Source organism: Micromonospora musae (genome assembly GCF_003626545.1).
GTDB lineage: Bacteria > Actinomycetota > Actinomycetes > Mycobacteriales > Micromonosporaceae > Micromonospora > Micromonospora musae.
This window is the reverse complement of sequence record NZ_RAZS01000004.1, coordinates 343431-399876: the sequence shown is the minus strand read 5'-3', so window position 1 is coordinate 399876 and position 56446 is coordinate 343431. Positions and strand designations below refer to the sequence as shown.

57 protein-coding genes and 3 tRNA genes (2 of these 60 only partly in view) are annotated in these 56446 nt (G+C 72.6%); 39 read left to right on the top strand and 21 right to left on the bottom strand.

The genetic code is table 11. The features are described 5' to 3' along the window. From D7147_RS13655 to serA, 4 genes are all read left to right on the top strand, one after another. Positions 1-805 carry the end of an acetolactate synthase large subunit gene (locus D7147_RS13655; RefSeq protein ID WP_120677416.1) on the top strand. It extends 1076 nt beyond the left edge of the window, so 805 of the gene's 1881 nt are visible here — the last part of the coding sequence; its start codon lies beyond the left edge, outside the window; the stop codon is at positions 803-805. Positions 806-832: 27 nt separating this feature from the next. After that, a complete protein-coding gene (gene ilvN / locus D7147_RS13650) occupies positions 833-1348 on the top strand; it encodes an acetolactate synthase small subunit (RefSeq protein ID WP_120677414.1) in 516 nt (171 codons plus the stop codon). Between the two features lie 102 nt (positions 1349-1450). Beyond that, entirely contained in the window at positions 1451-2464 is a 1014-nt protein-coding gene (gene ilvC / locus D7147_RS13645) for a ketol-acid reductoisomerase (protein ID WP_120677412.1), read from the top strand. A 558-nt stretch (positions 2465-3022) separates the two neighbouring features. Beyond that, the gene (serA, locus tag D7147_RS13640) at positions 3023-4621 is read left to right on the top strand and encodes a phosphoglycerate dehydrogenase (RefSeq protein WP_120677410.1); all 1599 of its coding nucleotides are present in this window, start codon (positions 3023-3025) and stop codon (positions 4619-4621) included. A 78-nt stretch (positions 4622-4699) separates the two neighbouring features. Here the strand turns inward: serA and D7147_RS13635 are convergent, their stop codons facing one another. Then, complete coding sequence (locus tag D7147_RS13635; RefSeq protein WP_120677408.1) at positions 4700-5056, bottom strand: hypothetical protein; 357 nt, start codon at positions 5054-5056, stop codon at positions 4700-4702. Between the two features lie 315 nt (positions 5057-5371). Then, on the bottom strand, positions 5372-6217 hold the full coding sequence (locus D7147_RS13630) for an FAD:protein FMN transferase (RefSeq protein ID WP_120677406.1): 846 nt from the start codon (positions 6215-6217) through the stop codon (positions 5372-5374). A 222-nt stretch (positions 6218-6439) separates the two neighbouring features. Between D7147_RS13630 and D7147_RS13625 the strand changes: the two genes are divergently transcribed. Both D7147_RS13625 and D7147_RS13620 read left to right on the top strand, forming a co-directional pair. Beyond that, positions 6440-7471, top strand: coding sequence for a 3-isopropylmalate dehydrogenase (locus D7147_RS13625; protein ID WP_120677404.1), 1032 nt, complete (start codon positions 6440-6442; stop codon positions 7469-7471). Between the two features lie 272 nt (positions 7472-7743). Next, entirely contained in the window at positions 7744-8841 is a 1098-nt protein-coding gene (locus D7147_RS13620; protein ID WP_120677402.1) for a branched-chain amino acid aminotransferase, read from the top strand. 259 nt (positions 8842-9100) lie between these two features. Here the strand turns inward: D7147_RS13620 and D7147_RS13615 are convergent, their stop codons facing one another. The 3 genes from D7147_RS13615 to D7147_RS13605 all read right to left on the bottom strand — a co-directional run bounded on the left by D7147_RS13615 (position 9101) and on the right by D7147_RS13605 (position 11014). Then, on the bottom strand, positions 9101-9850 hold the full coding sequence (locus D7147_RS13615) for a tyrosine-protein phosphatase (protein ID WP_407663339.1): 750 nt from the start codon (positions 9848-9850) through the stop codon (positions 9101-9103). A gap of 54 nt (positions 9851-9904) precedes the next feature. Beyond that, complete coding sequence (locus tag D7147_RS13610; protein ID WP_120677398.1) at positions 9905-10363, bottom strand: PRC-barrel domain-containing protein; 459 nt, start codon at positions 10361-10363, stop codon at positions 9905-9907. A gap of 123 nt (positions 10364-10486) precedes the next feature. Further along, positions 10487-11014, bottom strand: a complete 528-nt coding sequence (locus D7147_RS13605) for a carboxymuconolactone decarboxylase family protein (protein WP_120677396.1) — start codon at positions 11012-11014, stop codon at positions 10487-10489. 409 nt (positions 11015-11423) lie between these two features. On the opposite strand from D7147_RS13605, the gene cimA reads away from it, so the two are divergent. Beyond that, positions 11424-13007 (top strand): citramalate synthase, encoded by a 1584-nt coding sequence (cimA, locus tag D7147_RS13600; protein WP_120677394.1) that lies wholly within the window; start codon positions 11424-11426, stop codon positions 13005-13007. A 19-nt stretch (positions 13008-13026) separates the two neighbouring features. On the opposite strand, the gene D7147_RS13595 is transcribed toward cimA, so the two are convergent. Next, positions 13027-14025: an endonuclease/exonuclease/phosphatase family protein gene (locus tag D7147_RS13595; protein ID WP_120677392.1), complete on the bottom strand. Its 999-nt coding sequence runs from the start codon at positions 14023-14025 to the stop codon at positions 13027-13029. 363 nt (positions 14026-14388) lie between these two features. On the opposite strand from D7147_RS13595, the gene D7147_RS13590 reads away from it, so the two are divergent. From D7147_RS13590 to arfB, 8 genes are all read left to right on the top strand, one after another. Next, a complete protein-coding gene (locus D7147_RS13590) occupies positions 14389-14886 on the top strand; it encodes a hypothetical protein (RefSeq protein ID WP_120677390.1) in 498 nt (165 codons plus the stop codon). Positions 14887-15082: 196 nt separating this feature from the next. Continuing rightward, positions 15083-16129: an AAA family ATPase gene (locus tag D7147_RS13585; RefSeq protein WP_120677388.1), complete on the top strand. Its 1047-nt coding sequence runs from the start codon at positions 15083-15085 to the stop codon at positions 16127-16129. Continuing rightward, on the top strand, positions 16126-17142 hold the full coding sequence (locus D7147_RS13580; RefSeq protein WP_407663338.1) for a DUF58 domain-containing protein: 1017 nt from the start codon (positions 16126-16128) through the stop codon (positions 17140-17142). Before D7147_RS13585 ends, D7147_RS13580 begins: the two co-directional genes overlap by 4 nt. Beyond that, complete coding sequence (locus D7147_RS13575; RefSeq protein WP_120677384.1) at positions 17139-18098, top strand: VWA domain-containing protein; 960 nt, start codon at positions 17139-17141, stop codon at positions 18096-18098. The genes D7147_RS13580 and D7147_RS13575 overlap by 4 nt, the downstream gene beginning before the upstream one ends. A gap of 49 nt (positions 18099-18147) precedes the next feature. Then, entirely contained in the window at positions 18148-19014 is an 867-nt protein-coding gene (locus tag D7147_RS13570) for a S1C family serine protease (RefSeq protein WP_120677382.1), read from the top strand. Positions 19015-19096: 82 nt separating this feature from the next. After that, positions 19097-19894, top strand: a complete 798-nt coding sequence (locus D7147_RS13565; protein ID WP_147437396.1) for a hypothetical protein — start codon at positions 19097-19099, stop codon at positions 19892-19894. 156 nt (positions 19895-20050) lie between these two features. Beyond that, positions 20051-20350, top strand: a complete 300-nt coding sequence (locus D7147_RS13560) for a hypothetical protein (protein WP_120677378.1) — start codon at positions 20051-20053, stop codon at positions 20348-20350. 175 nt (positions 20351-20525) lie between these two features. Further along, positions 20526-20951: an alternative ribosome rescue aminoacyl-tRNA hydrolase ArfB gene (gene arfB / locus D7147_RS13555; protein ID WP_120677375.1), complete on the top strand. Its 426-nt coding sequence runs from the start codon at positions 20526-20528 to the stop codon at positions 20949-20951. A 60-nt stretch (positions 20952-21011) separates the two neighbouring features. Here arfB and D7147_RS13550 read toward each other — a convergent pair whose 3' ends face one another. Both D7147_RS13550 and D7147_RS13545 read right to left on the bottom strand, forming a co-directional pair. Next, complete coding sequence (locus D7147_RS13550) at positions 21012-21902, bottom strand: 3-methyladenine DNA glycosylase (RefSeq protein WP_120677373.1); 891 nt, start codon at positions 21900-21902, stop codon at positions 21012-21014. A gap of 34 nt (positions 21903-21936) precedes the next feature. Beyond that, positions 21937-23292 carry a hypothetical protein gene (locus D7147_RS13545; RefSeq protein ID WP_120677371.1) on the bottom strand — a complete coding sequence of 452 codons (1356 nt, stop codon included), beginning with the start codon at positions 23290-23292 and terminating at the stop codon, positions 21937-21939. Between the two features lie 298 nt (positions 23293-23590). Here D7147_RS13545 and D7147_RS13540 point away from each other — a divergent pair, with 298 nt between their 5' ends. The 4 genes from D7147_RS13540 (at position 23591) to D7147_RS13525 (ending at position 24994) form a co-directional block, all read left to right on the top strand. Beyond that, positions 23591-24394 carry a fumarylacetoacetate hydrolase family protein gene (locus D7147_RS13540; RefSeq protein ID WP_120677369.1) on the top strand — a complete coding sequence of 268 codons (804 nt, stop codon included), beginning with the start codon at positions 23591-23593 and terminating at the stop codon, positions 24392-24394. Between the two features lie 108 nt (positions 24395-24502). Continuing rightward, positions 24503-24574: transfer RNA gene (locus tag D7147_RS13535), tRNA-Gln, on the top strand. 124 nt (positions 24575-24698) lie between these two features. Continuing rightward, positions 24699-24771: transfer RNA gene (locus D7147_RS13530), tRNA-Glu, on the top strand. A gap of 150 nt (positions 24772-24921) precedes the next feature. Continuing rightward, a tRNA-Glu gene (locus tag D7147_RS13525) sits at positions 24922-24994 on the top strand. A gap of 170 nt (positions 24995-25164) precedes the next feature. Here D7147_RS13525 and D7147_RS13520 read toward each other — a convergent pair. Beyond that, positions 25165-25851 carry an IclR family transcriptional regulator gene (locus D7147_RS13520; RefSeq protein WP_120677367.1) on the bottom strand — a complete coding sequence of 229 codons (687 nt, stop codon included), beginning with the start codon at positions 25849-25851 and terminating at the stop codon, positions 25165-25167. A 49-nt stretch (positions 25852-25900) separates the two neighbouring features. On the opposite strand from D7147_RS13520, the gene leuC reads away from it, so the two are divergent. The 3 genes from leuC (at position 25901) to D7147_RS13505 (ending at position 28761) form a co-directional block, all read left to right on the top strand. Then, positions 25901-27346: a 3-isopropylmalate dehydratase large subunit gene (gene leuC, locus D7147_RS13515; RefSeq protein ID WP_120677365.1), complete on the top strand. Its 1446-nt coding sequence runs from the start codon at positions 25901-25903 to the stop codon at positions 27344-27346. A gap of 13 nt (positions 27347-27359) precedes the next feature. Beyond that, on the top strand, positions 27360-27947 hold the full coding sequence (leuD, locus tag D7147_RS13510) for a 3-isopropylmalate dehydratase small subunit (protein ID WP_120677363.1): 588 nt from the start codon (positions 27360-27362) through the stop codon (positions 27945-27947). A 172-nt stretch (positions 27948-28119) separates the two neighbouring features. Continuing rightward, positions 28120-28761 carry an HU family DNA-binding protein gene (locus D7147_RS13505; protein ID WP_199734169.1) on the top strand — a complete coding sequence of 214 codons (642 nt, stop codon included), beginning with the start codon at positions 28120-28122 and terminating at the stop codon, positions 28759-28761. A gap of 88 nt (positions 28762-28849) precedes the next feature. Here D7147_RS13505 and D7147_RS13500 read toward each other — a convergent pair whose 3' ends face one another. From D7147_RS13500 to cofC, 4 genes are all read right to left on the bottom strand, one after another. Further along, positions 28850-29719: an NUDIX hydrolase gene (locus D7147_RS13500; RefSeq protein WP_120677359.1), complete on the bottom strand. Its 870-nt coding sequence runs from the start codon at positions 29717-29719 to the stop codon at positions 28850-28852. Positions 29720-29824: 105 nt separating this feature from the next. Then, positions 29825-32134, bottom strand: a complete 2310-nt coding sequence (locus tag D7147_RS13495) for an RNA degradosome polyphosphate kinase (RefSeq protein WP_120677357.1) — start codon at positions 32132-32134, stop codon at positions 29825-29827. Between the two features lie 54 nt (positions 32135-32188). Next, positions 32189-32386: a cold-shock protein gene (locus D7147_RS13490; RefSeq protein ID WP_120677355.1), complete on the bottom strand. Its 198-nt coding sequence runs from the start codon at positions 32384-32386 to the stop codon at positions 32189-32191. 26 nt (positions 32387-32412) lie between these two features. Next, positions 32413-33051 carry a 2-phospho-L-lactate guanylyltransferase gene (gene cofC / locus D7147_RS13485; protein WP_233563123.1) on the bottom strand — a complete coding sequence of 213 codons (639 nt, stop codon included), beginning with the start codon at positions 33049-33051 and terminating at the stop codon, positions 32413-32415. Positions 33052-33179: 128 nt separating this feature from the next. Here cofC and D7147_RS13480 point away from each other — a divergent pair, with 128 nt between their 5' ends. The 5 genes from D7147_RS13480 to D7147_RS13460 all read left to right on the top strand — a co-directional run bounded on the left by D7147_RS13480 (position 33180) and on the right by D7147_RS13460 (position 38170). Further along, positions 33180-33911, top strand: coding sequence for a lysophospholipid acyltransferase family protein (locus D7147_RS13480; protein ID WP_120677351.1), 732 nt, complete (start codon positions 33180-33182; stop codon positions 33909-33911). Beyond that, positions 33908-34924, top strand: a complete 1017-nt coding sequence (locus tag D7147_RS13475; protein ID WP_120677349.1) for an NAD(P)H-dependent glycerol-3-phosphate dehydrogenase — start codon at positions 33908-33910, stop codon at positions 34922-34924. The genes D7147_RS13480 and D7147_RS13475 overlap by 4 nt, the downstream gene beginning before the upstream one ends. A 7-nt stretch (positions 34925-34931) precedes the next feature. Beyond that, on the top strand, positions 34932-36053 hold the full coding sequence (locus D7147_RS13470; protein WP_120677347.1) for a cystathionine gamma-lyase: 1122 nt from the start codon (positions 34932-34934) through the stop codon (positions 36051-36053). A gap of 162 nt (positions 36054-36215) precedes the next feature. Next, positions 36216-37004: a putative protein N(5)-glutamine methyltransferase gene (locus D7147_RS13465; RefSeq protein ID WP_120677345.1), complete on the top strand. Its 789-nt coding sequence runs from the start codon at positions 36216-36218 to the stop codon at positions 37002-37004. Between the two features lie 116 nt (positions 37005-37120). Beyond that, positions 37121-38170 (top strand): ROK family protein, encoded by a 1050-nt coding sequence (locus tag D7147_RS13460; protein ID WP_120677841.1) that lies wholly within the window; start codon positions 37121-37123, stop codon positions 38168-38170. Between the two features lie 186 nt (positions 38171-38356). Here the strand turns inward: D7147_RS13460 and D7147_RS13455 are convergent, their stop codons facing one another. After that, the gene (locus tag D7147_RS13455; protein ID WP_120677343.1) at positions 38357-38557 is read right to left on the bottom strand and encodes a DUF397 domain-containing protein; all 201 of its coding nucleotides are present in this window, start codon (positions 38555-38557) and stop codon (positions 38357-38359) included. 5 nt (positions 38558-38562) lie between these two features. Then, a complete protein-coding gene (locus D7147_RS13450; protein WP_120677341.1) occupies positions 38563-39408 on the bottom strand; it encodes a helix-turn-helix domain-containing protein in 846 nt (281 codons plus the stop codon). A gap of 279 nt (positions 39409-39687) precedes the next feature. Between D7147_RS13450 and D7147_RS13445 the strand changes: the two genes are divergently transcribed. Next, positions 39688-39906 (top strand): hypothetical protein, encoded by a 219-nt coding sequence (locus D7147_RS13445; protein WP_120677339.1) that lies wholly within the window; start codon positions 39688-39690, stop codon positions 39904-39906. A gap of 58 nt (positions 39907-39964) precedes the next feature. Here the strand turns inward: D7147_RS13445 and D7147_RS13440 are convergent, their stop codons facing one another. Next, positions 39965-41254, bottom strand: coding sequence for an ATP-binding protein (locus D7147_RS13440; RefSeq protein ID WP_120677337.1), 1290 nt, complete (start codon positions 41252-41254; stop codon positions 39965-39967). Between the two features lie 200 nt (positions 41255-41454). On the opposite strand from D7147_RS13440, the gene D7147_RS13435 reads away from it, so the two are divergent. After that, a complete protein-coding gene (locus tag D7147_RS13435) occupies positions 41455-42561 on the top strand; it encodes a D-alanine--D-alanine ligase family protein (RefSeq protein WP_120677335.1) in 1107 nt (368 codons plus the stop codon). A 59-nt stretch (positions 42562-42620) separates the two neighbouring features. Here D7147_RS13435 and D7147_RS13430 read toward each other — a convergent pair whose 3' ends face one another. Together D7147_RS13430 and D7147_RS13425 are read right to left on the bottom strand one after the other, a co-directional pair. Beyond that, on the bottom strand, positions 42621-43256 hold the full coding sequence (locus D7147_RS13430; protein ID WP_233563151.1) for a DUF3515 family protein: 636 nt from the start codon (positions 43254-43256) through the stop codon (positions 42621-42623). 9 nt (positions 43257-43265) lie between these two features. Further along, positions 43266-43499 carry an Lrp/AsnC ligand binding domain-containing protein gene (locus D7147_RS13425; protein ID WP_120328532.1) on the bottom strand — a complete coding sequence of 78 codons (234 nt, stop codon included), beginning with the start codon at positions 43497-43499 and terminating at the stop codon, positions 43266-43268. A 146-nt stretch (positions 43500-43645) separates the two neighbouring features. On the opposite strand from D7147_RS13425, the gene D7147_RS13420 reads away from it, so the two are divergent. Both D7147_RS13420 and D7147_RS13415 read left to right on the top strand, forming a co-directional pair. After that, positions 43646-44584 (top strand): thiamine-phosphate kinase, encoded by a 939-nt coding sequence (locus D7147_RS13420; RefSeq protein ID WP_120677331.1) that lies wholly within the window; start codon positions 43646-43648, stop codon positions 44582-44584. Between the two features lie 18 nt (positions 44585-44602). Continuing rightward, positions 44603-45070, top strand: coding sequence for a GNAT family N-acetyltransferase (locus D7147_RS13415; protein WP_120677329.1), 468 nt, complete (start codon positions 44603-44605; stop codon positions 45068-45070). A gap of 69 nt (positions 45071-45139) precedes the next feature. On the opposite strand, the gene D7147_RS13410 is transcribed toward D7147_RS13415, so the two are convergent. After that, on the bottom strand, positions 45140-46393 hold the full coding sequence (locus D7147_RS13410; RefSeq protein WP_233563122.1) for an ATP-grasp domain-containing protein: 1254 nt from the start codon (positions 46391-46393) through the stop codon (positions 45140-45142). Between the two features lie 184 nt (positions 46394-46577). Then, positions 46578-46769, bottom strand: coding sequence for a 50S ribosomal protein L28 (gene rpmB, locus D7147_RS13405; RefSeq protein ID WP_013284551.1), 192 nt, complete (start codon positions 46767-46769; stop codon positions 46578-46580). A 222-nt stretch (positions 46770-46991) separates the two neighbouring features. On the opposite strand from rpmB, the gene D7147_RS13400 reads away from it, so the two are divergent. Together D7147_RS13400 and recG are read left to right on the top strand one after the other, a co-directional pair. Continuing rightward, positions 46992-48635: a DAK2 domain-containing protein gene (locus D7147_RS13400; protein WP_120677325.1), complete on the top strand. Its 1644-nt coding sequence runs from the start codon at positions 46992-46994 to the stop codon at positions 48633-48635. A 36-nt stretch (positions 48636-48671) separates the two neighbouring features. After that, the gene (gene recG, locus D7147_RS13395) at positions 48672-50870 is read left to right on the top strand and encodes an ATP-dependent DNA helicase RecG (RefSeq protein ID WP_120677323.1); all 2199 of its coding nucleotides are present in this window, start codon (positions 48672-48674) and stop codon (positions 50868-50870) included. Positions 50871-50999: 129 nt separating this feature from the next. Here the strand turns inward: recG and D7147_RS13390 are convergent, their stop codons facing one another. After that, a complete protein-coding gene (locus D7147_RS13390; RefSeq protein WP_120677321.1) occupies positions 51000-52502 on the bottom strand; it encodes an LPXTG cell wall anchor domain-containing protein in 1503 nt (500 codons plus the stop codon). Between the two features lie 313 nt (positions 52503-52815). Here D7147_RS13390 and rsmD point away from each other — a divergent pair, with 313 nt between their 5' ends. The 6 genes from rsmD to D7147_RS13360 all read left to right on the top strand — a co-directional run. Next, positions 52816-53379 (top strand): 16S rRNA (guanine(966)-N(2))-methyltransferase RsmD, encoded by a 564-nt coding sequence (rsmD, locus tag D7147_RS13385; protein ID WP_120677319.1) that lies wholly within the window; start codon positions 52816-52818, stop codon positions 53377-53379. Continuing rightward, entirely contained in the window at positions 53376-53864 is a 489-nt protein-coding gene (gene coaD / locus D7147_RS13380) for a pantetheine-phosphate adenylyltransferase (RefSeq protein WP_120677317.1), read from the top strand. The genes rsmD and coaD overlap by 4 nt, the downstream gene beginning before the upstream one ends. Positions 53865-54072: 208 nt before the next feature. Then, positions 54073-54570 carry an SPFH domain-containing protein gene (locus tag D7147_RS13375; RefSeq protein WP_120677315.1) on the top strand — a complete coding sequence of 166 codons (498 nt, stop codon included), beginning with the start codon at positions 54073-54075 and terminating at the stop codon, positions 54568-54570. Between the two features lie 109 nt (positions 54571-54679). Next, positions 54680-55243 (top strand): YceD family protein, encoded by a 564-nt coding sequence (locus D7147_RS13370; RefSeq protein WP_120677313.1) that lies wholly within the window; start codon positions 54680-54682, stop codon positions 55241-55243. A 5-nt stretch (positions 55244-55248) separates the two neighbouring features. Beyond that, positions 55249-55422 carry a 50S ribosomal protein L32 gene (gene rpmF, locus D7147_RS13365; protein WP_076470490.1) on the top strand — a complete coding sequence of 58 codons (174 nt, stop codon included), beginning with the start codon at positions 55249-55251 and terminating at the stop codon, positions 55420-55422. A 128-nt stretch (positions 55423-55550) separates the two neighbouring features. Continuing rightward, positions 55551-56446, top strand: the 5' portion of a protein-coding gene (locus D7147_RS13360) for a phosphate acyltransferase PlsX (protein WP_233563121.1). Its footprint extends 73 nt past the window's final position; 896 of the gene's 969 nt are visible here — the first part of the coding sequence; it begins with the start codon at positions 55551-55553; its stop codon lies beyond the right edge, outside the window.

Below are 56446 nucleotides of genomic sequence, written 5' to 3'. Positions count from 1 at the left end.
CGTGCCGATCGTCGGCGACGCCCGGCACGTGATCGACGAGCTGATCGCCGCGGTCACCGCCGAACGGGCGGCCGGACACAGCACGGACCTCGACGACTGGTGGCACCAGCTCGACGACCTGCGCGAGCGTTACCCGCTGGGGTACGAGGAGCCGGCCGACGGCACCCTCTCCCCGCAGTACGTGATCAAGCGGCTGGGCGAGATCGCCGGCTCGGACGCCATCTACGTGGCCGGCGTCGGTCAGCACCAGATGTGGGCCTCACAGTTCATCTCGTACGAGAAGCCGTACACCTGGTTGAACTCCGGCGGCCTCGGCACGATGGGTTACGCGGTGCCCGCCGCGATGGGCGCGAAGGTCGGCAAGCCGGACGTGGTGGTCTGGGCGATCGACGGCGACGGCTGCTTCCAGATGACCAACCAGGAGCTGGCGACCTGCGCTCTGGAAGGCATCCCGGTCAAGATCGCCGTGATCAACAACGGCAATCTCGGCATGGTCCGCCAGTGGCAGACGCTCTTCTACGGGGAGCGTTACTCGAACACCGACCTCGGCACCCACAAGCACCGCATCCCCGACTTCGTGAAGCTGGCCGAGGCGCTCGGCTGCGTCGGTCTGCGGTGCGAGACCGCCGAGGACGTCGACAAGACCATCGCGGCGGCCATGGAGATCAACGACGCGCCCGTGGTCATCGACTTCGTGGTCGGCAAGGACGCGATGGTGTGGCCGATGGTGCCCGCCGGCACCAGCAACGACGAGATCATGTTCGCCCGCGGCGTCCGCCCGGCGTTCGACGAGGATGACATCTGAGATGAGTGAGCGAAGCGAGGTCACGGCATGACGATGCACACGCTGAGCGTGCTCGTGGAGAACAAGCCGGGTGTCCTGGCCCGGGTCTCCGGGCTCTTCTCCCGCCGCGGGTTCAACATCGACAGTCTGGCGGTCGGCGAGACCGAGAACCCGGACGTCTCCCGGATCACCATCGTGGTCAACGCGGAGTCGTCCCCGCTGGAGCAGGTCACCAAGCAGCTCAACAAGCTGGTCAACGTGCTCAAGATCGTTGAACTCGACCCGCAGGTCTCGGTCGCCCGGGAGCTGCTGCTGGTCAAGGTTCGCGCGGACCGGTCCAGCCGCAGCCAGGTGCTGGACACGGTAGGCCTCTTCCGGGCCCGGGTGGTCGACGTCGCGCCGGACACGTTGACCATCGAGGCCACCGGCACCCCGGACAAGCTGGACGCGTTGCTGCGCGACCTCGAGCCCTTCGGCATCAAGGAGATGGTCCAGTCGGGACTCGTGGCGATCGGGCGTGGTTCTCGTTCGATCACCGCCGGCCCCGCCCTGCGAGCCGCCTGAGCCACCGGCGGGGGCGGCACCGGGCCGCCCCCGCACACCACCGGACACATCCGCACAACCACGACGGGCCAGCCGGGCCGCCGTACGAAAGGGAAAGTTCCAATGAGCGTTGAGGTGTACTACGACGACGACGCCGACCTGGGCCTGATCCAGGCCAAGAAGGTCGCCGTCATCGGTTACGGCAGCCAGGGCCACGCCCACGCCCTGTCGCTGCGCGACTCGGGTGTCGACGTCGTGATCGGTCTGCCGACGGGCTCGAAGAGCCGGCCGAAGGCCGAGGAGCAGGGCCTGCGGGTGCTCACCCCGGCCGAGGCGGCCGCCGAGGCCGACGTGATCATGATTCTCGCGCCGGACACCGCGCAGCGTAGCCTGTACGCGGAGTCGGTCGCCCCGAACCTGGCCCCGGGCAAGGCGCTGCTCTTCGGCCACGGCTTCAACATCCGCTACGACCTGATCAAGCCGCCGGCCGACATCGACGTGGCGATGATCGCGCCGAAGGGCCCGGGTCACCTGGTGCGCCGCCAGTACGTCGACGGCAAGGGCGTGCCGGTGCTGGTCGCCGTCGAGCAGGACGCCACGGGCAACGCCTTCGCCCTGGCGCTGTCGTACGCCAAGGGCATCGGCGGCACCCGGGCCGGCGCCATCCGCACCACCTTCACCGAGGAGACCGAGACCGACCTCTTCGGTGAGCAGGCGGTGCTGGCCGGCGGCGCGACCGCGCTGGTGCAGACCGGGTTCGAGGTGCTCACCGAGGCGGGCTACGCGCCGGAGATCGCCTACTTCGAGTGCCTGCACGAGCTGAAGCTCATCGTCGACCTGATGTACGAGGGCGGCATCGCCCGGATGCGTTACAGCATCTCGGACACCGCCGAGTACGGCGACCTCTCCCGTGGCCCGCGCGTCATCGACGGCCGGGTCAAGGACGAGATGCGCAAGATCCTGTCCGAGATCCAGTCCGGCGAGTTCGCCCGCGAGTGGATCGGTGAGGACGACGCGGGCCGCCCGAACTTCGCCAAGTGGCGGGCCGAGGGCGCGGCGCACCCGATCGAGGAGACCGGGCGGAAGCTGCGCGGCATGATGAGCTGGGTCGACCGGCCGATCACCGAGACCGCCTGAGAGGGTGTTTGCGGAGGCCCGCCCGTAGCGAGCCGGGTGTGCCAGGCGGCGTTCGGCAAGGCGGAGGTTCGCCCGGATACCGGTGTTGTATCCGGGCGGACCGACAACGCCGCCGGGCGTCGCCTGGGGCCGGCGCAGTAGGGCCTGGCCTTCGCAAGCACCCTCTGAAAGCCTTCTCCTCCGGCCGCCCGTCGGGTATGCCCCGGGCGGCCCACCGACGGCCCCGACGTGGCGCTCTCCCCAGCGCCGCGCCGGGGCCGTCGGCCATCGACGGACGGGACCGGCAGGTCTCGTCGCGAGGTGCCCCCACGATCGTCGGCGGTCGCCCGTCGACCGGCTCACCGGGTCGACGCCAGGTGAACGGGGGATTAGCGTGCTGCGACAACTCCGTGTGAGGGCCCTCACCTCGATGTCCGGGACACGTGGGGCAATGCGCCCCCTACCATCGCTCATAGGTGCGCGAAGCCGGCACCTGACGGCCATGATCCGGTTCGGCGCAGGGCGCAGTGCGGCGTCCGACGGCCCGGCCGACCGCTCTGACTACAGCTACGAGGACCGATGAATCCTGTCGTACTGATCGCCGAAGAACTCGCCCCCGCCGCCATCGAGGTACTCGCGCACGACTTCGACGTCCGTCACGTCGACGGCACCGACCGTGCCGCGCTGCTCTCCGCCCTCGCCGAGGCCGACGCCGTCATCGTGCGCAGCGCCACCCAGATCGACGCCGAGGCGATCGCCGCCGCCCCGCGGCTCAAGGTGGTCGCCCGCGCCGGCGTGGGTCTGGACAACGTGGAGGTGCCGGCCGCCACCGCGCGAGGCGTCATGGTCGTCAACGCGCCCACCTCCAACATCGTCTCCGCCGCCGAGCAGGCCGTCGCACTGCTGCTCGCCGTCGCCCGCAACACCGCCAGCGCCAGCGCGGCGCTCAAGGCGGGGGAGTGGAAGCGGTCGAAGTACACCGGCGTCGAGATCCAGGGCAAGACGGTGGGCGTCGTCGGCCTCGGCCGCATCGGGGTGCTCTTCGCGTCTCGGATCGCGGCCTTCGGCACCCGGCTCATCGCGTACGACCCGTACATCCAGCCGGCCCGTGCCGCGCAGCTCGGCGTACGCCTGGTCGGCCTGGAGGAGCTGCTGCGGGAGAGCGACTTCATCTCCATCCACCTGCCGAAGACCCCCGAGACGGTCGGTCTGATCGGTGAGAAGGAGCTGGCCGTCGTCAAGCCGGGGGTACGCATCGTCAACGCCGCGCGCGGTGGGCTCGTCGACGAGCAGGCCCTCGCCGACGCGATCGCCGAGGGGCGGGTCGCCGGCGCGGGCGTGGACGTCTACGCGAAGGAGCCGTGCACGTCGTCGCCGCTCTTCGCCTTCGACAACGTGGTGGCCACCCCGCACCTGGGCGCGTCGACCCACGAGGCGCAGGACAAGGCCGGCCTGGCCGTGGCGAAGAGCGTGAAGCTGGCGTTGCAGGGCGAGTTCGTGCCGGACGCGGTGAACGTGCAGGCGGGTGGCGTCGTCGCCGAGGACGTACGCCCGTTGCTGCCGCTGGCCGAGAAGCTCGGCCGGGCGTTCACCGCGGTCGCCGGTGGGATCGCCGCCAGCGTGACCGTCGAGGTACGCGGCGAGATCGTCGAGCACGACGTCTCGGTGCTCAAGCTCGCCGCCACCAAGGGCCTGTTCAGCTCGGTGGTCGAGGAGCAGGTGACCTACGTCAACGCGCCGCACCTGGCCGCCGAGCGGGGCGTCGAGGTCACCCTGGCCGCCCAGGCCGAGACGGTCGAGCACCCGAACCTCGTCACCGTTCGCGGCGCCCTGCCCGACGGCCGTACGGTCAGCGTCTCCGGCACGGCGACCAGCGCCGGCACCCGCGACGTGCTCAAGCTGACCGAAGTGGACGGTTTCGACGTGGAGATCGGTGCGGAGGGCATCCTGGTCTTCCTCCGCTACGCCGACCGGCCCGGCGTGGTCGGCACCGTCGGCACCCTGCTCGGTGAGGCGGGCGTCAACATCGCCGCGATGCAGGTGGCGCGCCGCGAGGCCGGCGGTGAGACGCTGATGACGCTCACCGTCGACCAGGCCCTCGGCGCCGATCTGCTCACCTCGGCCGCCGACTCGATCGGCGCGACCGCGGCGAGCGCCGCTGACCTGCGCGACGAGTGAGCTGAACGCAGCACGACGGGGGGCCCGGCGGATCCGCCGGGCCCCCTGGCGTGCTGCAGCGGTAGCCGGTGCCGGGGCTCAGTGAGGTACGCGGGCCGGCGGCGGGTAGACCGAGCCGTCCTGCGCGTCGAAGAGCATGAGCCGGTGCTCACCGGCGAGCCGCTCGATGTCGAGCAGCACCTGGTCCTCGCAGGCGGGGTTCAGGTTCATCTCGATGTGGTCGGCGGCCGCGTGCAGCGGCGCGACCTCCCACGGGGTGCCCTGCGCCGCCGGACGATCCGGGTAGCTGGCGGTGATCGCACGGTAGAAGGCGACCAGTCGGTGATCCGGCTGGCGCTTGGCGTGTTCTCCCTGCCGGCACCGCTGCACCGCTGCTCGTACGTCCTCGGGCGTCGCCCCGTCCATCAGGGCCCACACGCTCAGATCGAAACTCACGGCGCACAGAGTGCCATTCAACGTTCACCATGTCGAAACTGCCCCGCCGCAGGCCAGCCGTCTGGTTCCCGTCATCCCGCCAGGACGGTCCGCTGTGGAGACTCTTGCGTCGAGTTGCGTCGATTCGCTAGCGTACCGGTGCGGTCACCGGCCGGGCACTGCGACGTCGACCCGTCTTCGGGTGGCGCGGTCGACCCCGGCCCGACCGGCCCGCACCCCTCGAATGCGCGAGCCACGCGCACTCGTCGCTGACCGGCCCCCACGGTCGTTGCCGCGGGCGTGGGGGCCGATCGCCGACCCGCGTATCGCAGATCCTCAACGACGGTCGGCGAAGAGCGCCCGGTAGTCCGAGGCCTCCTTGAACCAGGCCAGCCCCGCCGGGCCGGCCGCGTAGAGCGCCGTGGCGTACGCGTCGGCGACCGTCAGGTCCGGGCCCACCACCGTCGCGGCGAGCAGTTGTTCGGCCGGCTGCCCGGTGTGCGGGTCGACGACGTGTCCCTGCCGGCCGCTCACCCCGGAGGTGCCGACCGCGCCCGCGGTCATCTCCAGCACCAGCGGCTGACGATCGTGCTCGACCGGGTGGTGCACGGCGATCCGCCAGGGCCCACCGTGCGGGGCGTGTCCGCGTACGACCAGGTCGGCGCCGCAGACCACGGCGTAGTCGTGGACCCCGTTGGCGCGTAGCCGGGCGGCCGTGCGCTCCACCGCCCAGCCGCCGAGCAGGCCGCCCGGGTCGAAGCCGCCGGGGACCGCCCAGGCGTCGAACCAGCCGTCGGTCGCCGCGCGCATGGCGGCGCAGCGATCCACGAGGTCGGCGAGGGGCGGGTAGGACTCGGCGCCGATCTCGCCCCGACGCAGCCGGGAGACGAGGCTGTCCGGCCGGGTCGGGCCGTAGGTGAGGTCGATCGCACGCAGTTCGGCCACCGCGTCCCGCAGTGCCTCGCCGACGGCCCGGCGGCCCAGCCAGGTCGGCGCGTTGAGCAGCAGCGTGTACTCGGCGGTGGTCGTCCGGACGGTGTGCTGTACCGCGATCAGGTCGGGCCGGACCGAGGGAGAGCGGTCGACGCGGCGGGCGGGGCTCCCGAGCCGCAGGTCGGGTCGGCGGTGCCGGAAGGCGGCCGGGTCGGGCCAGCGGGTCCGTGGCTGCTCGTCGATGCGCATGGCGAATCGCCCCCTTGCGAGTGGTGGCAGCGACGGCGCGGCCACCGGCGCGGGCCCCCGTCGACCCACCCACGACCAGGCTAGGCAGCGAAGATGACTGCTTCATGAAACTCAGCTGGGAGGGTCCTGTGCATCGGCATGTCTCATGATATGGACTCCGCGTACCGGAACGCGGGACGTCCGCGTACCGTGGGCCGAAACGGCGAGCAGAGGAGCGCAGGCGTGGCACGGATCGCGGTGGTGGCCGGGGACGGAATCGGTCCCGAGGTGGTCGCGCAGGCCCGCAAGGTCCTCGACGCGGTGCTCCCCGGCGTGCAGGCCACCGAGTACGACCTCGGCGCGGCTCGCTGGCACCGGACCGCAGAGGTGCTGCCGGACTCGGTCCTGACCGAGCTGGCACAGCACGACGCGATTCTGCTCGGCGCGGTCGGCGACCCGACCGTGCCCCCCGGGGTGCTGGAACGTGGCCTGCTGCTCAAGCTCCGGTTCGCCTTCGACCAGTACGTCAACCTCCGGCCGTCCCGGCTCTGGCCCGGAGTGCCCGGCCCGCTCGCCACCGTGAAGCCCGGCGAGGTCGACCTGGTCGTGGTGCGGGAGGGCACCGAGGGGCTCTACGCCGGGGCCGGCGGGACGCTGCACCGCGACACCCCCGCCGAGGTCGCCACCGAGGAGAGCCTCAACACCCGGCACGGGGTGGAGCGGGTGATCCGCGACGCGTTCGCCCGCGCCGGCCGTCGGGAACGCCGCAAGGTCACCCTGGTGCACAAGACCAACGTGCTCACCCACGCCGGCTCGCTCTGGTCGCGCACCTTCGAGGCGGTCGCCGCCGAGCACCCCGACGTCAGCACCGAGTACCAGCACGTCGACGCCGCCGCGATGTTCCTGGTCACCCAGCCGCAGCGCTACGACGTGGTGGTCACCGACAACCTCTTCGGCGACATCCTCACCGACATCGCCGCCGCCGTGACGGGCGGCATCGGGCTGGCGGCCAGCGGCTGCATCAACCCGGAGGGGACGTACCCCTCGATGTTCGAGCCGGTGCACGGCTCCGCGCCGGACATCGCCGGCCAGGGCGTGGCCGATCCGGTCGCCGCCGTGCTCTCCGCCGCCCTCCTGCTCGACCAGCTCGGGCACGCCGACGCCGCGACCCGGGTCAGCGCCGCCGTCGCCACCGAACTGGCCAACCGAGCGCCGGGCGTACCCGTACGCACCGCCGAGGTGGGCGACCGGCTCGCGGCCCTCGCGGCGGGCTGAACCGGCGGGTGGTGGCGACCGGCCGAGCGCGGACTCGGCCGGCAGGCTAACGGCGGCCGTCAGCGGTGGTCCCGGTGCCGGTCGAACCGGCCGGGGCTGCCGAAGCGGAGCACGCTTGCGACGCCTGCACCGGGCCCCGGTACCGTTCTTTCGGCGCAGCTCGGCGAGCCGGGCGGCGCTTTCCCCTGAACGAACGTTCGGGGTAAGTTTCTGGGCACCACATCGTCGGCGTGCGGTCGCGCATGCCGTTGTCCGGTAGGGAGGTCAGCGCGATGAGCGGTGGTGACAAGCTCGACTTCGAGACCCGTCCGAATCCCGCACCGGTATCCGCCGCGGATCGGGCCGCCATGCTGGCCAATCCCGGCTTCGGCCGGATCTTCACCGATCACATGGTGACCATCCGCTACGCCGACGGCAAGGGCTGGTACGACGCCCGGGTCGAGGCGCGCGCGCCGATCCCGATGGACCCGGCCGCCGCCGTCCTGCACTACGCGCAGGAGATCTTCGAAGGGATGAAGGCGTACCGCACCAGCGACGGTGGGGTGACCTTGTTCCGTCCGGAGGCGAACGCGGCCCGGTTCGCCGTCTCCGCGAAGCGGATGGCGATGCCGGTGCTGCCGCCGGAGACCTTCGTCGACTCGCTGCGGCGGCTCATCGAGATCGACCGGGACTGGATCCCGACCGACCCGGAGGGCAGCCTCTACCTGCGGCCGTTCATGTTCGCCAGCGAGGTCTTCCTCGGCGTCCGCCCGGCCACCGAGTACCTCTACGTGGCGATCGCCTCGCCCGTGGGGGCGTACTTCAGCGGCGGGGTGAAGCCCGTCTCGGTCTGGGCGACCCCGGACTACACCCGCGCCGCCCCGGGCGGCACCGGCGCCGCGAAGTGCGGCGGCAACTACGCCGCCTCGCTGGTCGCCCAGGCGGAGGCGATCGAGCACGGCTGTGACCAAGTGGTCTTCCTCGACGCGGTGGAGCGCCGCTACGTCGACGAGCTGGGCGGCATGAACGTCTTCTTCGTCTACGACGACGGGAGCGTGGTGACGCCGCCGCTGACCGGCGCGATCCTGCCCGGCATCATCCGGGAGTCGGTGCTCACGCTCGCCGCGCAGGCGGGGCACCGGGTGGAGGAGCGCCCGGTCAGCTTCGACGACTGGCAGGCGGACGCGACCAGCGGTCGGCTGCGGGAGGCCTTCGCCTGCGGCACCGCCGCCGTCGTCACCCCGATCGGCCAGGTGAAGTCCCCGGACGGCGAGTTCCTGATCGGCGGCGGTGAGCCGGGCCAGGTCACCATGGCGCTGCGTCAGCAGCTGGTCGACATCCAGCGCGGCGACGCCCCCGACCCGCACGGCTGGGTCACCCGGCTGCTTTGAGAGACTGTCGGGAAACCCTGCGGCGGCTACGGCGGGCCCAGCCGACGACCGGCGGCGTTGGAGATTCGTCCGGATACAACACCGGTATCCGGACGAATCTCCGCCTTGCCGGATCGCCGGCTGGACTCCGCCTCGCTCGCCCCGGGGTTTCCCGACAGTCTCTGAGCGGAGCGGGCCCCTTCCCGACCGAGCCGGTCGAGAAGGGGCCCGCGCCAGACGTCGTACGCCACCGCGCGTAATCCGCCGGCGTCGCCGCAGGTCACTCCAGCAGATGGTCGCGGAGTGCGGCGAGCTGGGCGTCGGTCACCCCGGCGTGCCGCAGGTAGCCCTCGACGGAGCCGTACCCCTCCCGCAGCTCGGCGAGGAAGAGCAGCATCGTGTCGGAGGGCGAGGCCAGGAACGGCGGCGGCAGCTCCTCGGCAGCCGGCGTCGTGGCGGCCAACCAGGCGCTGAACCGCTCCGACGCCGCGCTGCTCAGGGCGTAGTCCGCGGCGATCTCGTCGTCGGCGACACCGAGTACGGCCAGGGTCAGCGCGCAGACGATGCCGGTGCGGTCCTTGCCGGCCACGCAGTGCACCACGACCGGCCCGCTGGTGGCGTCGGAGATCAGCCCGAGCGCCTCGGCCAGCCCGGCCGTGCCGGTCTGCGCCAGGTCGGCGTAGCGGTCGGCGAGGTAACGCGCCAGGCTCGTGCCCGACTCGTACGGCACCTGCCCCCACTCCGCGTGCTCCGGGTGGATGTGCCGGTAGGTGAGGCCCGGCCAGTCCGGCACCCGGCCGTCGCGCTCCACCTCGTGAGAGCGGCGCAGGTCGATGACCGTCCGGATGCCGAGGGCGGTGAACGCGTCCCGGTCGTCCTCGTTCAGCCGGTGCAGGGAGTCGGAGCGGTAGAGCCGGCCCCGGCGTACGGTGCGTCCGTCGTGACCGGCGTAGCCGCCGGCGTCGCGGAAGTTGAAGATCGTGCCGAAGGGGATGTGTCGATCGACCTCGGTGGCGTCCACGCCTGACACGTTACCGGCCGGCGGGGCGGTACCCCACCGGCCGATAGGAACAGGAACAACCGTTTACCGAGCGGTACCCGGCGGGATGGCCGAGTACGTGTCGCTGTAGTAACCACCGAGCTTCTCCCGGTAGGCCGGGTCGGTGTCGGCGGTCTCGTCGAACTCGGGCGCGGCCTTGATCTGGTCCTTGCTCCGGTCGACGTAGACCTTCCGCTCGTCGTGGTCGACGTGGTTGACGGTTCCGGCGGGAACCATGACCTTCTTGCCGAAGATCCACGGACCGGTGTCCACCACCAGGTAGCTGGAGCTCACCTCGTGGCTGGACCGGTCCACCTTGCCGATGCCACCGTCGTTCGCCTCCACCTTGTAGCCCACCAGGTCGACGCCGGAGACCCCGGCGTCGTCCCGGTATCGCCACGGGTCGAAGGTGCCGCCGGGTGTGCCACCCGGGAAGGCGCTGCTGTCACCGGGTACGAGCGGGTCCGGCGTCCCGTGGGTCGTTCGAGGGTCGAGCCGCTCCATGGCGTTTCACTCCTCTTCTCGACTGATCGGGGGGTGGTGCCCTGTCTGTCCCATGTCCTACCCGCCGTCGAGATCGCTACACCCGGGCCGACGCGGAAATGGGTCGGGGCGGGCCGGCGGCTTTCAGGCCAGCGCGGACTCCGTGTCGTACGCGACGGCGGTGGCCTGCACCACGGCGGCGATCCGGAGCCCCTCGTTCACCTGGTCCGGGCCGATGCCCGCGGCGCGCAGCTTCTGCTCGTGCGACTCCAGGCAGACCTCGCAGCCGTTGATCGCGGAGACGGCGAGGCACCAGAGCTCGAAGTCCACCTTCGGCACGCCCGGCCGGGCGACGATCTGCATCCGCAGCCGGCCGTGGATCGACAGGTACTCCTCGTCGAGCATGTGCTTCGCCCGGTAGTAGACGTTGCTCATCGCCATGATGGTGGCGGCGCCCTTGGCCGCCTCGATCGCCTCCGGGGCGAGATGTTCGGCCGCCTCGGCGGCGATCTCCCGCAGCACCACGGGGTTGCGGGCCGCCACCGCGCACGCCAGCGCGGTGCCCCAGACCTGGGTCGGGGTGAGCGGGGAGTCCTGGATGGTCGACCGGAGGTTCTGGCCGACGTCCCTGGCGTACCCGGGCAGACCCGCCTTGACCGCGTCCACTCCCATGTCAGGCTCCGGCGGGGTCGTAGGCGGGGAAGTGGTCACCGGCAGTGAGCACGGCTCCTCCTGGGCAGCGGCGAACGGGCCGGGTACATCCTCCACCCGGGGGTGGCCCGGCAGCGTGTGAAGCAGCTCACGGAAACGCTGTTCTGCCTCGTGGTGGCCGGTCCTCGCGGTGTCGGGAGGCTCCGCCGCTGTCCCGGGATGTGGATTCCGCTTCCCAAAATCAACTGACGGGTGGAAGAGTACCGAACGTGACCAGCTCCGCCCTGATTCTTAGCAACTAGCGCGCCCGGCTCCCCGCCGAGCGCGCAGACCTCCCGCGTCAGCGGGGGGTCTTTTTGTTGCCGGGGCGGCCCGCGCGGCCGCGACCACCGCTCGTTCGTTCCCGCACCTCGGTCCAGAAAGGCACGTCATGACGTTCCAGGTCTACGACACGACGTTGCGCGACGGTGCGCAGCGTGAGGGGCTCAGCTACTCGGTGGTCGACAAGCTGGCCGTGGCGCGGCTGCTCGACGAGTTCGGCGTCGGGTTCATCGAGGGCGGCTGGCCCGGTGCGGTGCCGAAGGACACCGAGTTCTTCCGGCGCGCGACCAAGGAGCTCGACCTGCGGCACGCACTGCTCGTCGCGTTCGGCGCCACCCGCCGGGCCGGCGTCCCGGTCGCCGAGGACCCGCAGGTCCGCGCCCTGCTCGACGCGGAGACGCCGGCGGTGACCCTGGTCGCCAAGGCCGACCTGCGACACGTCGAACGGGCGCTGCGCACCACCCCGGCCGAGAACCTCGCGATGATCCACGACACGGTGGCGTACCTGGTCGCCGAGGGTCGTCGGCTCTTCGTCGACGGCGAGCACTTCTTCGACGGCTACCGGCAGGACGCCGAGTACGGCGCCGCGGTGGTGGAGACCGCGCTGGCCGCCGGAGCCGAGGCGTTCGTCCTCTGCGACACCAACGGTGGGATGCTCCCGTCCCAGGTGACCGCCGTGATCGCCGACCTGACCGCCCGGCTCGGCGTCGGCCCCGAACGGCTCGGCATCCACTGCCAGAACGACACTGCCTGCGCGGTGGCGAACACCGTCGCCGCCGTCGAGGCCGGGGTCCGGCACTTCCAGGGCACCGCGAACGGCTACGGCGAACGGCCGGGCAACGCCGACCTCTTCGCGGTGGTCGCCAACCTCCAACTCAAGCTCGGGCTGCCCGTCCTACCAGCGGGCTGCCTGGAACAGATGGTGCGGGTCTCGCACGCCATCGCCGAGATCGCCAACATCGCCCCGGACACCCATCAGGCGTACGTCGGGGCTGCTGCCTTCGCCCACAAGGCCGGGCTGCACGCGAGCGCGATCAAGGTCGACCCGTTGCTCTACAACCACGTGGACCCGTCCGTAGTGGGCAACGACATGCGGATCCTGGTAACCGAGATGGCCGGCCGGGCCAGCGTCGAGCTCAAGAGTCGCGAGCTCGGGCTGGACCTGGCCGGTCATCCGGAGACCCTGTCCCGGGTGACCCGGCGGGTCAAGGAGCTGGAGGCCGGTGGCTGGTCGTTCGAGGCGGCGGACGCCTCGTTCGAGCTGCTGGTCCGCTCCGAGCTACCCGACGGCGCCCCGCCCCGGCCGTTCGCCCTCGAGTCGTACCGGGTCCTCGTGGAGCACCGCGAGGACGGCGCGGTGGTCTCCGAGGCCACCGTCAAGATCCGCGTACGCGGTGAGCGGGTGATCGCCACCGCCGAGGGGAACGGCCCGGTCAACGCCCTGGACGAGGCGCTCCGGGTCGGTCTGGTGCGGCACTACCCGGAGCTGCGCGAGTTCGAGCTCGCCGACTACAAGGTGCGCATCCTCGACGGCAGCAGCGGCACGGACGCGGTGACCCGCGTACTGCTGGAGACGGCCGACGGCGCGGGCCGGGACTGGACCACTGTCGGTGTCCACCCCAACGTGGTCGAGGCGAGCTGGCACGCCCTCGTCGACGCGCTCACCTACGGGCTGGCCCGCAGCCGGGTCTGAACCCGGGGCGCGTGACCGGTCACGAAGCGGGCAGGCTCAGGGTGGCCAGCACCGCCCGGTGGTCGCTGCCGCTCAGGCCGAACACCTCGACCGAACGGGCGGCGATCCGGCGGTCGACCAGGACGTGGTCGATGGCGACCGGAGGGATCAGGTCCCCGTCGTACGGGCCCCACGTGCCGACCAGCCCCTGGCCGGTGGCGTCGGCGGCGTCGACGTAGCCGGTGTGCAGCAGAGCACGCAACGGGCCGTGATCGAGGGTCGCGTTGAAGTCCCCGGCGAGGATCCGCAGCATCCCGTCGGGGGTGGCCGGTGGCTGGGCCGCCAGGTCGGTGCGCCAGAAGTCGACCTGGTCGATCGCGTACGGGGCGGACGGGTGCGCGGACTCCACCCGCACCGGCGGCGCGCCGGGAACGGCGATCGTGCCGTACGCCTGGGTGAAGCCCCAACCGCCGCGGTTGTGGCGTACGCCCGCGTCGCTGATCGGGAAGCGTGAGTAGAGGCCGGAGCCGGGCGTCCCGTCGACCGCGTTGAGCTGTCGGTACGGCAGCAGCCGGTCGAGTCCGAGCCGGTCGAGGTCGGCCTGGGCAGCGGGGGTGAACTCCTGCACGACCAGCACGTCGACCCGGTTCGCCCGGACCAGTTCGGCCAGGGTGTGCGGATCCGCGGCGCCCGCGAGCAGGTTGGCGGTGAGCAGTCGTACCGCCGGACCGGCCACCGGTAGCGGCGTCGAGGAGAGCGCCCGGGGCGCCACCACCCCGACGAGCGCGACGGTGGTCACGGCGGCGACCAGCGCGGGCCAGTGGCGGCGCAGCGCGAGCGTGAGGACCAGGGGCAGGAGGCTCCCGGCCGCGACGTACGGGGTGAAGGCCAGCGCCTGCACGAGCGGCCCCCGGTCCAGCCCGATGAGCCGTATTGCCGTCCAGGTGGCGCCCGGCAGCACGGCGAGCCAGCAGAGTACGGCGATCCAGCGGCGCTGTGGGTGGCCGACCGCTCGCCGCTCCGGAACCTCGACGATCATGTCGGAAACCTATCCCGGCGTGCCCGCCGATGGTGGCCCGACGGATCCCGCAGCCCATTTTCGTGAATGCTGCTGGATTCGTCTTTCACAATTTTTGCGATCGGCGTAGGGCGATTTTCCAGATGGCTTCCGCTATTGACTCCCTACTTTTTGCGGTGCTACGTTCCACCTGGTCGGAGCGCCGCCACGGTGAGTAGTAATAGCTGCTCAGAGTGGGTGCAGTCATCGGGAAAACGATATTGAAGGTGCGCTGGATCTTATTTCTCGGTGATGTGTGGCGAGGTGCCCGACAGTTAGCAGGGCACTAACCGTCCCGCCCCGCGGGTCGGCCGAATTCGCACGGTCACACAAGGGAGACCTGTCATGACCACACCATTCCGACGTAAGGCGATCGCGGTCGTGTTCGCCGTTCTCGGGCTCACCCTCGCCGGGGGCGGGATCGCCATCGCCCAGCCCGCGGCACAGGCGCCCGGCCAGCCGGCGGCCCGCGCGAGCAGCACCCAGCCGGCGGTGACGGCGGAGTCGACCCGCTCGGCCCGGGCCGCCCTCAAGGCCGGCGTGGGCACGCTCGCGGCGAGCAACGTCGGCACCGTCGTCAACGCCAACGGCACCAAGGCGCGCGGCAGCGGCGTCGTGATCAAGTACGGAACCGGCCAGTACGAGGTCCAGTACGGCTACGTCGTCAGCTCCGCGGTCTACCAGGCCACCATCGGCCGCCCGGACGCCTGCTGCATCCCGCCGGGCGGGGAGGTCGTGGTGGCTCCGCGGCTGAGCACGCCGAACGGGGTCTTCATCCAGACCCGCAACTCCGCCGGCACCCCGGTCGACCTGCCGTTCCACCTGGTCGTCCACAGCTACTGACGGCACCGCCACGCGACCCCCGCGCGATCGCCCGCGCGGGGGTCGCGTCGTTCACTTCGACCGTTTTGGCCCCGGGACTGCCGGCTCGGGGTCTGCCTTGGCCGTCCGGGTGAATCGTCCCGCTCCGGTCGTCGAAGGGTCGGCCAGGGCCGCACAATCCGACGTTTGTCGCCCGGTCGCCCGGGAAGCATGCACCGTGACGGACATCTCGGACACCCTGGCCAGCGTGCCCAGCCCGGTCGAAGACGAACCGACAGCCGCCGAGCTGGAACAGACCCTCTCCGAGGTCAAACGCGTGATCGTCGGGCAGGACCGGCTCGTCGAACGCCTGCTCGTCGCCCTCGTCGCCGACGGGCACTGCCTCCTGGAGGGGGTACCTGGCGTGGCCAAGACGCTGGCCGCGCAGACCCTCGCCACCGTGGTCGGCGGCACCTTCTCCCGGATCCAGTTCACCCCCGACCTCGTACCGTCGGACATCGTGGGCACCCGGATCTACCGGGCCTCCCAGGAGAGCTTCGATATCGAGCTGGGCCCGGTGATGGCGAACCTGGTGCTCGCCGACGAGATCAACCGTGCCCCCGCGAAGGTGCAGTCCGCGCTCCTGGAGGCGATGGCGGAGCGGCAGGTCTCCATCGGCGGGCGCAGCCACCCCGTACCGTCGCCGTTCCTGGTGCTGGCCACCCAGAACCCGATCGAGTCGGAGGGGGTCTATCAGCTGCCGGAGGCGCAGCGGGACCGCTTCCTCATGAAGGTCGTGGTCGACTACCCGAGCGACACCGACGAACTGGCGATCCTGTACCGGATGAGCACCGATCGCCCCAAGGCCCGGCAGGTGCTCGACCCGGACCGGCTGCGCCGCCTGCAGAGCCACGCGGAGCGGATCTTCGTCCACCACGCCGTCGCCGAGTACGTGGTCCGGCTCATCCTGGCCACCCGGGATCCGGGACGGTTCGGGCTCACCGAGATCGAGCCGATGCTCGCGTACGGGGCGAGCCCCCGCGCCACCCTCGGCCTGGTCTCCGCCGCCCGGGCGCAGGCGCTGCTGCGCGGCCGGGGGTACGTGCTGCCCGAGGACGTCCGTGAACTGGCCGTCGACGTGCTCGCCCACCGGCTGGTGCTGACCTTCGACGCGGTCGCCGACGGCGTCACCGCCGAGTCGGTGGTACGCCGACTGGTCGAGGTGGTGCCCCCGCCACGGCTCGCACCCCAGCCCGAGCAGGCGTCGGACCTGGCGGCGGCATGATGCGCACGGGCCGGGGGCCCGCGGCCGTTCCGGCCGGTCCACGCCTCGCCGACCTCGCCCCCGACCAGCGTCTGCGCCGGCTGGAACTGACCGTCACCCGGCGGCTGGACGGGCTGCTGCACGGGCAGTACCGCGGCCTGCTGCCCGGACCCGGCAGCGAGCCGGCGGGCAGCCGCGAGTATCGGCCGGGCGAGGACGAGGTGCGCCGGATGGACTGGGCCGTCACCGCCCGCACCACGGTGCCGCACGTGCGAGTGGTCGACGCCGACCGGGAACTGACCACGTGGCTGCTGGTGGACGCCAGCGCCAGCATGGAGTTCGGCACCGCGGAGTTGGACAAGCGGGAACTCTCCGTGGCGGCGGTGGCCGCCGTCGGTTTCCTCACCGCCGGAGTCGGCAATCGGCTCGGCGCCCTGCTGGCCGCGCCGGCGGGGCTGCGCCGCTTCCCGGCCCAGAGCGGGCGCACCCACCTGCTCGGCCTGCTCCGCGCCCTGCTGGCCGCGCCGCGCACCGCCGACCACGACGGGGCGCCCGGCGGGTTCGAGCCGCCGGACCTCGCCGACGCCCTGCGCTCCGCGGAACGGGTCGCCACCCGGCGCGGGCTCGTGGTGGTGGTCTCGGACTTCCTCGACGGCCTGCCCGACGACCCCGACCGGCCCCCACCCTGGGAGCGCGGCCTGCGCCGACTGGCGGTACGGCACCAGGTGCTCGCCGTGGAGGTGACCGACCCGCGTGAGCTGGAGCTGCCCGACGTCGGGCTGATCACGCTGATCGACCCGGAGACCGGCCGCCGCCGCGAGGTGTGCACCTCGGACCGGCGGCTGCGGGAACGGTACGCCGCCGCCGCGGCCGCCCAACGCGACCAGGTACGCCACGCGTTGCGCCGCAGCGGGGCCACCCATCTGCCGCTGCGCACCGACTCGGACTGGTGCGCCGACATCGCGCGGCACGTGCAGTCGCAGCGTCGGCTGGCGGCGGCGCCGGCCGGCTCGGCGTCGGGAGGTGTGGCGTGATCTGGCTCTCGCCCGCCCGGCTCTGGCTGCTGCTCGGTGTGCTCGCCCTCGCGGTGGGCTACCTGCTCGTGCAGCGACGGCGCAGCCGGTACGCCGTCCGCTTCACCAACCTGCGGCTGCTCGACCGGATCGCGCCGGAGCGTCCCGCATGGCGTCGGCACGTGCCCGCCGGGCTGTTCCTGGCCATGCTGGCGCTGCTGGTGGTCGGCTTCGCGCGGCCCACCGCCGAGGTGCGGGTGCCCCGCGAACGGGCCACCGTCATGGTGGCGGTGGACGTCTCCACCTCGATGCTCGCCACCGATGTGGACCCGGACCGGCTCGCCGCCGCCAAGGGCGCGGCGAAGCGCTTCGTGGACGGGCTGCCCGAAGAGTTCAACGTGGGCCTGGTCGCCTTCGCGGGGAGCGCGGCGGTCCTCGTGCCGCCCGGCACCGACCGCGAGGCGTTGCACGACGGGATCGGTCGGCTCGCCGACGGGATCACCGGCGTGCAGGGGACCGCGATCGGCGAGGCGATCAACACCTCACTCGGCGCGGTCAAGGGTCTGGACAGCGAGGCGGCGAAGGAGCCCCCGCCGGCTCGGATCGTGCTCCTCTCCGACGGGGCGAACACGTCCGGCCTGGACCCGATGGAGGCCGCCGTCGAGGCGGTCGCCGCGAAGGTGCCCGTGCACACCATCTCGTTCGGCACCCCCGGCGGCTTCGTCGACCAGGGCGGCCGGCCGATACAGGTGCCGGTGGACGGGAAGACCCTCGAGGCGGTGGCGCAGGAGACCGGCGGGATGTTCCACGAGGCCAGCACCAGCGACGAACTGCGCGCGGTCTACGAGGACATCGGTACCTCGGTCGGCTACCGCACCGAGCGGCAGGACGTCTCGGCCCGCTTCATCGGACTCGGTCTGGTGTTCGCGATGGGCGCGGCGGCGGGCTCGATGCGCTGGTTCTCCCGCCTGCCCTGAGTGGGCGTCGGCGGGCCGGTCCCCGCAGGACTTTCCGTGAGGAGTACGCATGGCAGTACAGACCGGACTCGGTGAGCCGCGCGGTCCGTGGTTCGTCTCGCCGGAGCTGGACCCGGAGGGGAGGGCCCGACGGGAGGCGGAGGCGGCGGCACGCGACGGCGCCGCCCGGCGCTGGCGCGGCCGGTTGCTGACCGCGTTCGTGGTGATCGCCCTCTCCACCGTCTCCGGTGCCGCGGCGGGTGGCTGGGTGGCCAGCCGCGGTGGCGCCCCGGGGGAGTCGGCGGCCTCCGCCGCCCCGGTTCCGGCGGAGCTGGTCACCGCCGCCGAACGAACCGTTCCGGGGGTGGTCTCCGTGCTGGCCGGCGGCGCGGGGACCGGCGGCGGGGCCACCGGCTCCGGCTTCGCCATCGACGACCAGCAGCACATCATCACCAACGACCACATCCTGGCCAAGGGAGGTGGTGGTTCGGTGACCGTCGAGCTGCCCGACGGTCGGCGCTACACCGCCGAGGTGGTGGGCCGGGAGCCGAGCAGCGACCTGGCCGTGCTCCGGGTGCCGCCGTCCGCCGGCCTGTCGCCGCTGCCGCTCGCCAAGCCGGGCACCACCCGCGTCGGCGAGCCCGTGCTCGCGGTCGGCTCTCCGCTCGGTCTGGCCGGCACCGTCACGGCCGGGATCGTGAGCGCCGTCGACCGGCAGGTACGGCTGGGCCAGAACCGGCACACCGCGGTACAGACCGACGCCTCGATCAATCCGGGTAACTCGGGTGGCCCGCTGGTCAACGCACGAGGCGAGGTGGTCGGGGTGAACACCGCGATCGCCACGATCGACGGCAACGGCTCGATCGGCATCGGCTTCGCCATCCCGATCGAGCAGGTGCAACAGACCGCCGACACCATCATCGGCAAGGGCGGCTGACCGGCTGCCACCGCCGTCCGCCCACACGATCGCGCCCGGCCGGGGGTGGCTCGACCTGCGCCGTGCTGACACCATGCCGTCCATGACGGGGGACGTGGCACGGCAGCGCAGCACCCACGAGGCTGGATTCCGTCGGTGGTCCACGTGGTGGCAGGTGCTGCGGGTCGTGCTGCTCGTGCTCTGGATCTGCTGGGCGGCGTCGAGTTGGTGGTCGGCGCCACGTCAGGCGAGCACGGCACGGGCCCGAGCGGACCTCTCCGCCGGGCGGATGGTGTCCTACCAATGGGCCGCCGGGTGGGACAACACTGCCGACTGGAGCTGGGCAGAGGATCGGGGGTTGTGGCTCAGCGGCCGTGCCGGGCCGCTCTTCGTCTGGCGTACGGGTGACTGGCGGGTGCACTACGCCGAGTTCGATCGCGACTTCACCGGCCCCACCGAGCCCGGCTCCTTCGACGCGACGCAGTACTCCGGCGCGGAGGCCGCCGCCTTCGACCAGCTCCTGCAATCCGCCGAGCTGGATCGGCGGTGGCAGGGGATGGATTCCCCACCTCCGCTGGGGAACCTGGCGGCGCTGCTCATGCTCGGCCTCCTGACGGTGCTGGTGCTCGGGCCCGCTCCCGCCCGAGGCACCCGCTGGTTCTGGTTCTGGGTGCTCACCGGGGTTCCGTTCGGCCTCGGACTGATCTGGTGGCTCGGTCGGGAACGTCCCTGGCACCCCGCCGAGCCAGCACCACCGACCGCGGTCGGCCGCGACCCCCGGGACCGGTGGTACGCCGGTCTGCTCATCGGGATAGCGACCTCCATCGCGGCGAGCCTGCTGCTGTACGGACTGCGACAGGTGTTCGGCGAGTGGTACGTACCCCACGACGCCGGCAGTTGACGTTCCGTCTCTCGCGGGCGATCGGCGGAATCCGCCGTTGCCGGGGCGACCGAGGTCGGCGCGTTGCCGCTGGTGGGAAGGTGCCCACTGTCGGATATCCGGCGCGGGACCATCGGCCGATGGAAATATTACGCTGGGTATGGATTACTGGCGTGGGTGGAAGGTCCTCTCATCGCGGTCCTCCTGCTGGTGGGCCTGCTCATCGGAAGTGGTGTGGGGTCGGCGTACACGCGCGCGCGGCGCGGCTGGACCGACTACCAGACGGTCAAGAAAACTGTGCCGACCGCGCGTAAGACGGCCTGGCTGCTGATCCGTGGCGTCACCACGAAGGTCGGTGTGGTCGCCCTGCTGCTGATCGGCGCCGTGGCCTACGCCGCCGTCGCCCCGGACGACGACGAGTCGGCCGGGCCGGCGCCGAGTCCGTCCGCGACCTCGAGCGAGCGGCCGGGACGCTAGTGCGGTGTCCAGAAACGTTCACCGGGCCGCGCCGGGTCCAGACGACGACCGGCGGCGTTGGAGTCGGGCCTGGATACAACACCGGTATCCAGGCCCGGCTCCGCCTTGCCGGATCGCCGCCTGGACCTCGCCGCGACACCGCCAACGTTCCTGGACAACGCACTAGCCTCAGGGTGTGGATGGCGATGTGCGGGTGACCGACAGGTGGACAGTCCCCGCCGCCGAGCTGCGGGAGCGCTTCTCCCGGTCGTCCGGCCCGGGCGGGCAGGGTGTCAACACCGCCGACACCCGGGTCGAGCTGAGCTTCGACCTGGCCGGCTCGGCCAGCCTGCCCGAGTCGTTGCGGACCCGGGCGCTGGAGCGGCTCGCCGGGCGGCTCGTGGACGGCGTGCTGACCATCACCGCCAGCGAGCACCGGGCGCAGCTGGCCAACCGTGAGGCGGCTCGGGAGCGACTCGCCGGGCTGCTGCGTGAGGCGATCGCGCCACCGCCCCCGCCCCGCCGGCCGACCCGTCCGTCCCGAGGGGCAAAGGAACGCCGCCTGGCCGAGAAGAAGCGCCAGTCCCAGCGCAAACGGGACCGCCGCGTCGACGGCGAGTAGCCGCCGCCGGGGCCGGCCGAGCACACCGTCCGGCGCACAACGGCACCGATCCGGGACGCCTCACCTGCGCGTTGTGAGCGCCGGCCCCTCGCACTCCGCGATGAGGCGCGCCCGCAGCGGCGCCGCGCGCTCCGCGAACGAGCGCTGCGCCTGCACGTACTCGTGCCTGCCCTCGACCGTCTCCACCCGCACCGGCGGGTAGCCCAGGTCGGCGAGGTCGTACGGCGACGCCCGCATGTCCAGCGTGCGGATGTCCCGGGCCAGCGCGAAGGCGTCGGCGACCAGCTCGCTCGGGACCAGCGGGGAGAGCTTGTACGCCCACTTGTAGAGATCCATGTTGGCGTGCAGGCAGCCCGGCTGCTCCAGCGCGGGCTGGGCCTCCCGGGACGGGGCGAGCAGGTTCAACGGCCGGGCCGGCGCCGTGAAGAACCGGTACGCGTCGAAGTGGCTGCACCGGATCCGGTTCGCCTCCACCGTCCGCGCGGTCTCCTCCGGGCTGAGCCGCAGCGGCCAGGCGTTGTGCCGTACCTCCGCCTGGGTCTGCCGGTAGACCATCGCCCACTCGTGCATTCCGAAGCAGCCGAGGTGCGGTTGGCGGCCGGCGGTCGCCGCGAGGAGCGTACGGATCCAGTCGATCGACTCGGCGCGCCGGGCGCGCACCGCGGCCGTGTCGAGCATCACCCCGGCGCCGCTCGCCCGGTAGTCGCGGCCGAACTCGGCCGGATCCGCGCCGCTCAGCAGCACGCCCGGACCGGGGTGCCAGCGACGTAGCTGCGCCGGACGGTGCGAGTAGTAGGTGAAGAGGAAGTCCTCCACCGGGTGCTTCTCGCCCCGACGCCGTCGCGCCAGGTGCGGGGTGAGCCAGCCGTCGACCCGCTCCTCGTGGGCGTGCCGTCGCGCCCGCCAGTCGGCCGCGTCGAGCACGGCTGACGGGGTGAGGGCGGCGGTCACCGCACCAGCGTACGACCGCCGTCCGCTCCGCCGATCAGGGCACGTCGACCCGCACACCGGGGGAGAAGACCCCGCTGCGCAGCTCCAGCTGCTTCGGCGGCTCCCGCCCGTCGACGCTGAAGACCAGCGGCAGGACCACCCGGCTCCCGGCCTCCAGCGGCTGGGCGAAGATGTCCCGGCCGAGGTTGGCCATCCGGGTCGCCGGCTCGTCGGTCGTCACGAACCGGCCACCCGGCAGGTATGCCCGTTGCAGCTCGCCGTGCCACGCCTGATGCTCCGGGGTCAGGTTGCGCACCCCGACGGTGGCCTGACACTGACGTCGGCCGACGTCGGCCGGTCCGGCGCAGGCGACCCGGTACACGGTGAACTCGAAGGCCGCCTCGCGCAGTGGCACCCCCATCGGCCCGGCGACGCCCTTGCCGTGCCACGCGCCGCTCGTCGGCTGGCTGTCGGTGTCGATCGAGGTGACCTGACGGGTGGCCGTCCAGCCGGCGACCCCGATCACGCCGGCGAGCACCGCCACGGCCGAGGTGACGAGTAGCCAGACGGGCGGCTTGCGCCGTCGCGCCGTCGCCCGGGGCGCCGCCGGGCGCGGATAGATGGTGCCGCGGCCGTGCCGAGGGTCCCGGGCGGGCTCCGGGTCGCCGTCGCCGTCGGCCAGGGCGGAGGCGACCGTCCGTCGCCGTCGCCGCCACAGCCACCAGCCCGTCGCCGCGCCGAGCAGCACCACGGCGATCGGCACGCCGATCAGCACCGGCCGTTGCCACGCCGGGGTCGCCGTCTCCTTCGCCGACGGACCCGCCGCCGCGTTCCAGGTGGCGGTGGCGCAGTCGTACGGCCGCCTGCCGTCGCTGGTGAAGGCGCAGGCGGGTGCGGTCATCGGCTGACCCGTCGGCGCCTGCGCCAGCGAGGTGTTCAAGGTGGTGACGCTGTTCGCCGGCAGCTTGAGGCGCCAGGTCACCTCGCTCGCCGACTGGCCGGCGACGCGGCTGGCCTGGCCGCCGGCGGAGATGATCGAGGGCGCGGCTCCGGGAGGCAACTCCTGCCGGACCGTGGTGTCCACCGGCGTGCCGCCGGTGTTGCGCACGTGGATCCGGTAGGCCGGGGCCGGCGTGGGTGCCGGGGCCACCGCCACGGTGACCGGCGGCTTCGGTGGCGGTGGCAGCGCCCGGGTGGGCGTGGGGACCGCCGGTGGCGCCGCGGGCATGCCCGGCTGCTGGGACGGCGACGGCGAAGACCCCGAGGACGAGGGCTCCGGCGCCACCGCCGGTCGTGGCCGTGCGGCGGCCGGATCGGGCAGCACCGCGGGCAGGGCCGGCACGGCGGCGAGGATTCCCAGGCAGTGTACGAACACCGCGAGGGCCTTCTGGTGTCGTGTCGATGCAGGCATACGAACGAACCTCCGGAGCCGACGCTAGGGGCGGGGACACGTCGTGCGGGTATGACTTGCCGAAACCCGCCCCGGCGCCCGCCGAGTCGCGTACGCTCCGCGGCCCGGTCCCTCGGACGGGCGTTCCGCGCTGGCCGTCGAGCGGTGTGCCGGAGCGCGGGGTGTCCCGTCCGCCGGCCCCGTCCGCCGAGCCCATTCGGCCCCGCCCGCCGACCCGTGCCGGCCCCGCCCGGCTTCCGACGGGCCCCGCCTGTGGCGTCGACGGTGGCGGCGACGGTGGCCGGGCTAGATTTGCCGGGTGCGTATCGTTCGTTTCGCTCATGCCAAGGGATTTTCGTTCGGGGTCGCCGAGGGCGAGATGTCGGCTGGGCTGGAGGGCCTGACCGTCGCCGAGATCGAGGGGCACCCCTTCGGCGAGATCAAGTTCACCGGTGCCCGCTGGGCCCTCTCCGACGTGCGGCTGCTCTCGCCGATCCTGCCGAGCAAGGTCGTCTGTGTCGGCCGCAACTACGCCGAGCACGCCGCGGAGCACGGCAGCGAGGTGCCGAAGGAGCCGTTGCTCTTCCTCAAACCCTCCACCTCGGTGATCGGTCCGCGCGACGCGATCCGGCTGCCGATCTTCTCGAAGCAGGTCGAGCACGAGGCGGAGCTCGCGGTGGTGATCGGGGCGACGGGTGCCCGCCGGGCCGACCGGGCCACCGCGGAGCGGGCGATCTTCGGCTACACCTGTGCCAACGACGTGACCGCCCGGGACCTGCAGCGCTCCGACGGCCAGTGGACCCGGGCGAAGGGCTTCGACTCGTTCTGCCCCATCGGGCCCTGGATCACGACCGGGCTGGACGTCTCCGACCTGGAGGTCCGGTGCGAGGTGGGTTCCGACCCGAACGCCATGGAGGTGCGCCAGCTGGGCCGTACCCGGGACATGGTCTTCGACGTGCCGGCGCTCGTCTCGTACATCTCGCACGTGATGACGCTGCTGCCCGGCGACGTCGTCCTGACCGGCACCCCGGCGGGGGTTAGCCCGCTCACCGACGGGGATACGGTCACGGTGCGGATCGAGGGGATCGGCGAGCTCACCAACCCGGTGCTGCCGGTCGCCTGATCCGGCTCCGACGCCCTGAAACCACAGGTCAAGCTGGGTTTGGGGGGTTGGATTTGGCCTGCTGGCGGCGTCAGGGTAAAGTTCATTCCCGGCACCGCAAGGGGCCAATGGGGTATGGGGTAATTGGCAGCCCGACTGATTCTGGTTCAGTTAGTCTAGGTTCGAGTCCTGGTACCCCAGCAACCGGTGTTCGCGAGAACGCCGGTCGCTGGATTCTGAAGTCCGCGCTCTGTCCCTCCGGGGGCGGGTGAGTGTCTGATAGGGTTCAGCGGCGCCGCTCGCACGAGCGGTTAGGGAAGGTTCTGGCCCCGTCGTCTAGCGGCCCAGGACGCCGCCCTCTCAAGGCGGTAGCGCCGGTTCGAATCCGGTCGGGGCTACATCGGGTACGGCCCGTCTCGTTTCGGCGAGGCGGGCCGTTCGCTTCTGCGCGGTCTACCCACGCGGACCCGGTCCACACCCCTGAGCGGGGCGTCGCTAGACTACAGCGGCACCGCCCAAGCGGGTGGATGTAAGTACGAAAAGCGCCTGGCCCCGTCGTCTAGCGGCCCAGGACGCCGCCCTCTCAAGGCGGTAGCGCCGGTTCGAATCCGGTCGGGGCTACAACAGCGAAAAGGCCCGTCTCGCTTCGCGAGACGGGCCTTTTCGTGTTCCGGCGGCGTCCCGCCCCGTTGATCAAGAGGTTCGCGTCAGCTCAGGGCCCGTTCCTGACGCAAACCTCTTGATCAACGGGGCGATAAGGGAGCAGGGGGGAGGGAGGGGGATGGGGGGGGTTAGAGGCCGGAGAGGCGTTGGCCGGCGCGGACCACGGCCATCGCGTGGCGCTCGCCGGGGCGGCGGCCGAGGCGCTCGATCGGGCCGGAGATGCTGACCGCCGCGATCACCCGGCCGGTCCGGTCGCGGATCGGCGCCGAGACGCTCGCCACACCCGCCTCCCGCTCGGCGACGCTCTGCGCCCAGCCGCGCCGGCGCACCTCGGCCAGCGTGCGCCCGGTGAACTTGGCCCGCGGCAGCAGCGGCATCACCGCCTCCGGCGGCTCCCAGGCGAGCAGGATCTGGGCGGCCGAACCCGCCGTCATGGGCAGCACCGACCCGACCGGAACGGTGTCGCGCAATCCGCTGGCCCGCTCCGCGGCGGCCACGCAGATCCGCTCGTCCGCCCGGCGCAGATAGAGCTGAGCGCTCTCGCCGGTGGCGTCGCGCAGCGCGGAGAGCAGGGGCTCCGCCGCGGTCAGCAGTACGTCCGGCGCCGCGTTGGCCAGCTCGCCGAGCCGGGGCCCCGGCCGCCAGCGGCCCTGGGTGTCCCGGACCAGCATCCGGTGGATCTCGAGCGCCTGCGCGAGCCGGTGCGCGGTGGCCCGGGGCAGCTTGGTGCGCTCGACGAGTTCGGCCAGGCTGGCGCCGTCCACGCAGGCGGCCAGGATGACCACCGCCTTGTCGAGAACGCCGACACCGCTCATACTGTGTCCCACAAGCCGAAACATACCTCCCAGAATTTAGGATGTCCAGATGGTGGGAGTCACTGCTGAGCCGAGGACCCTGGCCGAGAAGGTCTGGGACGCGCACGTCGTACGGGCCGCCGCCGGTGAACCGGATCTGCTCTACATCGACCTGCACCTCCTGCACGAGGTGACCAGCCCGCAGGCGTTCGACGGACTGCGTCTCGCCGGCCGCCGGGTGCGCCGCACCGACCTGACGATCGCGACCGAGGATCACAACACCCCGACCGGTTACGCCGACCCGGCCTTCCGTCGGCGCCGCGGCGACCTGCTCACCGTCGCCGACCCGACCTCGCGGACGCAGCTGGAGACGCTGCGCGCCAACTGCGCCGAGTTCGGGGTCCGGCTGCACCCGCTCGGGGACGAGAACCAGGGCATCGTGCACGTCATCGGTCCGCAGCTCGGGCTCACCCAGCCCGGCATGACCATCGTCTGCGGCGACTCGCACACCGCCACCCACGGCGCCTTCGGTGCGCTCGCCTTCGGTATCGGTACCAGCGAGGTCGAGCACGTCCTGGCCACCCAGACGTTGCCGCAGGGCCGGCCCAGGACGATGGCCGTGAACGTGACCGGACGGCTCGCCCCCGGCGTCACCGCCAAGGACCTGGTGCTCGCGCTGATCGCGCAGGTGGGCACCGGCGGCGGACGCGGGCACATCGTCGAGTACCGCGGCGAGGCCATCCGTGCCCTCTCCATGGAGGGCCGCATGACCATCGCCAACATGTCCATCGAGTGGGGCGCCAAGGCCGGCATGATCGCGCCCGACGAGACGACCTTCGCGTACCTCGAGGGGCGGCCGAACGCGCCCCAGGGCGCCGACTGGGACGCGGCAGTCGCCTACTGGCGGACGCTGCCCACCGACGAGGGGGCGGCCTTCGACAAGGAGGTGACCCTGGACGCCAGCCAGGTGACCCCCTTCGTCACCTGGGGCACCAACCCGGGCCAGGGCGCCCCGCTCAGCGCGCGGGTGCCGGATCCGGAGCAGTTCGGCACGGACTCCGAGCGGGCCGCGGCCCGGCGGGCGCTGGAGTACATGGACCTGCGCCCCGGCACGTCGCTGCGGGACCTGCCGATCGACGTGGTGTTCGTCGGCTCGTGCACCAACGGCCGGATCGAGGACCTGCGCGCCGCCGCCGACGTGCTGCGCGGGCGGAAGGTGGCCGGCGGCGTGCGGATGCTCGTGGTGCCCGGCTCCGCGGCCGTTCGGGAGGCGGCCGAATCGGAGGGGCTGGACAAGGTCTTCGCCGACGCCGGCGCCGAGTGGCGCTTCGCCGGATGCTCCATGTGTCTGGGCATGAATCCCGACACGTTGAAGCCGGGCGAGCGGTCCGCCTCCACCTCCAACCGCAACTTCGAGGGCCGCCAGGGTCGGGGCGGGCGCACCCACCTGGTCTCCCCGCCGGTAGCCGCCGCCACCGCCGTGGCGGGCCGGCTGGCCGCCCCCGCCGACCTGTGAAGGGATCACGCTGATGGAGAGCTTCACCACCCACACCGGTACCGCGGTTCCGCTCCGGCGTTCCAATGTGGATACCGATCAGATCATTCCGGCCGTGTACCTCAAGCGGGTGACCCGGACCGGTTTCGCCGACGGTCTCTTCAGCGCCTGGCGGGAAGATCCGGAATTCGTGCTCAACGATCAAACGTATTCCGGTGCGTCGATTCTCGTGGCCGGTCCGGAGTTCGGCACCGGCTCCTCCCGAGAGCACGCGGTCTGGGCGCTGCGCGACTGGGGGTTCCGTGCGGTGATCTCCCCACGCTTCGGTGACATCTTCCGGGGCAACGCTCTCAAGGAGGGCCTGTTGCCGGTCGAGTTGGAATTGAAGGCGGTCGAGGAGTTGTGGGATCTCGTCGAGTCGGAACCGGGTACCCCGGTCACCGTCGACCTGACTGCCCGGGAGGTCCGTGCCGGGGACGCCACCTGGTCGTTCCCGCTGGACGACTTCAGCCGCTGGCGGCTCATGGAGGGCTTGGATGACATTGGACTCACCCTCCGGCACGGGGGCGAGATCGATGCCTACGAGGCGTCCCGGCCGCCGTTCCTGCCGTCCGTGGCGTAGCCGCAGATCCGAGGCGTAGAAGCGATTCGCCCCCACCGGCCCGGCCGGTGGGGGCGAATTCGTTGCGACACAAGGGCTTTTTTCGACCGAATGTTTGTGTCCAGGCAGCACAGGGCATACCGTGCGCGCAGAATGGCTCGCGTCGAGTCAGTTGCACAATCGGGAGGAAGTCGTGAACAAGGCCGAGCTCATCGAGGCGCTCGCCGTTCGCCTGGGAGACCGGAAGATGGCGACGGCCGCGCTCGACGCGGTCCTCGCTGAGGTCCAGGCGGCGGTCACCAAGGGCGAGAAGGTGGCGATCACCGGTTTCGGAGCGTTCGAAAAGCGCGTACGGGGCGCGCGAACAGCCCGGAACCCCCGGACCGGCGAGGCGGTGAAGGTCAAGAAGACATCCGTCCCGACCTTCCGCGCCGGCGCCGGCTTCAAGGAGATGGTGGCCAGCGGCAAGGTGCCGAAGGCCACGGCCGCAGCCAAGAAGACCACCACGGCCGCCAAGACCACCGGGACCAAGGCCACCAAGGCCACCACCGCCAAGGCCACCACCGCCAAGGCCACCCGCGCCAAGGCGACCGGGACCAAGACCACCGCGGCGGCGAAGAAGACCACGGCGGCGAAGAAGACCGCGACCAAGGCCACCAAGACCACGGCGGCCACCAAGAAGGCCACGCCGGCGCGGAAGACCGCAGCGGCGGGCCGTACGGCCGCGGCGAAGAAGACCACCGCGGCGGCCAAGAGCACGACGGCGAAGAAGGCGCCGGCGAAGAAGACGGCGGCCAAGAAGGCCCCGGCCAAGAAGGCAGCCAGCCGGCGCTGACCGGTCGGCATGAAGGGCGTCCACCCCGGTGGTGGGCGCCCTTCGGCATACCTGGGGCCCGGCGCGGCGGCGCCCGAAGCCCCGGAAGTCAGAGCGGCTCGGCGGCGAGCAGTGCGTCGCCGGCGAACGCCAGCAGCCAGCCGCCGCCCTTCGGGGTGGTGAAGTCCGCCCCGACGCGCCCGGTGAGCTGCTCCAGGGCCCCCGGAATCACCTTGCCCTGGCTGCACACCGCCGCATTCCCGCCGCCGCCCGCCAGGTCCAGCAGACGGGCGGCGAGGGCGAGGGAACGCTCGTCGCGCTGTTGGCCGGCCCGCGGCTCGTCCAGGTCGCCGCAGACCTCGATCGGCAGATCCAGCCGGGTGGCTGCCGGATCCAGGGTCTGCACGCAGCGCCGGGGCGAGGCGGAGAGCAGCCGTTGCGGGCGGACGAGCGCCACCAGCTCGGCCAGCGCGTACGCCTGAGCCCAGCCCTCGGCGTCGAGCGGGCGCGCGGTGTCCGGGCCAATTCCGGTGCCCCGCCTGCCCGCGTGGCCGTGCCGGACCAGCAGCACGGTCGCGGTCACCGGCGGAAGCGCCGCGAACGCGGCCAGCACCTCGGCGTCGTGCGGATAGCTGACCAGCCGGGCCGCCTCGTCCACCGGCAGCCAACGCACCTCGTCGACCTCGGTGTCGGGCTGGAAACCGCCGCTCGCCGCCGCCCGCATCGACCAGTAGTCGACGACCTTGGGACGCCCCTCGCTGCGGTAGTGCGCGGACGGCAGCCGGACCTGCGGCACCCCCCGCACATCCGACTCCTCGGCCACCTCGCGAACCGCGGCGGCGAGCGGGTGCTCGGTCGGCTCCAGCTTTCCCTTCGGCAGCGTCCAGTCGCCGTAGCGCGGCCGGTGCACGATGCACACCTCGGTCCCGCCGGGACGCGGTCGCCACGGAACCCCGCCGGCCGCACGGATCTCGGTCATCGCGGCCCGCCCGCCCGCGTGGACCCGGCCCGTGGTCGCACCCGCGAAGTCACGACGGACGGCGTACGGTGCTGGCCCATTCCGTCAGCCTATGCCCCGCCGCGGTCAGCCCGGGGCGCCACCAGCCCGCTCCAGCAGCAGTTCCTGGAGATGGGTCAGCGGTTCGGCAGGGGTGCCCGTCCGGTGCGTCCAGGTGCCGTCGCCGGCCAGCTCGAACGCGTCCAGCTCCGGGCTCATCGCGGCGCTCAGTACGTGGTCCAGCTCGGCCCGGGCGACCGGGTCGGTCACCTTCACCAGCGCCTCGACGCGCCGGTCCAGGTTCCGGTGCATCAGGTCCGCCGAACCGATCCAGAACTCGGCGTCGCCGTTGTTGCCGAACCGGAAGACCCGGGAATGCTCCAGGAAACGGCCGAGGATCGAACGGACCCGGATGTTCTCCGACAGCCCCGGCACCCCGGGCCGCAGCGTGCACATCCCACGGATCAGCAGGTCGACGTGGACGCCGGCCTGGGAGGCGCGGTAGAGCGCGTCGGTGATGGCCTCGTCGACCAGCGCGTTCACCTTGAACTGGACCAGTCCGGGCATGCCCAGCCGGACGTGGGCGATCTCCCGTTCGATCCGTTCGATGAGCCCGCGGCGGATCCCCTGCGGCGCCACCAGCAGCCGGCGGTACGCGGTCTGCCGGCTGTAGCCGGTCAGGACGTTGAACAGGTCGGTCAGGTCGGCACCGATCTCCGGGTCGGCGGTGAGCATGCCGAAGTCCTCGTAGAGCCGGGCCGTCTTCGGGTGGTAGTTGCCGGTGCCGATGTGGCAGTAGCGGCGGATCTGGTTGCCCTCCTGCCGCACCACCAGCGCGGTCTTGCAGTGCGTCTTGAGCCCCACCAGGCCGTAGACGACGTGGCAGCCGGCCCGTTCCAGCGTCCGCGCCCACCCGATGTTCGCCACCTCGTCGAAGCGGGCCTTCACCTCCACCAGCACCACCACCTGCTTGCCCGCCGCCGCGGCGTCGACCAGAGCGTCGACGATGGGGGAGTCGCCGCTGGTGCGGTAGAGGGTCTGCTTGATGGCCAGCACGTTCGGGTCGGCGGCGGCCTGCTCGATGAAGCGCTGCACGCTGGTGGCGAACGAGTGGTACGGGTGGTGCACCAGCACGTCCCCGTCGCGCAGGGTGGCGAAGACGCTGCGCGGCACCTCGCCCTCGGTGAGCCGCGGATGGGTGGCCGGCACGAACGGCTTCTCCTTCAGGTCCGGCCGATCCGCCTCCTCGTAGAGCTGCCAGAGCGCGGAGAGGTCGAGCAGGCCGGGCACCCGCAGCACGTCCTGCTCGTCCATGTCCAGTTCGCGTACGAGCAGGTCGAGCATGTTGTCGCTGATCGAGGCGGCGGCCTCCAGCCGTACCGGCGGACCGAACCGCCGCCGCGCCAGCTCCCGCTCCAGCGCCTGGAGCAGGTCCTCGTCCCGGTCCTCGTCGACCTCCACCTCGGCGTTGCGGGTCACCCGGAACAGGTGGCACTCGACCACCTGCATGCCGGAGAAGAGCTGGCCGAGGTGCACCGAGATCAGGTCCTCCACCGGCAGCATCCGTACGCCCGGCTCGTTGCGCTGCACCCGGACGAAGCGGGGCACGTTGTTCGGCACCTTCACCCGGGCGAAGAGCTCCGACCCGCCGTCCGGGTCACGGACCGCCACGGCCAGGTTCAGGGAGCGGCCCGAGATGTACGGGAACGGGTGCGCGGGGTCGACCGCCAGCGGCGTGAGCACCGGAAAGATTTGCTCCCGGAAGTACGCGCGCAGCCGGTCCCGCTCCGTGTCACCCAGCTCGCTCCAGCGCATCACGCGGATGTTCTCGTCCGCGAGCTTCGGCAGCACGTCGTCGACGAAGGTCGCGGCGTGCCGAGCCGCCAGGCTCGAACTCGCCTCGGCGATCGTCGCCAACTGGGTGCGCAGTGGCATCCGGTCGCCACCGCGAACCGGCAGCCCGGCCTGCAGGCGGCGCTTCAGCCCGGCGACCCGGACCATGTAGAACTCGTCCAGGTTGCTGGCGAAGATGGCCAGGAACTTCGCGCGTTCCAGCAGCGGGGTGCGCGGGTCCTCGGCGAGGGCGAGCACCCGGGCGTTGAAGTCGAGCCAGGAGAGCTCCCGGTTGAGGAACCGGTCCTCGGGCAGCGGTGGCGCCGCCGGAGGATCCTGCCGGGGCGCCGTGGCGTCCACCGGCCCCGGGGTGGAGACCGGGTCGAGCACCTCCTCCAACCCGCTCGACGCGGCCGCCGCGTCCGCCTCGGGCGTCTCGGCCTGGGCGTACTCGGCGGGACGTCCGGGCCGGAAGCGGCCGTCGACGCCGCGCAGACGGGCACCGTTGCGGGCCACGGCCTCATCGGTGGCGGGCGGGTCGGTCTCCTCGCGAGGGGTGCTCACCTGCTCATAATCACCCGATTCGGGTGAACGCAAAATGAACTTGGCGACGACTGGTCAGATCATCGTCGGCAACGTCACCCGTACCACCGCGCCGGACGCATCGGTCTCCACCCGGACCCGCTGACCCAGGCGGAGCAGGCGCAGCCCGGAGGCGTCGAAGGCGCGCGCCGGGAAGGGCAGCTCGGTGCCGTCGTCGAGGAGCAGCAGGCCGCTGCGGGTCGACGCGTCGTAGGTGGCCACCGTGCCCTGCATGCGAGCACCGTACACCGGGGTGGCCGTCAACCGGCCGCGGCGGCGTGGTCGACGGTGAGCGCGGCGGTGCGCGGTCCCAGCCCGAGCCGGGCCGCGGCCGCGAGGTCCGCGGGCGTGTCCACGTCGCGTCGCAGGCTCGGCCACCCGCCGGTCATCGGCAACGCCCCGCTCGCGGCGTGCGCCGCCGCCGAGCGCACCCCGAAGCGGGGCTCCAACGCCAGGCCCGGCGGCGCGGTGAGCAGCACCGTCCCGTCGCCCGGCGCGTCGGCCACGTAGCGCCGAACCGGTGGGCCGTCCTGCGCGACACGCAGCGCGTCGGCCAGTTCGGCCGGGCGCAACGCCGGCAGGTCGGCGGTGAGGCCGGCCACCCAACCCGGGCCGGCGATGTCCGCCCCGTAGCTGAATGCGGCGTTCAGCCCGGCGGCCGGCAGATCCGGCAGCACCCGCGCCCCCAGTTTCCGGGCGAGCGCGCCGACCCGGACGTCGTCGGTGACGAGGAGCACGTCGGCGACGAGCGGGCAGGCCCGCGCCGCGCGGACCGTGTCGGCCGCCAGGGCCAGCGCCAGCTCCTCGTGCGGTACGCCCGGCAGCGCCCCCCGCAGGCGACTCTTCGCCGCCGTCAGGGGCTTCGCCGGCACCACCAGGGCCCACTTCGGCTGACTCACGCCACAATCCTGCCAGCTGGTTGTCGGCACCCTCGCTGGCCCGCACCACGGGGGAGCAGGCATGATTTCGCTGCGGGTAGCGCCGGCGGTCCGGTGCGCGGTCCCGAGAGCGGCACGAGGAGGCGCGGGTGGCACGGCGGAGACTGGGATTCTGGCCACGGTTGGCCGCGGTGCTGGTGAAGCCCACCCTGACGGTCTGGACCCGGCGGACCTGGCGGGGCATGGAGCACCTGCCCCGCGAGGGCGGTGTGATCATCGTGGCGAACCACCTGTCGCACGCCGACCCGCTGGTCTCCGCGCACTTCATCTTCGACTCCGGCCGCTGGCCGCAGTACCTGGCGAAGGCCAGCCTGTTCCGGATCCCGGTGGTCGGGTGGATCCTGCACCGGTGCCGGCAGATCCCGGTGGAGCGCGGCACCGTGGACGCGGCGCGTTCGCTCGCGACGCTGGTCAAGGCGGTCGAGGCCGGCGGCGCCGTGGTCATCTACCCGGAGGGCACCACCAGTCGGGAACCGGAGCTGTGGCCGATGCGGGGCAAGACCGGCGCGGCCCGGCTCGCGCTGGCCACCGGCGCCCCGGTCGTCCCGATCGCCATGTGGGGTCCGGAGCAGATGTTCGATCCGCGGACCAGCAAGGTCGGGCTGCGGCCGCGGATTCCGGTGACCGTGGTGGCGGGCCCGCCGATCGACCTGAGCCGGTGGAGCGGCGCCGCTCCCAGCCGCACCACCCTCGAAGAGGTCAGCGACACGATCATGCTGCGCCTGCGGGACATGCTCGCCGAGATCCGTGGCGGCACACCGCCGCCGCTCTGGGAGCGGTCGCCCCGTGCGCAGCGCCAGCAGCAGGGCGGGGCGGCGTGAGCGAGCGGAGCGGACACGTCGCGGTGCTCGGGGCGGGCTCCTGGGGCACCGCGTTCGCCAAGATCCTCGCCGACGCCGGCCGTGAAGTGACCATCTGGGCGCGGCGGCAGCCGGTCGCCGACACGCTGCGGACGCAGCGGCGCAACCCGGAGTACCTGCCGCACCTGGTCCTGCCCGAGCGGATGACCGCGACCACTGACGCGGCCGAGGCGATCACCGGCGCCGAGCTGGTCGTGCTCGCCGTGCCGTCCCAGACGTTGCGCGCCAACCTCGCCGAGTGGGCCGGGCACGTGCACCCCGACGCCACGTTGGTGTCGTTGATGAAGGGCATCGAGCTCGGCACCACCAAGCGGATGAGCGAGGTGATCGTCGAGGCCGCCGGGGTGCCGGCGCACCGGGTCGTGGTCGTCTCCGGCCCCAATCTCGCGCCGGAGATCGCCGCCGAGCAGCCGGCCGCGACCGTGGTGGCCGGTACGGACGGCGGGCGTACCGCGCTCGTGCAGTCGTCGATCCGGACGCCGTACCTGCGCCCCTACACGAACGACGACGTGGTCGGCTGCGAGCTGGGCGGGGCGGTGAAGAACGTGATCGCACTGTCGTACGGCATCGCCACCGCGATGGGCTTCGGCGACAACACCCGGGCGATGCTGATGACCCGGGGCCTCGCCGAGACCGCCCGGCTGGGCGTGGCCCTCGGTGCGGACCCGATCACCTTCGCGGGCCTCGCCGGCATGGGTGACCTGGTCGCCTCCTGCTCCTCGCCGCTGGCCCGCAACCGGACCTTCGGCGAGCACCTGGGGCGGGGCGAGACGTTGGAGCAGGCGCAGGCCGCCACCCGGCAGACCGCCGAGGGTGTGAAGAGCTGCCTCTCGATCCGCGACCTGGCCCGGGCGCACGGGGTGGAGATGCCGATCACCGAGCAGGTCGAGCGGATCTGCCACGAGGGGATGGACCCGCGGATCGCCGTGGACACGCTGATGAGCCGCACCGCCAAGCCCGAGTCGTACGAGTGAGGGTCGGATGAGCGAACTGGGGGACGGCACCCGCTGCGTGCACGCCGGGCTGCCGGAGCCGGCGCCGGGGCAGCCCTTCCTGCCCGGGCCGGTCTTCGCCGCGCCGTACCACCTCGATCCGTGGCAGGGGCCGGAGGGCGCACCGAACGGTTACGGCCGCCCGGACAACCCGACCCGGCGGCTGCTGGAGGCCGCGGTGGGGGAGCTGGAGGGGGGCGACTGCCGGGTCTTCGCCAGCGGGCAGGCCGCGATCACCGGTCTGCTGCTCACCGTGCTGCGCCCGGGTGACACGGTGCTGCTGCCGGCCGATGGGTACTTCCCGGTCCGGGCCTTCGCCACCGACACGCTGGAGGCCGTCGGCGTACGGGTGCTGTTCGTGCCGACGGCGGGGCCGTACCCGTCGCTCGACGGGGTCCGGCTCGTGCTGGTGGAGACCCCGGCGAACCCGGGGCTGGACGTGGTCGACGTGGCGGCTCTGGCCGACCGCGCGCGGGCTGCGGGCGCGCTGCTGGCGGTGGACAACACCACCGCCACGCCGCTCGGCCAGCGGCCGCTGGAGCTCGGCGCGGACGTGGTGGTGGCCTCGGGCACGAAGGCGCTCACCGGCCACTCCGACCTGCTCCTCGGCTACGTGGCCAGCCGGTCGACCGAGCTGATCGAGGCGGTCACGAAGTGGCGTACCACCACCGGGGCGATTCCGGGCGCCTTCGACGCGTGGCTGGCGCACCGGTCTCTGGCGACCATGGATCTGCGGCTGGGCCGGCAGTCCGCCAACGCCGAGGCGGTCGCCGCGCTGCTCGCCGGCCGCCCGGACGTTACCGGCCTGCGCTGGCCGGGGCGGCCGGAGGACCCGGCGTACCCGGTGGCGTCGACGCAGATGCGCCGGATGCCGGGGGTGCTCTCCTTCGACCTCGGGGACGCCGACCGGGTGGCCCGGTTCGTCGACGCCGCCCGGCTGGTCGTCGCGGCCACCTCCTTCGGCGGTCTGCACACCACCGCGGACCGGCGGGCGCAGTGGGGGGACGACACCTCCGCGGGCTTCGTCCGGCTCTCCTGCGGCGTGGAGGACACCGCCGATCTGGTGGCCGACATCGCGGCCGCGCTGGACGTGGCGGGCCCGACCGGCTGAGCGAGGCCGGGGCGGGTTATCGTTCCGGGTGGCCCGTGCCGGGCCCCGATCCGAGGAGGTGAGTCCGATCCGACCGTCAGCAGGACCGGCGCTCCCCTCCGAGCCCACGCCGCACCGTTAGCGGCCACCGGGGGCGCCGACGAGCATCCCCGGAGGTTTCCCATGACCGTGCCCTTCCACGTCGATCGTCCCGCCCTGGTACGGCAGCTGCGTGCCGCCGGCTGCGTCTACGCCGAGGACGAGGCGCAACTGCTGCTCGACGCCGCCGATTCCCCGTCCGCGCTCGCCGACCTCGTCGCCCGCCGGATCGCCGGTGAGCCGTTGGAGCATCTGCTCGGCTGGGCCGAGTTCTGCGGGCTGCGGGTCGCCGTCGACCCCGGGGTGTTCGTGCCCCGTGGGCGTACCGCCCTGCTGGTGGACGTGGCGGCGGAGCTGGTCGGCCCGTCCGCCTCCGTGGTGGATCTCTGCTGCGGCTCGGGGGCGACCACGCTCGCGTTGGCGCGGCGGCTCGCCCCACGCCGGCTCGCCGCCGTCGACATCGATCCGGGGGCGGTGGCCTGCGCCCGACGTAACCTCGCCGGCCTGGCCGTCCCGGTGTTCGCGGGCGACCTGTTCGCACCGTTGCCGCCGCAGTGGCAGGGCCGGCTGGACCTGGTCGTGGCGAACGCCCCGTACGTGCCGACGTCGGCGGTGGCGCTGATGCCGCAGGAGGCGCGCCTGCACGAGGTGCCGGTGGCGCTCGACGGCGGTCCGGACGGGCTCTCCGTGCTGCGCCGGGTGGCGGCCGGTGCGGCCCGCTGGCTCGCACCCGGTGGGCACCTGGTGGTGGAGGCCGCCGAGGGGCAGGTCGAGGAGCTCGGCGCGCAGTTCCGGGCGGCCGGGCTGGTGCCACGGGTGTGGCACGACGAGGAACGGGACGCCACGGCGGTGTCCGGCCGCCGCCCGGACTGAGCCCGCACCCGCCGGGGTGTCTCGATCGTCCGACCCGGCAGGGGGCGTCCGGCGTCTGGTGGGCCGTTCGAGATCGAACTAGCCTCTGATCAGGTTTCGCTGGGGGAGGGGTGGGCGTGGGTAGCGCAGGGGTGCCGGTGGTGGTCGGGCTGGACAACGGTGGGAGCAACAACAACGCCACAGTCCTGACCGCGGACGGTCGGTTCCTGGTGGACGAGCTGGTGGAGATACCGAGCGAGGTGCACGCCGGGCCGGAGGCGGCGATCGAGGCGCTGGCCCGCGCGCTGGACGGCGTACTGGCCCACACCGGGGTGCCGCGCGAGCTGGTGCGCGCGGTGGGGCTGGACACTCCCGGCCCGGCCAGCGCGACCGGTGTGATCTCCTCACGCGGGTCGACCAACTTCTCCGAACCGGCCTGGCGGGGCTTCGACGTGCGCGGGGCGCTCGAACGGCGGCTCGGCCTGCCGGTGACGTACCACAACGACGGCAACGCCGCCGCGCTCTACGCGCATCACGTCCACTTCGGAGCCGACGCGATGCTCCGGTCGTCGGTCTCCGCGATCGTGGGGACCGGTCTCGGCGGGGGCGTGGTGGAGAGCGGTCGGGTGGTGGCCGGGGCGGCCGGGATGGCGGGCGAGCTGGGCCACGTGCACATCCCGCTCACCGGGCTGCTCGCCCCGGATCAGCCCGTGCCCGCCTGTGCCTGCGGGTTCGACGGGGACGTGGAGAGCGTCGCCTCGCTGACCGCCATCGAGCGCAACCTGCTGCCGTACTGGCTGGGCCGGTATCCCGATCACCCGCTGGCCGGCGAGTCGCCGGGTCGGGCGGCACGGCTGGTCCGCGGCTACGGCGAGCGGGGTGACGAGCTGGCTCGCGCCATCTTCACCCAGCAGGCGATGGCCATCGGCCGGCTCTTCACCATCGCCGCCAACTTCACCGACCCCCACGCGTACTTCGTGGGTGGTGGTGTGGTGGAGGCGGCGCCGGAGTTCCGGGACTGGTTCCTGGCGACGGTTCGTGAGCACACCACGTTGCGTGCGGAGCAGGCCGCCGTGGCCACCTTCGCCCTGGTGCCGGAGCGGGACATGGCAGGCGCGCGGGGCGTGGCAATCGCTGCCCTGGAGGCGTTGCGGGGCGGGCCCGCTCCCGCGCCGGTGATGGCCTGAGGTGGTGCCGGCCGGCCGCCGCCCACCGGCGGCCGGCCCGGCCCACCTGAGGGTGTGCTGGCCGGCCGCCGCCCACCGGCGGCCGGCCCGGCCCACCTGAGGGTGTGCTGGCCGGCCACCGCCCACCGGCGGCCGGCCCGGCCCATGGGTCCCGGCCACCGCCCACCGGTGGCCGGACGCTCAGGGTCAGCGCCGCGGCGGCGCCTGGGCGAACGTGGCCCAGGCCGTCGGCGAGAAGAGCAGCGCCGGGCCGTGCGGGTCCTTGGAGTCGCGTACGGCGACCAGTTCAGGGATCACCGCCACCTCCACGCAGGCGCCCTCGTCGCCGCTGCGGCTGCTCTTGTGCCAGCCGGCCGCGGCCAGGGCCGCGCTGATCGTCGGTGTCATCCGTCCTACCGTCCCTTCAGGAGTTGGAAGAGCTTGGCGCGGCTGTCCGCGGGGCTGAGCGCGACCGTCCGCAGGTGTTCCATGATCTTGGTGCAGGTGCGCAGGTCACCGGGGCCGTCGAGGATCATCTGACCGGCCACCGTCTCCACGGAGGCGATGATCGGGTCCTCCGGGTCGGGGAACTCCAGGATGTGCAGCGATCCCCGGGTGCCCCGGTGGTAGCCGGCGGCGAGGGGGATCACCTGGACGGTGATGTTCGGCAGTTCGGCCATCTTCACCAGGTGCTGTAGCTGGCCCTCCATCGCCGACCGGTCGCCGACCGGCCGCAGCAGCGCACCTTCGTCGATGATGGCGTCGAAGATCGGCGGGGTGTCGGCGGTGAGCCGTTGCTGACGGTCGAGGCGTAGCTTGACGCGCTGCTCGACCTGCTCGTCGCTGAGCGTGTGCGGGCCGCCGCGCATCACGCCGCGGATGTAGTCGGAGGTCTGGAGCAGACCGGGCACCACCGAGGGTTCGAAGTTGGCGATGCCGGTCGCCTCGGCCTCCAGCGCGATGAAGTCGATGGTGCGGCGGTCCAGGAGGTACGAGTAGGACACCCACCAGCCGGGCTTACGCGCGTCCTTGGCCAGCTGCACCGCTGCGGCGATCTCGTCCGGTGCCACGCCGTAGAGCGTGAGCAGGGCGCGCACGGTGGCGGGCTTCACCGGTGACTGGGCGTTCTCGTAGCGCGAGAGCGTGCTGCGGGTGCTGCTGATCTCGTCGGCCGCCGCTTCCAGCGTCAGGCCGGCGGCCTCCCGATGGGTGCGCAGGGCGAGGCCGAGACGGCGGGCGCGAGCGGTCTTCGGAGCCATGCATCGATGGTTGCACACATTGCTGGGAATCGGTACATGAGAGAACGTCGGTGAGAGTTGCATTCACGCCTGTACACCTGTCAATCTGTTACAGCGTCCTCACCGCCGGTTGTCGTGGCGACGGTGGTGGTGAGCGACCGGAGGGGATGGGGCGCGCGGCGGTCGGGTTTCTCCCCCGTACCCGATCGCCGCGTGCCGCGCCGTCCCTGCCTGCCTGGCGGAGGGAGTGAACGTGCGTACCGGTCCGCGAGTCCACCCCGACCACCCCGGGAGTCGGCGATGACCCGCTTCCTGGTGGTGCTGACCGACGTGCGGCCGTCCGAGGTGAGCGGCCGCAACGAGCGGACCTCCCCGGAGCGACGACGTCAGGTCGTCGGCGCCAGCAGCCGTGAGGCGGCCGACCGGATCGCCGGCGCGTTCATGGCGCTGGGCATGGTACGAGCCGGCCGACAGCGGGTGAAGGTGATAGCCGTCGGTCGGCGGCGCTCCCGCGACTGACCACGCCGGACCCGCCGCGGCCCGCGCCCAACCGGAAGCAGGCCGCTCGGTCCACCGGTCAGAGCAGCTTGCGCTGCTTGAGGTACGCGACCAGATCGTCGTAGACGCCGCCCTCGTTGGCGAACATCGCGACGTTGCGCGCGGTGGCCATCCAGGGCCGGGTCGACGGGCGGACCTCCTTCACGGCGCGGTCGAAGTCCCGCTGCTCGATCATGCGCACCTCGCCGCTGCGGACCGAGTCCGCCATCGCGTACTCGGCCGCGGTCTCGCAGAGGTGCGCCAGGTCCGCGCCCGAGTAGTCCTCGGTCGCCGCCACGATCCGGCGCAGGTCGATGCCGGCGATCGGCCGCTCCCGCAGGTGGTACTCGAGCACGGCCGCGCGGGCCTCCGCGTCCGGCGGCAGCACCAGCACGACCCGGTCGAGCCGGCCGGGGCGGCGCAGCGCCGGGTCGACGTCCCACGGGGTGTTCGTGGCGGCCAGCACGAAGACTCCCTCGTTGTTGCCCTCCATGCCGTCCAGCTCGGCGAGGAGCTGATTGCCGAGCGTCCGCATGGAGCTGGAGCTGACCTGCGAACGCTTGTGCCCCAGCGCGTCGATCTCGTCGAGGAAGAGCACGCACGGCGCGTTGCGGCGGGCCGCCTGGAACAGCTCGTGCAGGTTGCGCTCCGAGTTGCCCAACCACATGTCGAGCACGTCCACGATGGAGAGCGAGACGAACTTGGCACCCATCTCGCCGGCCACCGCGCGGGCCAGGAACGTCTTGCCGCAGCCGGGCGGCCCGTAGAGCATCAGCCCGCCGCGCAGGCTCTTGCCGTACATCTTCCGTAGCTGCGGGTTGCGCAGCGGGCCGAGGAAGGCCAGCTCCAGCCGCTCCTTGACGGCCGTCATTCCACCCACGTCGGCCAGCCGGACCGCCGAGGTCTCCACGTCGTACACCCGGTCGTGCTCACCGCCGACCGGCTCCGGCTCGTCGCCGGCCGGGGCGAACCGCGGCGGTACGACGTCGGCCAGTTCCCGCTCGTACTCGGCGAGCGGATTGCTCGCGGCGTCGCCGGAGGCCGGCCGCGTCGACGGCGGTGGCGCGGCCGCCGGCGAGGCTCCGGCTCCGGGCGCCGCGTCCGGGGCGGGCCTCGGCGACGGTACGGAGGACCCGAGCGCGCGTTGCATCAACGCCTGAGCCTCCTCGTTGCCCGGGTCACGGGCGAGCGCCTGACCGGCCTCCGCGATCGCCTCGCCGCCCCGGCCGGCCGCCAGCAGCAGGGTGGCGAGGTGCAGGCGCAGCGGGAGGTCGTCCGGACGGGCGTCGAGGGCGGTCCGCAGGCTGTCGATGAGGGCGTCGGAGCTCACAGCGCAGCAGCGTAGTGGGGTGGCCGGAGGTACGCGCACCCGTGCCGACGCACGACCACTCTGAGTGATTACTCACCGTAAGCGTCAGCTGACCGGATTCGGCGATCACTGCGGCTCGTCCGGTATCACCCGCAGCTCCCCACCACGCACAGTAAGGTCACCGGTGAGCCACCAGCGCCGCCGACCGGAGAGGTGACCCAGTGACCACCCCTGGCAAGACCCGCGTGGCCGTCGTCTTCGGCGGTCGCAGCCCGGAGCACGGCATCTCCTGCGTCAGCGCCGGTGGCGTCATCGGCGCGCTCGACCCGGACGAGTACGAGGTGGTGCCGGTCGGCATCACCCGGGCCGGGCAGTGGGTGCTCACCGGCGGCGACCCGGAACACCTCGCCATCCAGGCCCGGCAGCTGCCGGAGATCACCGCGGAGTCCGGCGTCGACCTGGTGCTGCGCGCCGACCCCACCGGGAACGGGCTGATGGTGCTCGACCAGGCCGAGGGGCCCCGGGCGCTCGCCGACGTGGACGTGGTCTTCCCCGTCCTGCACGGCGCCTACGGCGAGGACGGCACCATCCAGGGCCTGCTGGAGATGGCGGGCATCCCGTACGTCGGGGCGAACGTCTTCGCCTCGGCCGCCGCGATGGACAAGGAGTTCACCAAGAAGCTCTGTGCCGCCGAGGGCATCCCGATCGGCCCGTACGCGGTGCTGCGCAACGGGATGACGTTGAGCGAGGCCGACAAGGAACGGCTGGGCCTGCCGGTCTTCGTCAAGCCGTCGCGGGCCGGGTCGTCCTTCGGCGTCAGCAAGGTGAACGACTGGTCCGAACTGGACGCCGCGGTCGCCGTCGCCCGGGAGATCGACCCGAAGGTGCTCGTCGAGGGTGCCATCGTCGGGCGTGAGGTCGAGTGCGGTGTGCTGGAGGGGGAGGCCGGCGGCAGCCCGGAGGCGTCGGTGCCCGCTGAGGTCCGGCTCGTCGCCGACCACGAGTTCTACGACTTCGAGGCGAAGTACATCGACTCCGCGCAGTCCTGCGAGTACTACGTCCCGGCCGACCTGCCGGAGCGGGTCACCCGCCAGGTCCAGGAGTACGCGATCCGTTCCTTCACCGCGCTCGACTGCTCCGGGCTGGCCCGGGCCGACTTCTTCGTCACGCCGGAGCTGGAGGTCTACCTCAACGAGGTCAACACCATGCCGGGCTTCACCCCGACGTCGATGTTCCCGCAGATGTGGGCCGCGTCGGGGCTGGAGTACCCGAAGCTGGTCGACCGCCTCGTCCGCACCGCCCTCGCCCGGGGCGTCGGCCTGCGCTGACCCCGGCTACCTCCGAGTTCGCGCCACCCCCACCCGTCGGGCACTCGGCCCGGGAGAGGTCAGCGGCTGCAGCCGGCGGGGATGTCGCCGCCGGAGGGCACCGCCGCGACGATCGTGTCCGAGATCGGCGGCACCCACTGCAGCGCCGCCCCGTACTCGCGCGGCACCCGCACCACGATCGCGGTCTCCCGGTCGACGGTGGTGAGCACCGTCGCGTCCGGCTGCTCGTCCGCGTACCAGCAGACCTTGTTGACCGAGTAGACGTCGGAGGTGGGCGGCAGGGCCGGCTCGGCGCCCCCGCAGGCCAGGGAGATGGCCGGGTCGCCGTACGCGGCGTTCTGCTCCGGCCCGGCGGTCACCGGGCGCTGCGGCAGGTCACGGACGGTCGGTGGCAGCTGGGAGAGCAGCGCCCGGCAGAGCGTGGCCGGCCGGGCGGCCAGCGCCGGGGCGGCCATCTCGACCGGTGCGGTCGACTGCGGCCGGGCGGCGGTGGCCGACGGGCTCGGCTCGGGGGCCGGAGCGTCCGGGGCGAGCTGGACGAGGACGAGCACAGCCACCAACAGCGTGACCGGCAGCGCGATCACCGTCGCGATCAGGGCGGCCCGCCGGTTCGTGCCCTCCGGGCCACGCGGGGCGTCCGCGGGCGCCTCGTCGGGCTGCTCGTCGGCGGGGTCCTCGACCGGAGACCGAGTGATCCTGTCCACTTACAGCCGCACCACGGAGCAGGTGAGGGTGCGGGTGATGCCGGGCACCATCTGCACCTTGCTGACGATCAGCTTGCCGAGTTCGTCGACGGTGTTCGCCTCGGTGAGGACGACCACGTCGTACGGGCCGGTGACAGCGTCGACGCGGACCACGCCGGCGAGGTCCGCGATCCGGCCGGCCACGTCACGCGCGCGGCCGACCTCGGTCTGAATGAGGATGTACGCCTGAACCACGACTCGACCTCCCTCCGTCGCCGCGTCGAGCGGCCCGAAGGGTGAAACTACCCTACGGTGCAGGTCCGATCCCTATCGGTGGTCGAGGAGAAGCGTTGGGCGAGCACGGCAGGGCCGGGCAGCAGGAGCGGAACGAGGATGGCGGAGTGAGCGTCGCGGCGGTCGGTGAGTTCGGGTTGATCGAGCGGGTGACCGCCCGCCTGCCGGTCGGGCCGGCCACCCTGCTGGGCCCCGGTGACGACGGGGCGGTGATCGCCGCGCCGGACGCCCGGGTGGTGGCGTCGACCGACGTGCTGGTCGAGGGGCGGCACTTCCGGCGGGACTGGGGCAGCGCCCGGGACATCGGGCACCGGGCGGCGGCGGCGAACCTGGCCGACATCGCGGCGATGGGAGCCGCCCCCACCGCGCTGCTGGTCGCCCTCTGCATGCCCCCGGAGCTGGAGCTGAGCTGGGCGGAGGAGCTGGCCGACGGGCTGGCCGCCGAGGCGGATGCGATCGGCGCGAGCGTGGTGGGCGGCGACATGTCGGCCAGTCCCACGCTCACCATCGCCGTGACGGCCCTCGGCGACCTGGGGGGACGGGCGCCGGTACGCCGCGGTGGTGCTCGTCCCGGCGACGTCGTCGCCCTCGCCGGCCGGACGGGTCACGCCGCCGCCGGGCTGACCGTGCTCTCCCGCGGCTTCCGCACCCCCCGGCTGCTGGTCGAGGCGTACCGCCGGCCCGAGGTGCCCTACGCGGCGGGGCCACAGGCCGCCGGGCTGGGCGCCACCTCCATGATCGACGTCTCCGACGGGCTCCTCGCCGACCTGGGGCACGTGGCGAAGGCCAGCGGGGTCGCCGTCGACGTCCGGCGGGACGCCTTCGAGGTGCCTCCGCAGATGCGCGACGCGGCGCAGGCGCTCGGTGCCGACCCGTACGACTGGCTGCTCGGCGGTGGCGAGGACCACGCGCTGGCGGCCACCTTCCCGCCGGACGTGGAGCTGCCCGCGCAGTGGCGGCAGATCGGCGTGGTGACGGCCGGTTCGGGGGTGACGGTCGACGGGGCCGAGTACGCCGGCTCGCCTGGCTGGGACCATTTCCGCTGATGGTCGTACCCTTTGCCGGTGAGTGAGATCGACATCCGCACCGTGCCGTTCGACTCCCCGGTGGCGCAGCAGCTCATCCGGGCGGTCCTGGCCGACCTGGCCGAACGTTACGGCGGCAGCGGCGACGAGACGCCGGTGGACCCGGCCGAGTTCGTTCTGCCGGACGGCGCGTTCCTCGTCGCCCACCTCGACGGGGCGCCGGTCGGCTGCGGCGGCTGGCGCAGCCATGGCGAGGAGGGCGACACGGCCGAGCTGAAGCGGATGTACACCGCACCGGAGGCGCGGGGGCGCGGGGTGGCCCGGACGGTGCTGGCGGCGGTCGAGCGCTCGGCCCACGACCACGGGCGCAAGCGGATGATCCTGGAGTGCGGCGACCAGCAGCCCGAGGCGATCGCCATGTACACCGCGGCCGGTTACCAGCGCATCCCGAACTTCGGCTTCTACCGGGACTCGCCGAACTGCATCTCGTTCGGCCGTACCCTCTGATCGCGGTCGATCCGACGCCGTAGCCGATCCGAGGCCGCGGCCTGCCGGCGGCGCCGGTGGGCCCCCGGCTCAGCCGGTGACGATCTGGATCTGCTCGGCGGCCTTGGCGGCCGCCGAGGTGGCCTCGGTGGGGTCGACGCCCCAGGCCATCACGTGCCCGCTGCGGGCCAGCGAGTTGGTCACCTCGCCGACCGACGCGCCGACCGTGACGTCGAACTGCACGTTGAGCACCCCGGCGACCCGCCGGGCCGCCCGTACGCCCTCGATGGTGTTGACGGTGCCCGGCGGGGCGACCAGGAACTCCACCGCCGCCCCGCCGGTCGTCCGGGTGGGGAGGGTGGGCCGTTCGCCGCGCAGCGTCCGCAGGTACGCCTCGATGAACCCGCACTCGTAGGCGATCGAGATCAGCGCGGTGATCATGTCGCCGGGGAGTCGCGCGGCGCACTCGACGAGGGTCGGCACGCCGTCGACCATGATCCACTCGCTGTGCAGTACGCCGGTGCGGAAGCCGGCGGCCCGGCCCAGCCGGGTGGCCGCGTCGAGCAGCGCCTGCCGGGCGTCGTCGGGCAGGAGGGTCGGCACGGTGTGCCCCGACTCCACCGGTCGCCGTCCGAGCAGCACCCGCTTGTCCGTCACGTTGCCGAAGAACACCTCGCCGTCGGCGACCAGCAGCTCGACGCTGTGCTCCCGACCGTCGAGCACCTGCTCGACCAGGACGGCGGTGGGCAGCCCGCGATCGACCACCTCCGGGGTGTCCGCCGGGTCGGCGGTCTCCGCCCAGGCGTCGGCGACGTCCTGCGGATCGTCGAGGATCTGCACGCCGAGGCTGCCCGAGCGGCGGGTCGGCTTCAGCACGCAGCGGCCGCCGTGGCGGCGGGCGAACGCGGCAGCCGCGGCCGGGTCGTCGACCAGCTCGAATGCCGGATTGGCGAGACCGACCTTGGCGGCCAGCAGCCGCATCCGGTGCTTGTCCGTGAAGATGTCGGCGGCGGCGCTTCCGGCGCCGGGCAGGCCGAGCGCGTCGGCCAGCCGGGCGGTCGCGCCCACCGCCCACTCCGTGCCGGGCATCACCAGCCGGGCGGCGGCGAGCCCGGGCTCGCGCGCGATCAGCGCGTCGGCGTCCAGGCCCGTCTGGTACTCGGCGGCGACGAGTCGGGAGATGAAGGGCATCTGCTCGGCGAGGCGATCGACGTCCCGGCGGCCGATCACGTCGGGTTCCTCGATGAGCACGACGCTGTCGGCGGGTAGATCGTCGGCGAACCAGCGCAGCATGCCGTGCGAGGCGCCGATGATGATCATGTGCTCCCGGCCCAGGTCCTGCACGGCCCGTCCCTCCCCGTGGGCGCCGCGCCGGACGATCCGGCGCTCGGCGCAGGGAGACCTTAACCGGACGCACGGCATCGGTCTATGCGTCGTCAGCTACCTGTCAGACCGCGCGAACACGACAAGGCCGGCGGACCAAAGTCCGCCGGCTGGTCGTGATCAGGTGTGGTCGGCTACCGCCGAATCAGGCGCGGGTCACCTTGCCGGCCTTGATGCACGAGGTGCAGACCTGCAGCTTCTTGGTGGTGCCGCCACCGGCCGGGGTACGCACCGACTGGATGTTCGGGTTCCAGCGGCGGTTGGTCCGCCGGTGCGAGTGGGACACGTTGTGGCCGAAGCCCGGTCCCTTGCCACAGACGTCGCACACGCTAGCCACGGGATACTCCTGAGATTGAAACGTTCATGAGGTCGCCGGTTGTAGGTGCTGCCCGGGCAACCTGGTCAGGTTACCCGATGACCGGCGGGCCTGCCCAACCGGGCCGCGCGCGACGAGCGCCGCCACCCGGCCTGGCCGGAGCCGCCGACCAGGATAGCGGGCGGCCGGGGACACGCCGGACGAGCCCGGCGGCTGTCCGACTCCGCCAGTAGGCTTCTCGCCGTGCTGGACACCCTCGACGCCGCCGCGGTCCGCCGCTGGTGCGCGGACGGGTTGGCCGCGCTCAAGCGGCACCAGACCGAGATCGACCGGCTGAACGTCTACCCGGTGCCCGACGGCGACACCGGCACGAACATGGTCCTCACGTTGACCTCGGCCCAGCAGGCGCTCGCCATGGACCTCGACACGCTCCCCGACGGCGAGGTCACGCCGCACGGGCACGCGCTGCGGCTGATGGCCCGGGGTGCCCTGCTCGGCGCCCGGGGCAACTCCGGAGTGATCCTCTCGCAGATCCTCCGCGGTCTCGCCGACGCGGCCGGTGCGGAGCCGGTGGTGCGGGGGCATGCGCTGACCTCGGCGCTGCGGGACGCGACCGCCGCCGCCTACCGGGCGGTGGCCCGGCCGGTGGAGGGAACCCTGCTCAGCGTGGTCGCCGCGGCGGCCGCCGGGGCCGAGCGCGCGGAGACCGACGACCTGTGTGCCGTGGCCGCGGCGGCGGCCGAGGAGGCCGCCGTGGCGCTGGCGCGTACCCCCGAGCAGCTGCCGGCGCTGGCCCGGGCCGGCGTGGTCGACGCGGGCGGCCGCGGGCTGTGCCTGCTGCTGGACGCCCTGGTCGAGGTGGTCACCGGGGAGCGTCCGGCCCGGTCGACGCCCGCGCCACGGGCGGCCGCGCGGCCCGCCACCGCCGTCCGCGAGACCGGTTCCGACCAGTACGACTACGAGGTGCAGTTCCTGCTCGACGCCGACCCGGAGGCCGTCGACCGGCTGCGCGACGCACTCGACGCGCTGGGCGACTCCCTCGTGATCGTCGGGGACGGTGTCGCCGGTACCGGCACCTGGAACGTGCACGTGCACGTCAACGACGTGGGCGCGGCGATCGAGGCGGGGGTGGTCGCCGGTCGGCCGCACGGGATCTCGGTGACCCGGTTCGCCGACCAGAGTGCGCCGATGGTGCCCGCGACGACCGACCAGAGCGCAGCGACGGCGCCCGCGACGGCGGGCCGGTCGGCGGTGGTGGTGGCGCCCGGGGCCGGGATCGCCGAGCTGTTCCGCGGCGAGGGCGCCACCGTGGTGCCGGGCAACCCGTCCACCGGTGAGCTGCTGGACGCGATCCGGGCCAGCGGGGCCGCTCGGGTCGTGGTGCTGCCCAACGACGCGAACACCGAGGCGGTGGCGAGCGCCGCCGCGAAGGAGGCACACCGGCTCGGGGTCAAGGTCAGCGTGGTGCCCACCCGCTCCCCGGTGCAGGCCCTCGCCGCCCTGGCGGTCCGCGACCCGGGACGCCGCTTCGAGGACGACGTCATCGCCATGGCCGAGGCGGCGGGCGCCTGCCGCTACGCCGAGGTCTGCCACGCCAGTCGGGAGGCGCTCACGGTGGCCGGGCCGTGTCAGCCCGGCGACGTCCTGGCCCTGGTCGAGGGGGAGGTGCACCTGATCGGCGTCGATCTGGTCGACACCTGTGTCGCGATGGTCGACCGGATGCTCGGTGGCGGCGGTGAGCTGGTCACCCTGATCTCCGGTGCCGACGCCCCGGACGGGCTGGTCGACGCGGTGCGCGCGCACGTCGGGCGGCGCTGGCCGTTCGTGGAGGTGCAGGCGTACCCGGGCGGCCAACCGCACTATCCGCTCCTGGTGGGGGTCGAATGAGCGAGCGAAACGTCAGGTTCGGTGTGGAGGTGCCGCATGAGTGAACCGGCCACGGTGGACACGCCGCTGAAGAAGCTGGTCGGGGAGAAGACGGCCAAGGCTCTGGCGACCCACCTCGACCTGCACACCGCCGGCGACCTCGTCTACCACTTCCCGCGCCGCTACGACGAGCGCGGCGAGCACACCGACATCCGGTCCCTGGACGTCGGTGAGGACGTGACGGTGCTGGCGCAGGTGCAGCGCACCGCGGTGCGGCCGATGCGCCAGCGCCGGGGCAATCTCCTCGAGGTGACCGTCGGCGACGGCTCCGGCGGCGTCCTCACCCTCACCTTCTTCGGCAACCAGGCGTGGCGCGAGCGGGAGCTGCGCCCCGGGCGATGGGGGCTCTTCGCCGGCAAGGTCACCGAGTTCCGGGGCAAGCGGCAGCTCAACGGCCCGGATTACGTCCTGCTCGGCGAGGGCGGCGAGGGCGAGGCGGCGGCGAACGAGGAGGTCGAGGAGTTCGCCGGCGCGCTGATCCCGGTCTACCCGGCCGCCGCGGCGCTGCCGACCTGGGTGATCGCCCGGTGCGTCCGGGTCGTCCTGGACACGTTCACCCCGCCGGAGGATCCGCTACCGGCGACCGTGCGGGCGAGCCGCAACCTGGTGGGCATCGGGCCCGCGCTGCGGGAGATCCACCGGCCCTCCAGCAAGGAGGAGCTCTACCGGGCCCGGCGTCGGCTCAAGTGGGACGAGGCGTTCGCCGTGCAGCTGACGCTGGTGCAGCGCAAGCACCGCGCCGCCGACTGGCCGGCGAAGGCCCGGGCGCCGCGCGCCGGTGGGCTGCTGGACGCCTTCGACGCCCGCCTGCCGTACGAGCTGACCTCGGGGCAGCAGACCGTCGGCCGGGAGATCGCCGCCGACCTGGCCACCGCCCACCCGATGCACCGGCTGCTGCAGGGCGAGGTCGGTTCGGGCAAGACAGTGGTCGCGCTGCGCGCGATGCTCCAGGTGGTCGACTCCGGCGGGCAGGCCGCGCTGCTCGCGCCGACCGAGGTGCTGGCCGCCCAGCACTACCGGGGCATCCTCGAACTGCTCGGCCCGCTCGGTCGGGCCGGCGAGCTGGACGCCGCACCCGACGCGACCGGGGTGGAGCTGGTCACCGGCTCGCTCGGCGCGGCCGCGCGGCGGCGGGCGCTCACCGAGGTGGCGCAGGGGCGCGCCGGCATCGTGATCGGCACCCACGCCCTGCTCTACGAAGGGGTCGACTTCGCCGACCTGGGGCTGGTGGTCGTCGACGAGCAGCACCGCTTCGGGGTGGAGCAGCGGGACGCGTTGCGCGCCAAGGCCGACCAGCCGCCGCACGTGCTGGTCATGACGGCCACCCCGATTCCGCGCACCGTGGCGATGACGGTCTACGGCGATCTGGAGATCTCCACCCTCTCCCAGCTGCCGCAGGGGCGTTCGCCGATCGCCTCGCACGTGGTGCCGGCCGCCGAGAAGCCGGCCTTCCTCGACCGGGCCTGGCGTCGGCTGCGCGAGGAGGTCGCCGCCGGGCACCAGGCGTACGTGGTCTGCCCGCGAATAGGCGAAGGGCCGCAGAGCGACGAGGAGGCGCCCCGGGAGGACGACTCCGGACGGCGTCCACCGCTCGCGGTGACCGAGGTCGCGCCGCTGCTGGCCGAGGGGCCGCTGCACGGGCTGCGGATCGGCGTGCTGCACGGCCGGCTGCCGGCCGACGAGAAGGACGCGGTGATGCGCTCCTTCGCCGCCGGGCAGATCGACGTGCTGGTCGCCACCACGGTGGTAGAGGTCGGGGTCAACGTGCCGAACGCGACAGTGATGGTGGTGCTGGACGCCGACCGGTTCGGCGTGTCCCAGCTGCACCAGCTGCGGGGGCGGGTCGGTCGGGGTTCGGCGGCGGGGCTGTGCCTGCTGGTGAGCGAGGCGTTGGAGGGCAGCCCGGCCCGGGAGCGGCTCGACGCGGTGGCCTCCACCACCGACGGTTTCAAGCTCGCCGAACTCGACCTGGAGCAGCGCCGCGAGGGCGACGTGCTCGGCGCGACCCAGTCCGGGCGCCGCTCGCACCTGCGCCTGCTCTCCCTGCTGCGCGACACGGACCTGATCCGCGACGCGCGGGCCGAGGCCATCGCCCTGGTCGAGGAGGACCCGGAGTTGGTGGGGCACCCGGCGTTGGCCGCGTCGGTGGCCGCCCTGGTCGACGAGGAGCGGGCCGAGTACCTGGAGAAGGGCTGACCGGCCCGCTCTCCGGCTCGTAGACGTGGGTGAGGTGCCCGCACCGGGGATGGTGTGCCGGTACGCCGAGGGCGCGCCGACCTGATGGTCGACGCGCCCTCGGTTCGATTCAGTTCAGTTCAGCGATGCTCAGGCGGTGAAGCGCAGCTTGCGACGACGCGCCACCAGGAACAGCACCACACCGGCGGCCAGCAGCACGGCCGCACCGGCGATGATGGCGCTGGTGGCGGCACCGGTCACGGGCAGGCCCGGCTCCTCGCCGCCGCCACCGCCGCCGCCGCAGTCACCCTCGGGGGCGTAGACGGCCTCCAGCTGCAGGTCGAGTTCGGGGAGCGCGACCGTGGCCTTCTCGTCCTTGCCGGCCTTGAAGGTCACCGTCTCCGACTTGCCCGGGGCGACGGTACGGGTCTCGGTCTTGTCGCCGTAGCTGAACTCCACCTTGACCGGCAGGCCACCCTCGGGGTTGGTCGCGGTCAGCGCGAAGTTCTCGCAGTCCGCCTTGGTGGTGATGGCCGGCAGCGGGCAGTCCTCGGGGCGCTCCCACGAGTACGTGCCGTTCTCGATCACCTTGCCGTCGACCAGCACCTCGATCTTGCCGGCGTTCTCGGCGGGCACCACGGTGCCGTTGTCGGCCTTGCCGGACTCGACGGTGACCTTCTTGGACCAGCCGTCCTCGCCCTTGACCTCGAACTCCACCGGGTACTTGCTGGTCTTGCCGTCGTTGGTCAGCGAGACCGTGACGGTGCCGTCGCAGTTGGACGCGAAGGTCGTGGCCGGGGTGGTGCAGCTCTTGTCGCCGCCGTTGTACCAGCCCTGCGGGCCCTTCGACCGGTTGCCCGGCGCGCCCGGGGAGCCGAGCTTGATGTTGCCGTACCGCTCGCCGTCCTCGACCAGCGGGTCGATGACCTCGTCCACGCCGCCCCAGAGCAGGTCGACCTGGGTGTGGCAGTTCGGGATCTCGACGTTCAGCTCGATCTCGGTCTGGGTGCCGCCGATCCAGTCACTGTCCGGCGTGCCGTAGACGTACTGCGGGGTGGCGAACTGCGGCCGCGGCGCGAAGTACGAGACCAGCGTGAACCACTGCTTGCTGTCCTCGCAGAGCGGCAGGTCACCGTCGAGCTTGACGGTGGCGGTGCCCTTCGGCCCGTCGAAGGTGTGGCTGTAGTTCGCCTTGCTGGCGTCCACACACTTCGGAGCCGGGTTGCATGGCTGGTCGACCGGCAGGTTGATGCTGCCGTCGTTGTCGGCCTCCTGGCCGTTCGCCTCCCAGAGGCCGTGCACGGCGAGCTTGGCGGTCTTGGTGTCGCTGGGCACCCGCTGCACGGCCTCGATGGTGCCGGCGTTGCCGACGACGGCGCCCTGGAGCGGCTTGGTCTCGTCCGTCTTCAGGTTGACCGGGGTGTTCGGCTCGGCGGTGACCCGCTGGAGCGTGACGGCCTTGTTGCGCTCGCTGTTCTCGACGCTCCAGGTGATCACTCGCTCGCCGGAGAGCTGGTCACAGTCGACGGTGGCCTTGATGGTCGTGTGGTGTGCGCTGGCCGGGGCGGCCACCGCGACGGTCCCGATGAGGCCGAGCAGGGCGGCTCCCAGGACAGCCAGCGGCCGCCGCAGCGACAGCTTGGGACGAATCACGCGTACTCCCGGGGTGAAAAAGAGTTCGGGGGTGTCGGCGCGGAGGATGGTCGGACGGTCGCTGACGAGCGACGCACGTCCGGTTGACGGGCCTCCCCATTTGCGCCGTGGCCGGTGCATTACCGGCACCGCCGAGACCCTAGCGAGATCGTCGCCTGGGTTACAGCGCACAGCATCCGTTAAGACCGATGTTATGGATTTGAGATCGTTGATGTACGACAAGTGATCTTGCCGTCACTCTGACGCGGTCGGCGGTCGGTCCCGCCGCTTCCCGGTCGTCGCGTAGCGTCGTGGGTATGGACAGGGAGAGGCCGTGACCCGGATCGTGGCGGGGACGTTCGGTGGACGACGGCTCGCCGCACCGCCCGGCTCCGGTACCCGACCCACCTCCGACCGGGTGCGCGAGGCCCTGTTCAGCGCGGTGCAGACCGAGATCGATCTGGTCGGAGCGCGCGTCGCCGATCTCTACGCCGGCTCCGGAGCCGTCGGCCTGGAGGCGCTCTCCCGGGGCGCGGAGCACGTCCTGCTGGTGGAGGCCGACGCCCGGGCCTCCCGAGTGATCAGGGAGAACGTCGCCGCCCTCGGCGCCGGCCCCGCGGCCCGCCTGGTCACCGGCCGGGTGGCCACGGTGCTCGCCGGTGGGCCGGAGGGTGAGCCGTACGACGTGGTCTTCGCCGACCCCCCGTACGCCGTCACGGACGAGGAGATCACCGCGATGCTGACCGCGCTCGTGGAGCACGGCTGGCTGGCGCCCGACGCGCTCGTGGTGGTGGAGCGGTCCAGCCGGGGCGCCCCGCTGGGCTGGGTGCCGGGGGTCACCGGCGAGCGCAGTCGCCGTTACGGCGAGACCACTCTTTGGTACGGTCGCCGATCATGAGACGTGCGGTGTGTCCCGGTTCCTTCGATCCGGTCACGAACGGACACCTCGACATCATCGGCCGGGCGAGCCGCCTCTTCGACGAGGTGATCGTCGGAGTGTTGATGAACCAGTCGAAGAGTGGTCTGTTCACCGTCGAGGAGCGGATCGACATGCTCCGCGAGGTGACCGCCTCGTACGGCAACGTCCGCGTCGAGTCCTTCCGCGGGTTGCTCGTCGACTTCTGCCGGGCCCAGCAGGCGAGCGTGCTGGTCAAGGGCCTGCGGGCGGTCAGCGACTTTGACTACGAGCTGCAGATGGCGCAGATGAACATGGGGCTGGCCGGCGTCGAGACGCTCTTCATGCCCACCAACCCGCTCTACTCGTTCCTCTCCTCCAGCCTGGTGAAGGACGTGGCCAAGTGGGGCGGCGACGTCTCGCCGCACGTGCCCGACCGGGTTCGCACCGAGCTGCTGACCCGACTCTCCCCGCCCACGCGTTCCTGACCCCGCCCGGCCCGGGCGGCCTCTGCGGTGATTCGCCCCGGTTCGGGGTTTCCGGTCGGCCCGGCCAGCCGGGAGAACGGCGGCACGGCGCGCCGAGCCGCCGGGGAGAGCGGTCCGGCCGTGCCGCGCGCGATGATGGGTGGAGCGGGAAACTGGCCGTAGCCCGCATCATGTAGATCGGCCGACGAACGACAGGAGTGAGGTACCGGTGGACCCGCTCGATCGCATCGACGAACTGATCGCCATGGTGGAGACGGCGCGGTCCGTCCCGATGTCGCGGAACAACTGCATGGTCGACCGCGGCGAGATGATCGCCGCCCTGGACGAGATGCGCGCCGAACTCCCCGCCGACCTGCGTCGCGCCGCCGCGTTGTTGGACGAGCGCGACAAGATCATGGAGGCCGGAAAGCGAGAGGCCGACCGGATCATCAGCGAGGGTGAGGCGGAACACGCCCGCCTGGTCTCGGTGAACGAGATCACGGTCTCCGCCGAGCACGAGGGCGCGCGGATCATCGCCGAGGCGCGGGCCGAGGCCCAGCGGCTGCGTGAGGAGGTCGACGACTACGTCGACACCGCCCTGGCCAACTTCGAGCAGTTCCTGACCAGGGCGCTCGCCTCCATCGAGCGTGGCCGCGACAAGATGCACGCGCTGCGTGAGATCGGCACCTTCGCGGGTGACGAGGCGGAGCGGCCGCTACCCTTCTGAGCGGCACCACAGCCGGCCGACAGGTGAGGTGGGCGTCGCCCCCGGTTCGACGGTCCGGCGGTCGCCCAGGTAACCTCGTTTGTCGGCCTCGTACGGCCGGAGTCTAACTATGCCTAAACACACGCCAAGCACACTCGACCCCAGGTCGCCGCTGGTCCTCGACACGAGGGACCTGCCGCGTCGGCCTGGCGCGTTGCGTACGGTCAAGCGGGTGGTGCCGGCACCGGAAGACCTCGGCGTGGAGCTGATCGGCGTGCCGGAGGGCGCGGACCTCGACCTCGATCTGAGGTTGGAGTCGGTGTCCGAGGGTGTGCTCGTCTCCGGGACCGTCAGCGGTCCCCTCCGCGGCGAGTGCAGCCGCTGCCTGCGCGAGATCAACGACTCGATGGCCGTGACGATCCAGGAGCTGTACGCGTACGAGAACAGCACCACGGACACCACGACCGACGAGGACGAGGTGGGCCGGATGCAGGGCGATCTGATCGACCTGGAACCGGCGTTGCGGGACGCGGTGGTGCTCACGCTGCCGACCAACCCGCTCTGCCGGGAGGACTGCCCAGGCCTGTGCCCCGAGTGCGGGGTGCAGTGGGACGATCTGCCGGCCGACCACAGCCACCAGCAGATCGACCCGCGATGGGCGAGCCTGTCGCAACTGACCCGTAAAGAGGAGTAAGAACCGTGGCCGTCCCCAAGCGCAAGATGTCGCGCAGCAACACCCGGTCCCGCCGGGCGCAGTGGAAGACCGCGGCGGTCGCGACCGTGGCGTGCCCGCAGTGCAAGTCGCCGAAGCTGCCGCACGCCGCCTGCTCCGTCTGCGGCACGTACAACGGCCGTCAGGTCCTCGAGGTCTGACCGGACGCCGAGTGACGCCCCCGACCCCTGGTCGGGCGGCGCGCGCACCCTGGCAAACGCCCGGTGCCCCGGCTCCCTCCGACGCTGGCCGGTCCGTTCCGGCCGGCGTTCCGACGGAGCCGGGCACCGTGCGGATCGCCGTTGACCTCCTCGGCGGGGATGACGCTCCCGACGTCGTGGTTGACGGCGCTCTGCGGGCAGTACGCGCTGATCCGGACCTGCATCTGCTGCTCGTCGGTCCCTCCGAGGCCGCCGACGTGGTGCTCGCTGCCCTGGACCCGGTGAACCGGGCCCGGATAGCGGTGCGCCCGGTCCGTGCCGCGGTCCGGATGTCCGACCACCCCAGCGCCGCCCGCGACGCGAGCACGGTACGCGACGCCGTCGCCGCGGTACGCGATGGAACCGCCGACGCCCTGGTCTCCGCCGGCTCCACCGGCGCCACCGTCACCGCCGCGGCGCTCGGTCTCGGTCGCTGGCCGGGAATTCGTCACCCCGCCCTCGTCGCGACCCTGCCGGCGCTCACCGGTCCCGTCGTGCTGCTCGACGTGGGCGGCTCCCTGGAGCCCCGCGCGGGGGTGCTCGCCCGGCACGCCGTGCTCGGCGCCGCGTACGCCGCAGTGGCGCACGCGGTCGACGCGCCCCGGGTCGGACTCCTCTCCGTGGGCACCGAGGCGGGCAAGGGCGACCGTGTCCGGCGGGCCGCCGATCCCGTGCTCGCCGCCGAGCCGCTGCCCCGCAACGCCCGCTACGTCGGACTCGTCGAGGGGTACGACGTCTCCTCCGGCGCGCGCGCCGACGTGGTGGTCACCGACGGGTTCACCGGTAACGTGCTGCTCAAGGCGGTCGAGGGCGCATATGCGATGGCCGGCGGTCCCCCGGCCGGCGGTGGCGCTCCCCGGGCCGCGGCTCTGCTCGGCGTCGCCGGCACGGTGGTGGTCTGCCACGGCGCCGCCACCGCCGACGACGTCGCCTCCGGCATCGCGCTCGCCGCTCACCTGTGGCGCCAACGCGCCGCCGACCAGGT

Coding starts and splice junctions, on each gene's coding strand:
- cimA (WP_120677394.1), top strand. CDS start 11,424: ATGACGTTCCAGGTCTACGACACGACGTTGCGCGACGGTGCGCAGCGT.
- D7147_RS13595 (WP_120677392.1), bottom strand. CDS start 14,025: ATGATCGTCGAGGTTCCGGAGCGGCGAGCGGTCGGCCACCCACAGCGC.
- ilvN (WP_120677414.1), top strand. CDS start 833: ATGACGATGCACACGCTGAGCGTGCTCGTGGAGAACAAGCCGGGTGTC.
- D7147_RS13570 (WP_120677382.1), top strand. CDS start 18,148: ATGGCAGTACAGACCGGACTCGGTGAGCCGCGCGGTCCGTGGTTCGTC.
- D7147_RS13545 (WP_120677371.1), bottom strand. CDS start 23,292: ATGCCTGCATCGACACGACACCAGAAGGCCCTCGCGGTGTTCGTACAC.
- D7147_RS13620 (WP_120677402.1), top strand. CDS start 7,744: ATGAGCGGTGGTGACAAGCTCGACTTCGAGACCCGTCCGAATCCCGCA.
- D7147_RS13610 (WP_120677398.1), bottom strand. CDS start 10,363: ATGGAGCGGCTCGACCCTCGAACGACCCACGGGACGCCGGACCCGCTC.
- D7147_RS13370 (WP_120677313.1), top strand. CDS start 54,680: ATGCCTAAACACACGCCAAGCACACTCGACCCCAGGTCGCCGCTGGTC.
- leuC (WP_120677365.1), top strand. CDS start 25,901: ATGGTGGGAGTCACTGCTGAGCCGAGGACCCTGGCCGAGAAGGTCTGG.
- recG (WP_120677323.1), top strand. CDS start 48,672: ATGAGTGAACCGGCCACGGTGGACACGCCGCTGAAGAAGCTGGTCGGG.
- coaD (WP_120677317.1), top strand. CDS start 53,376: ATGAGACGTGCGGTGTGTCCCGGTTCCTTCGATCCGGTCACGAACGGA.
- D7147_RS13520 (WP_120677367.1), bottom strand. CDS start 25,851: ATGAGCGGTGTCGGCGTTCTCGACAAGGCGGTGGTCATCCTGGCCGCC.
- ilvC (WP_120677412.1), top strand. CDS start 1,451: ATGAGCGTTGAGGTGTACTACGACGACGACGCCGACCTGGGCCTGATC.
- D7147_RS13445 (WP_120677339.1), top strand. CDS start 39,688: ATGACCCGCTTCCTGGTGGTGCTGACCGACGTGCGGCCGTCCGAGGTG.
- D7147_RS13565 (WP_147437396.1), top strand. CDS start 19,097: ATGACGGGGGACGTGGCACGGCAGCGCAGCACCCACGAGGCTGGATTC.
- D7147_RS13605 (WP_120677396.1), bottom strand. CDS start 11,014: ATGGGAGTGGACGCGGTCAAGGCGGGTCTGCCCGGGTACGCCAGGGAC.
- leuD (WP_120677363.1), top strand. CDS start 27,360: ATGGAGAGCTTCACCACCCACACCGGTACCGCGGTTCCGCTCCGGCGT.
- D7147_RS13470 (WP_120677347.1), top strand. CDS start 34,932: ATGAGCGAACTGGGGGACGGCACCCGCTGCGTGCACGCCGGGCTGCCG.
- D7147_RS13455 (WP_120677343.1), bottom strand. CDS start 38,557: ATGACACCGACGATCAGCGCGGCCCTGGCCGCGGCCGGCTGGCACAAG.
- serA (WP_120677410.1), top strand. CDS start 3,023: ATGAATCCTGTCGTACTGATCGCCGAAGAACTCGCCCCCGCCGCCATC.
- D7147_RS13590 (WP_120677390.1), top strand. CDS start 14,389: ATGACCACACCATTCCGACGTAAGGCGATCGCGGTCGTGTTCGCCGTT.
- D7147_RS13580 (WP_407663338.1), top strand. CDS start 16,126: ATGATGCGCACGGGCCGGGGGCCCGCGGCCGTTCCGGCCGGTCCACGC.
- D7147_RS13500 (WP_120677359.1), bottom strand. CDS start 29,719: ATGACCGAGATCCGTGCGGCCGGCGGGGTTCCGTGGCGACCGCGTCCC.
- D7147_RS13630 (WP_120677406.1), bottom strand. CDS start 6,217: ATGCGCATCGACGAGCAGCCACGGACCCGCTGGCCCGACCCGGCCGCC.
- D7147_RS13490 (WP_120677355.1), bottom strand. CDS start 32,386: ATGCAGGGCACGGTGGCCACCTACGACGCGTCGACCCGCAGCGGCCTG.
- D7147_RS13465 (WP_120677345.1), top strand. CDS start 36,216: ATGACCGTGCCCTTCCACGTCGATCGTCCCGCCCTGGTACGGCAGCTG.
- D7147_RS13450 (WP_120677341.1), bottom strand. CDS start 39,408: ATGGCTCCGAAGACCGCTCGCGCCCGCCGTCTCGGCCTCGCCCTGCGC.